Origin of the sequence: Flavobacterium piscinae, from assembly GCF_004122145.1 — a bacterium.
In the GTDB taxonomy this organism is placed as follows: domain Bacteria; phylum Bacteroidota; class Bacteroidia; order Flavobacteriales; family Flavobacteriaceae; genus Flavobacterium; species Flavobacterium piscinae.
Window position 1 is genome coordinate 57,672 of the sequence record NZ_SBKQ01000006.1, and the last position, 57,671, is coordinate 115,342.

Consider the following 57,671-nt stretch of genomic DNA (forward strand, 5'->3'; position numbering starts at 1 on the left):
TCAAGCCGGAAATTATGCTCTTTTGGGTGTAAGTGCTGATAATGCAAAAGCTCAAGTAAATTTTAAAAATAAATTTGATTTTCCTTTTCCGCTTTTGGCTGATGAAGATAAATCAGTCATTCAAGCCTTTGGAGTTTGGGGACCAAAGAAATTCATGGGGAAAGAATACGACGGAATTCACCGCACCACCTTTATCATTGATGAAAACGGAATCATAGAAGACGTGATTAAAGAAGTAAAAACAAAAGCTCATGCGGAACAAATTTTAGGATAAAAAAACAGCCACTTTATTATGGCTGTTTTTTTTTAATTGGTATGTTTCTCTATAATTTTCTTTGGGTCGTAACCAAAAAGATTATTTTTCTTAATTATTTCTGCAACACCTTTAGGTAACATTTCTTCCCAACCATCAGTACCTTTGGCAATCATTCGCAAAACGTGACGTGAATATATTTCTAAGTTATTTTGATTGGCAATTTCTATATCGACCACTTTTCCATTGAATTTAAAGAACTTGTACAATTCTTTCATTCTTGGATGTACTTTTAAGTTTTCAGAATTGGTAATTTCACCATTTTCTTCTTTCATCGGATAAAGGAAGACTTTTAAATCACGGTAGAATAATTTTCCAAACGCTTCCAAAATTCCACCACTTAAGTGGCGATAGTATTTTTCGTCAAAAATATCTACTAAATTATTTACGCCCATGGCCAATCCCATTCTGGCTTTGGTGTAATTAGAGAAATATTCAACCACGCGATAATATTCTTGGAAGTTAGAAATCATAACATATTGTCCAAGCGAACAAAGTAATTCTGCTCTATCCATAAAATCACGTTCGTCAATTTCACCTTCTGAACGCAAGTTGGAAAGTGTAATTTCAAAAATTACCAACGTATTATCAGCTTCCACTTTGTTTTCCCCTAAAAACATCTCCAAGGATTTCTCATACATGTCCATGTTCACTCGAGTAACCGGGCGAAAACTACCTCGAAGAGCTAGAATATTTTTCTTGTATAAAATAGATGCAGGAAGGATATTATTTCCATCCGGACCAAACATCACCGCATCGGTCATCCCATTTTTAACCAATTGTAAACTCATTAATCGGTTGTCTACATTGGCAAATCGGGGACCCGAAAAATTAATCGTATCTATTTCCAATTGATCTTTATCCAGGTGATCATACAAATAACGCAATAATTTTTTTGGATCGTTGTATTTATAAAAAGCACCATAAATTAAATTTACACCAAGAATTCCGAGTGTTTCTTGCTGTAAACGGGCATCATTTTCTTTAAATCGAATGTGAAGAATAATTTCATTATAGTCTTCATCGGGTTCAATTTGGTATTTAATTCCAACCCAACCGTGTCCTTTAAATTGCTTTGCAAAATCAATCGTAGCAACGGTATTGGCATAACTAAAAAACATTTTGTTTGGATGTTTTACACGATCTAAGCGTTTTTCAATTAAATCCACTTCGTGCGTAAGCATTTTTTTCAAACGGCTTTCAGTTACATACCGGCCATCTTTTTCAACACCATAAATGGCATCACTAAAGTCTTTGTCGTAGGCAGACATAGCTTTTGCAATCGTTCCGGAAGAACCGCCCGACCTAAAAAAGTGTCGTACCGTTTCCTGACCAGCACCAATTTCAGCAAAAGTTCCGTAAATATTTTCGTTAAGATTGATTCTAAGAGCTTTGTCTTTAATTGAAGGGATTTGTTCAATTGCTCTGTCTCCCTTGAGTTTTATTTCCATTGCTATTCTTTCCATTTTCATTGGTAATGCAATGCAAAGTTAACAAATATCATACCGTAATAAAAGATAAATAGTTCTATTTTTGTGAAAATTTAACGTCTTGAAAGTATATTTTTTAGGAACAGGAACTTCTCAGGGTATTCCGGTCATCGGGAGTAATCATTCTGTTTGCAAAAGTAAGGATGCAAAAGACAAACGATTACGTGTTTCGGTTTGGATTTATGATGAAAATTATTCTTTTGTGATTGATTGCGGTCCCGATTTTAGACAACAAATGCTTACAAGTGGATGTACAAAATTAGATGCGATACTTTTCACCCATGAACACGCTGATCATACAGCAGGATTAGACGATATTCGCCCTTTTTTTTTCAAACAAGGCGATATTCCGATTTATGCTCACAAGCGTGTGATTGATAACTTAAAAAAGCGATTTGATTATATATTTGAAATTGAAAATAAATATCCAGGAGCTCCTTCAGTAGCAATTAATGAAGTGATTTCCAATCAAAATTTTGTTTTGGGGAACAAAACAATTATACCTGTTGAAGTGATGCATGGAAATCTTCAAGTTTTCGGTTATCGCATTGATAATTTTGCTTATTTAACAGATGTGAAAACAATTGAAGCCGGTGAACTGGAGAAGCTAAAGAATTTAGATGTGCTAGTGGTGAACGCCTTACGAGAAGAACCACACAGTACACATTTTAATTTGGAAGAAGCATTAAATTTCATAGCTTTGGTCAAACCAAAAAAAAGTTATTTGACACACATCAGTCATTTGATGGGTTTTCATGAGGAAGCACAACAAAAATTACCAAAAAACGTTTATTTAGCCTACGATAATTTAGAAATTTCAATTTAATAAAATGAAAAAATCATTATTTCTTTACTTGTTTATTGTTACATTTTTGATGACGATTTTTACTTATATGTATTACAGTAAAAAAGTTAAATTTGAAACAGAGCGATTCGAAAATTTAAAAACAAAAATGAATGACACCATTCAAGCTTTAAATAACAAATTGTTTGATGCCAATTATTTTACGTTGCGAAATAACGATCAAGCCCAAAACTATTTAGAAGATTATTCCATAGAAAAATTAATTCCGAAAATCGAAGCCAACTTAATGGAATTAAACGATAATCCGGAAGGAAATCCAATGGTTGAATTTGGTAAAATAGATGATAAAAAATTTATTATTAACAAAATTGAAGTGCTTAATCACCGTTGGATTATTGCAGATTTCAGTAATGGTGATTTATGGGGTGAAGTATTATTACAGTATTTTATAGAGGAAGATGAATCGTTGAATTTTAAAATAATTCAGTCAACTTTATATCCAAAACAGTAAACTTTTGTATATTTAATTCCTTTTTTTTTGATATGAGAAATTGTTTGCTTTTGTTGGTTTTAGTAATCTGTTTATTTTCCTGTAAAAAGTTGGATCAGGAAGCCGATCCTGAGTTTATTCAAAAGCAAACGCTTGTGGATACCGTCACCACTGCTGATAAAGATGAAAACGGTTGTTTGGATGGAGCCGGTTATTTTTGGTCATCACTGAACAAAGAATGTATTAAAATCTATGAATCAGCCATTACATTATATCCGCAAAACAATCAAAATAATGAGGACGAAACCAAAAATGCTTACATTGTATTTTCGGAAAATGGTGGAAATGAAGTTGAAGTTTTTTTACCCAATCAAGTAAAATCTATTATACTTATTCGCTCGGCAGAAGGACAACCTTGGCAATTTGACGAATGGCAGCTTGTTCCATGGAAAGGTTTTATTCTCAAAAAAGAAGACAAAATTTTATTTTCCGGTGATGGCAGCATAGGACCAAAAGTCACCGGAAGTGATAAGATTGAAGATTAATTTTACTTATTTTCTTCTAACCAATTTCTAAAATCATAAAAGTTTTGCGGGGCAACACCATGTCCAACAGGATATTCTTTGTACGTAAAGTTTATGCCAAATCGTTCTAGTGCCGGACCGATTTTTCTGGCCCAATCCACCGGAATAACCTGATCAACTGTTCCGTGTGAAGCAAAAATAGTCAAGCTTGAAAAGTCATTTTGTTCAAAATTCTCTTTTGCCATTTCAACATTCAAATAACCACTCATGGCAACTACTTTGGATATTTTTTCAGGATAAGAAAGGGCGATGGCATAGCTTAAAATTGCACCTTGACTGAATCCAATCAACGTTACTTTTTTTGAGTCTATGGGATATTTAGCCGTTAATTCATCAATAAAATTCACAATCAAATCTCTCGATTGTTTGGCTTGGTTAATGTCAGAGAATTTATTTTCATCGGCATCAAAATTGATGGCATACCACGCATAGCTTCCATACATTAATGGATAAGGAGCTTGAGCGGAAACTATAAAATACTCCTCCGGAAGTTCAGAAGCAAACGAAAACAAATCTTCTTCATTGCTACCATAACCATGTAACAATAGCAAAAGTGGGTTTTTGTCCAATATAATTTTTGGTTTGCGAATTAAATAGTGTAATGACATACTTATAGGCTTTTAAATAAATTTTGATAAAAATCGCCTACTAATGGCACTTTTTTTTCTTCTCCGTTCAAGGCTCCTAAAAAGCCGTAAATCCAAAGAATAAAAAAGAAAACATAAAAAGCTGACGAAATCATCCAACTATCAAAGTAGCCTATTGGATAGCCTAACAGAAAGAATGTCAAAAAGATTCCCAATGCTTGTCTGATATGAAAACTGGCAAAAGCACTTTTGTTTTCATTGTTCATGAAGATGGCAATTACTGCACCGATGATGGTTAAATAAGCCACTATTGCTGCGTTTTTATTTTGCTCCATTTTCTAAAACTAATTTTCCGTTGTTATAAATTCCATATACTTTTCCTTTCATTTTTTCACCTAAAAATGCAGAGTTTTTCGATTTGGAGAGTATATTATCCTTTCCAAAAATCCATTCAGCATTTGGATTAAAAAACGTTAAATCGGCAGCTGCACCTTCTTTAATTGTTGAATTTTCAAGGCCAAAAGTTGTTTTTCCATTTGTTAGTTTGTCGATTATAACAGTTAATGGAAGTACATTCAATAACGCTCCAAAAGCACTTTCTAAACCAATGGTTCCGTTTTTAGCCAAATCAAATTCCATTTTCTTGTGCTCAATATCCATCGGATTGTGGTCGGAGGTTATCATATCAATTGTTCCGTCCAAAACACCTTGTATTAGTGCTTTTCTGTTTTTTTCATCACGTAATGGCGGACTCACTTTCATTCGTGTATCAAAACCTTCTAACTTTTCATCTGTCAATACTAAATGATGTACGGCAACACTACACGAAACGTGTAACCCTTTCGCTTTTGCGTCTTTAATTAATTCTACTGATTTGGCTGAGGAAATTGTTGGGATGTGTAATTTTCCACCGGTATATTCCAATAAAAACAAGTTGCGTGCTACGATAAGTTCTTCTGCTAAAGTTGGGATACCTTTCAGCCCTAAACGAGTTGAAACAATTCCTTCATGCACTACACCATTTCCTTTTATTTTTTCATCTTGTGAAAAAGCAATTACCATACCATCAAAATCTTGTACATATTGTAGACCGATTTTCAATAAATTGGCATTGGTACAGTTTTTTCCATAATCGCCAAAAGCAATTGCACCGGCATTTTTCATGTCAAACAATTCGGCTAAATCATTTCCTTCCGACCCTTTGGTTAACGCTCCAATTGGAAATAAGTTAACCGCATTATTGCTTGCTTTTTCTTTTACAAATCGAACTTGCGACTGATTATCGATCACCGGAAAACTATTGGGTTGCAAAGCAATCGCTGTAAAACCGCTTTTTGCCGCTACAGTTAATCCATTGGCAATGGTCTCACGGTCTTCAAAACCGGGTTCACCGAGCGATACGGAACTATCAAACCATCCCTTTGATAGATGAAGATTTTCTAAACTAATTTCTTCATAATCTTTTTCTGAAGGTAAGTTTACACCCATTTTTTCAATGGTTTTACCTTCAATTTTCAAGTCAATTTTTTGGTTGTGATGCTCACCGTTTGGGTCGATGATGGTTGCATTTCGGATGATTATTTTCATTTTACCAATTTTTGAATGAGTAGTTCCAGTACCACAAATAATAACGCAAGGATTACAAACCATTTCCAAATTGAATTATCGGTTCGGTTAGTTTGTAATGCATCAAAAACAGTTTCAATTGAATTACTGTTTTCGTAAGAATCTACTAAATTTGAATTATCCAAACGCAAATCACTTTCGGTACGTGGATAATTAAAACTTATCTTTTTTAGGATAGTATTATCTTTTACAGCCGAATAATTGCCTGCCAAAGTAGGACTTTCAGCAAAGGTCATTTTTACTTTATTATTCAATATTTGTTGCTGCGGAATGAATTTTTCACCCTTTTCATCTGCTGAAATTACTGAAATAATTTCATCTTTTGATAATAATTGGTCTACAGTAATAGTCGAATTTGTCCCAACAGATAACGCAATGATTCCGGACTTAGCACTTTGAAAAGCCATATTATAAAAGGTAGGGACAATCAAAGGGGAATTTTTAAAATTAGAATTATCTTTATTAATAGGTGCCGAAAAAACATAAAACGAACCTAAAGCATTAGAAACGGAAGTTAAAAACGGACGTTGATCTTCAAAGGTCAAAATAGAAGGGTAGGGACTTTTAAGCTCGAAGCTATTGTTGGTTGATGGATATTGAAAGTTATCTGTTTTTTTCTCAAAAACTCCGTTATACAAGGGATGTGCAAACGCAATAGAGGTGATTTTCTTTTCCTTTTTTTGGTAATCATTTATTGAAAAGGAACCAAAATTAATGAGAAATGAATTGATGTTTTCTACCTTGTTCTCTTCGGATGGAATGAAAATGACATTTCCACCTTTTTCATAAAAAGCTTTCAAGGTGGTTTGAAGAGCTTGCGGAATATCATTTATTTCATTGATAATAATGGCATCTTGTTTTTCCAATACATTATAATCCAATGCTTTTAGTTCAATTGATGAAAAAATAAATTCCTTTTCTGAATATATTTTAGATAAAAATTGATTCTTATCCGCTTCACCGATGGCTATTACTTTTGCTTTCTCAGGTTTAGAAATGCTAAAATAATATTCATTATCATAGTACAATCCCGGTTCATCAATGGAAACATAACCATTGAAATCAGCCTTAGGAATGGTGAAAAACAACTCTTTTTCTACTTGGTCAAGTTTTACTTGTGTTTTGGCAATCAGTTGTTTTTGATTGTAAACCGCTACCGGAATTTCTTGTTCAAATGTTCCAAATGATTTTAGTTTCACACCAATTTCATAAAAATTATCTAACGTTTGAAGGAGAAAAACACTATCAATCGCTACATTATTTTTTTGCTCCGATTTGGGTATAATGAATATTGGATTAATCGTTTCATCAATCGGTTTCAATTGGTTTGCAGGTAAATTTACAGCATCAGTGATTACCACAACATCTTTATTAAAAGGTGTTTTTCTGGATTTAATTTTTGTGATTTGTTGGTCTAACTGAAACGAATTGGCACTATATTTCAAATTCATCAATTCTTTTTGAATCGATTTAATGTCGGTATTCCAATAGACATCATCATTGGTAAGAAGGGAAAAGGTAGTATTTTCGGGAGTATTCTCCAATACTTCCTGAACGGCTCTTTTCAATAATTCACCCTGTTTCCCTTTGGCTTGCATACTGAATGAATTGTCTAAAACTACATATAATTCATTCGTACTACCTTTACTGTCTTTGGCTTTAAAAAAAGGTTGAGCAAAGGCAATTATCATAGCAGCGAGCAGGAGTAAACGTGTAGCTAACAATAACCATTTTTTGAGTTGGGAGCTTTTTCGGGTTTGAATGGAGAGTTCTTTTAAAAACTTTACGTTGGTAAAATATTCCTTTTTAAAACGACGAAGCTGGAATAAATGCACCAAAATTGGAATGACCAATAAAAAAAGAAAATACAGAATTTCAGGATGTTTAAACTGCATTAATTGAAAGTTTGTCAAAGATAGCTTTTATATTTTAATAGCACAAATCAAAAAGTGTTAAGCAAAAGCGAAAGCTTTGAGTAGAAAGACTGTTATTTTTTCTTCCTTTTTTCAGCTCTTTTACGTTCCACGCCACGGTTTCTGGATTCGGTTTTTCTCGGCGTTCTTTTTCCCGGACCACCCAAATTAACTTTTTTGTTTTTATCTTTTTTCTCATGAAATGCTTCGCCACCTTCTTTTTTGGGACGTTTCAAAAGCATTTTCATTTTCTTCTTTTCCTTTTCAAATTCCAATAACTTCTCTTCGATTACAATGGTAGGAAGTGGCAAAAGTTCAATTTCCTTTTCCATCAAAATTTCAGCTTCTATTTGGATTTCTTCTTCTCTTGGACTAATGAAACTAACGGCAACGCCGGTTTTATCGGCACGACCGGTTCGTCCAATTCGGTGAATATATTGTTCCGGAACCTCAGAAAATTCCATATTTATAACATGGGTGATGTCGGAAATATCTAAACCACGAGCCATTACATCAGTCGTTACAATTCCACGAATTTCTCCGGCTTGAAACGAAGCCATTGTGTTCAAACGATAATTTTGCGATTTGTTGGAATGAATCAGACCAAACTGCTCCGGAAATTCTTCTTCCAAAGCATTAAAAACCAAATCAGCGGTTTTTTTATTGTTGATAAAAATCAGCAATCGCGACATACTTTCATCGGAGTGCAATAATTCTTTGAGTAAATTTAGTTTCGTTAGAAAATTTGGTACTTTATATCCTATTTGCGTAATTTTTTCTAACGGTGTTCCGGATGCAGCTAAGGAAACTTCCACCGGAAAATCAAAATACTCCTCCAACATTTCATCTACTTCATCTGTCATCGTCGCCGAAAAAAGAATGTTTTGTCTTTTAGCTTTCAACATTGATAGGATAGACGTGACTTGAAAACGAAAACCTAAATTCAACATTTCATCAAATTCATCAATCACTAATTTCTGAATTTCATCAAATCGAACCACATTATCCAAAGCCAAGTCCATGACGCGTCCCGGAGTTCCTACCAAAATATCTACCCCCTGATAAACCGCTGTTTTTTGGGTGTTGATATTCACGCCACCATAAACACCAAGTGTTCTAACAGACATGTATTGCGTTAATTTTACAACTTCTTCAGCCACTTGAACAACCAATTCACGTGTGGGGACTAAAATTAAAACACGCGGTGTATGTGTATTTTGAAACTTCCAATGTTTTAAAATTGGTAATAAATAGGCAAATGTTTTTCCGGTTCCGGTTTGAGCAATTCCCATCATATCACGACCGGATAAAATCACCGGCATCGATTTAATTTGAATAGGAGTAGGGTGTGAGAAACCTAATTCATCAATGGCTTTTTGTAACGATTTAGGTAAATCAAAATCCAGAAAAGTAGACATAGAGAAGATTATTTTTGCAAAGGTACGGAATTTTAAATCAATGCGTAAAGCCGCTTAAAACCCTTCAAAAACACCTAAACCAAAAAGTGCAAAATCATATTTTACCGGATCATTTTTATCCAAATTTTGCAAGTTGGAATCTAACTCAAAAAGTGCTTTGGCGTCGTTTTGCTTTCGCGTAAGCAAGCCTAATTTTCGAGCCACATTGCCGGAATGAACATCAAGCGGACAAGAAAGTTGTGAAGGCGAAATGGATTTCCAAATTCCTAAATCAACCCCGGCGTTATCATTTCGAACCATCCAACGCAAAAACATATTGATGCGTTTGGCGGCCGAATTATTCATGGGGTCTGAAACGTGTTTTTGTGTACGATAGTCATGTTCAATTTCAAAAAAAACGGATTTGAAATTGGAAATATTTTGTTGTAAGGTGCTGTTTTGTATATACTTACTAAAAACACATTCCAAACCATTGTGATTTTGATAAATATTTTTTAAAGCTTTGATAAAGAAAATACAATCCGTTCCGTTGAAAGTGCGGTGAACAAAGTCGTTTAAATTTTCCAAGTCATTACTATTATGATTCATCACAAAATCATAAGGCGAATTTCCTAACTTAGTCATTAATTTTTGACTATTATTGATAATCATTTTACGATTTCCCCATGAAATGGTGGCAGTTAAAAATCCGGCAATTTCGATATCTTCTTTTAAAGTGTAAAGATGCGGAATTTGAATAGGATCACTTTCTATAAATCTTGGATGATTGTAAAGCAGCACTTTTTCATCCAGAAATTCTTTTAATTCCAAATGATTCATTAAACAGTTGCATTTGGAAGTGAAGCGTTATCAATCCAACCTGAGTTTTGATCAAACAAACCATCTTTCATCACTAGTTTACGGTCGGCCATATTGGCTAAAGTTTCATTGTGGGTTACAATTACAAACGTTTGACCGAATTCATCTCTTAATTTAAAAAACAATTCATGTAAATTTTCTGCAGAAGTTGTATCTAAATTTCCCGAAGGTTCATCGGCAAAAATCACCGCCGGTTTATTGATCAATGCTCTTGCAACCGCTACACGTTGTTGTTCTCCACCGGATAGTTCGCCCGGCTTATGGTCCATTCGATGTGATAAACCAAGGTAGTTGAGTAGTTTTATGGCTTCCTCTTCGGCTTCAAGCTTTGTTTTTCCTGCTATAAAAGCTGGTATACAAACATTTTCTAAGGCTGTAAACTCAGGTAATAACTGGTGAAATTGGAATATAAACCCAAGTTTTAAATTTCTAAACTTAGACAATTGTTTGTCATTCATATTTAAAACATTTTCGCCGTCTATCGTTAATTCGGTACCGTTATCATTTGATGGTTTTTCTAATGTTCCCAAAATTTGAAGCAAAGTCGTTTTTCCGGCACCAGATGCACCAACAATTGCGATGATTTCTCCTTGTTTAATTGAAATATTAACACCTTTTAAAACATGAAGTTGATCAAAATATTTATGAATTCCTTTTGCTTGTATCATGAAAAACAATTTTTTACAAAGTAACAAAGATTTTGATGAATGTGAAACCATATCAGTTCTATTTATCGTAGTATAAATAATAAAATTTCGTTAAAGAGGTATTTTTGTTTAATATTATAGTATATTTGTTAAACAAAAAATGATATGAAAAAACTTGTAATATTATTAGTAGCCTTTTCAACCTTTTCTTGTCAATCACAAGAAAAGAAGAGTGCTTTTTTAGAAAATAAACAACCAATTAAAATGAATGTAGCAAACGGATTAGAATTAGCCACTTTTGCCGGTGGATGCTTTTGGTGTACAGAAGCAGTTTTTTTAGAAATTGAAGGTGTAAAAAAAGTCGTGTCGGGTTACATTGGAGGCACAACTAAAAATCCAACTTACAGAGAAATTGGAACAGGAATGACCGGTCACGCGGAAGCCATTCAAATTACTTTTGATCCAAAGATAGTTTCCTTTGGTGAATTGTTGGAAATTTTCTTTGCTACTCACGATCCAACCACTTTAAACCGACAAGGAAATGATGTGGGTACACAATATCGTAGCGAAGTATTTTATTACAATGATAATCAAAAGGAATTAACGGAAGAATACATTAAGTTGATGACAGAAGAAAAGACATTTAAAAATCCAATTGTGACTAGAATTTCTGCAGCTTCGGTTTTTTATGAAGCGGAAGATTATCACCAAAATTATTATAATTTAAATCGAACTCAATCGTATTGTAGTTATGTGATAACACCCAAAATTGAAAAATTGAAAAAGAATTTTAAAGATAAACTAAAGAATTAATTGCCTAAAAGTTTTAACACGGAACAGCTTTAAAAAAAGCATTGATGTAAATTAAAAAAAAGACGCTATGAACAATCAAATTGAAAAAGAATTATTTGAACTTTTGGGAGATGAACATCAGATGACATCTACTGAAACCCCTTTGCGACCGGACGCATTTGATAAGTCTGATGAAGAAAAAATGGCCACGATAGAAAAACATTTTCATATCATTATGGAAGAAATGGGATTGGATATGACCGATGACAGTTTGCGTGGTACACCACATCGCGTTGCTAAAATGTTCATCCAAGAGATTTTTAGTGGTTTAAATCCGGCTAATAAACCCAAAATTTCTGTTTTTGAAAACAGTTATCACTATGACAAAATGTTGGTAGAAGCGAATATTAGTTTCAATTCTACTTGCGAACATCATTTTTTACCAATTATTGGAAAAGCACATATTGGTTATGTTTCTAACGGAAAGGTGATTGGTTTATCCAAGTTAAATCGAATTGTTGACTACTATGCTCGAAGACCGCAAGTACAGGAACGCATGATTATGCAAATTTTTAATGAATTGAAAACGGTTTTAAATACAGAAGACGTTATTGTGGTTGTTGAAGCGGAACATTTATGTGTGTCAAGTCGTGGAATTAAAGACAGTTCAAGCTACACATCAACAATCCAATACGGCGGAATCTTTAATGAAAAGGAAAACAGAAATGATTTTTTTAATTTATTGAATAAAGAAAAATAATTTGGCATTACTTTTGTCGTTAGGATGTAGAATGTAAAAAATTTTTCAATGACAAAAGAAGTTGCTGTTCAATCCGTTAAAGATACAAAATCAAGAGATTTAGTTTTGAGTCTTATTTTTGATGGTATTGGTATGTTGTCTTATTTGGTTCCATTTTTAGGAACAATTTCAGATGTTATTTGGGCACCTATTGCCGGACTAATTTTGATGCGAATGTATAAAGGAACAATTGGTACAGTAGGAGGATTTATCGTTTTCATAGAGGAACTACTTCCCGGAATTGATTTTATTCCCACCTTTACAATAACTTGGATTTATACTTACTTGATAAAAAAGAAGTAGAAATATTAAAAATTAAAAAAACTGCAATTTAATCGTTGCAGTTTTTTATTTTCCTTTGGAACTCTTTTCAAACCAATTGAGGATAAATCCTAACTTCATGCTGCGAAGCATTTTCTTTTCAAATGCCCAAAAAAAGGCAAATTGTCCGAAAAGAAATCCAAATAAAACCAATAAAACCTGATAGATAGGGAATATAACAATCAAACGAATTGGAAAATACAACCATCCTAAATTTTCACTCGTAAGTCCAATATAATTTGTAAAAGGTTTCGATAAATAAGCTGATACAGAACCCGTAATGGCAAAGACAATAAAAATTATAACGAGTTGAAAGTTAGAAGTAACTCCCCAACGGGCTTTTAGTTTTTTCATAGATTGACTGAAGAATTCAAAATAATGGGGATTTAGACCTTTTCTTTTTGGGACTGTTTGACAATTTTTACAATCAACAAAAGTAAAGCTAACAATTCAAAAAACATTCCGGATATTAGAAATAAATTAGCATTAGAATAGTGCATGATTTTGAACAATGATCCTAAAATCACTAAAACTATTCCAACTAAAAAAGAAATAATGATATAGAAAAATTTTTTAAACATAAACGTTGATTATATTCTGGCCGCAAAACCGCCCAATTGTTGTTTATAGGTTTGTTGAAAATAGACTAAATAATTAAAAAGCATGTAATTTACTTCGTAACCGTAATCAATTCCGCGTTGGTAGTCAATTTGCATTTGATATAAATTAGGGTCAAATCGCATGGGTTGCAAAACACGATTGTTAAATTCTGTAACCCAAAATTGGTTGCGAGATTCCAGATAACTTTGCGAATAATAGTTTCTTGGCATGGCTCTGCTGGTTAACCAAATATTAAAACCAGGTTCAATGATGATAATTTCATACTCGAGTTCATCATTTGCAATCCGTACTGTATCTGAAGTTGTTGAAGCAGTTTCGTTTTTAGCAGAAAGCACAGATGATTTATTACCTGAACAGGCATAAATAATAGTACAAAGTAATACTATGAATACTATATTTTTCATACCATAAAAGTACAAAAAAAGGTTGATTATTAAATTGAATAATCTACATTTAACAAAAAAACCACTCCGAATGAAGTGGTTTTAAAAATGTAGTTTACTAATTTTATTTACCAAATAATTTTCCAAACAATCCACCGAGACCTCCTTTTTTAGTGGCGGCTGCCATCGCGTCTTGCATGTCTACTTTTCCATCATTATTTTGGTCTAAACCAAATTGACCACCGTACTTACTCACCATATCCATCAAGTTGGAATTCCCTGAGCCACCCGAAATTGCATTCACTAAATCGGAAACTTCAAAACCTTTTACATTGGGATCTTTAGCTTTTCCAACCAATGAACCAAGAATTTGCGGAATCATATTTGCTGCAACTCCATTCGCTGCCTGACTATCTAGCCCGACTTTTTGACCTAAATTACCGGAAACTTGTTCAATAAGTTGTTTTACAACCGGGTTTGAAGCAGATCCGGCATTATTGCCCTGAAAAAGACCCGCTAATTGTTCCAAATTACCATCGGAGGCCATTTTTTGTAATCCTGAAAGTAGTGAACTTTCGGTTTCTTTCATGACGTTATCGTTCAATTCATTGGGAACGGCATTATTTTTAACCACGGCATCATTTCCGAATTGTTGCACTAATTGCGTTAATTGTTCTAACATAGTATTGGCTTTTAAAGTTATTGTTACGAAGTTAAATAATATTCTACTAATTTAACGAAAACAACAATTATTTTTCTGTTTTTAATAAACTGATAATTTGTTCAGCCAATTCTGTTCCAATTCGATCTTGTGCTTCTAAAGTTGCGGCTCCAATATGTGGTGTCAACGAAATGTTTGGATGCATTAATAATTTGATTTCAGGTGTTGGTTCATTCTCAAAAACATCTAAACCGGCAAACAATACTTTTCCTTCGTCTAACGCTTCCACTAAAGCAACTTCATCAATCACACCGCCACGTGCGGCATTTATAATTCCAACATTGTCTTTCATTATATTTAATTCATCGCGACCAATTACGTAGCCATCTTGTGCCGGTACATGTAAAGTTACAAAGTCAGAATGTTTTAATAAATCTTCCATCGGTTCAGTAACAATGTCGACATTTATGAATTGACCGTTATAAAAATCTACACGAATTACAGCTTCGCCAACATATTTATCAGAAGCAATTACTTTCATTCCTAAACCAAGAGCCATTTTGGCAACCGCTTGACCAATTCGACCAAAACCGATAATTCCAAGCGTTTTTCCACGTAATTCGATACCATTAGCATAGGCCTTTTTTAAACCTTCAAAATTAGTATCGCCTTCCAAAGGCATATTTCTGTTAGCATCATATAAAAAACGAACTCCTGAAAACAAATGTGCAAAAACCAATTCGGCTACCGATTCTGAGGAAGATGCCGGCGTATTTATAACGTGAATTCCTTTTTCACGAGCATAAGCCACGTCGATGTTATCCATTCCCACACCACCTCGACCGATGATTTTTAAATTGGGACAATTATCGATGATATCTTTTCTAACTTTGGTAGCACTTCGAACTAAAATCACACTAACCTGATTGGTGTTAATAAAATTGGCTACTTGTTCTTGGGCTACTTTGGTGGTAATGACTTCAAATCCGCCTTTTTCTAAGGCTTTGATTCCGCTTGGAGAAATTCCATCGTTGGCTAGTACTTTCATTTTTTTTTAGGTTCTAAGGTTCTGAGGTTCTAGGGCACTAGGGCACAAAGTTGCTGAGAACTTATGTTTATAATTTTATTTTTTTCTAGTCTCTATTTTCTAACTTCTTGCTTCCAATTCTTTCATCACATTAACCAATACCTGTACACTTTCCAATGGCATGGCATTGTACATCGAAGCTCTGTAACCGCCAACCGAACGATGACCGGGTAATCCGGAAATTCCGGCATCTTTCCAAAGTTTATCAAAAGTAGGAGCAAGGGCTTCATCATTCAATAAAAAAGTAGCATTCATATTACTTCTGAATTCTGCAACTGCTGTCCCTTTAAACAATGGATTTCGATCGATTTCAGTATATAATAAATTCGCTTTCGCTTCATTTACTTTTTCAATGGCGGCAATTCCTCCTAAATTTTTCAACCATTGTAAGGTTAAAAGTGAGGCATAAACCGGAAAAACGGCCGGTGTGTTATACATACTTTCTTTTTCAATATGTTGTACGTAATCTAACATATTTGGAATAGTTCGACCTGATTTTCCTAAAATTTCCTCTTTTACAACTACTAAAGTTGTTCCGGCTGGTCCCATATTTTTTTGAGCTCCGGCATAAATTAAGTCAAATTTTGAAAAATCTAAACTACGTGAGAAAATATCGGAACTCATATCACAAACCATAGGAATTTCAAGATTCGGAAATTCTTTCATTTGAGTTCCAAAAATGGTGTTATTAGATGTACAGTGAAAATAATCAGCATCCGATGGAACGGTATATCCTGTTGGAATATGGTTATAATTTTCAGCTTTTGAAGAAGCAACAACCACCGTTTCACCAAAATGTTTGGCTTCCTTGATGGCAGAATTTGCCCATGTTCCGGTGTCGAGATAAGCTGCTTTTCCGTTCACTTTCATTAAGTTATAAGGAACCATCAAAAATTCTAAACTTGCTCCGCCATGCAAAAATAAAGCATGAAAACCTTTTCCTTGTAAACCTAAAAGTTCCAAAGCTAAAGCTCTTGCTTCATCCATTACAGCAACAAAATCTTTGCTACGATGCGAAATTTCTAATATCGATAATCCGGAATCATTAAAATTTAAAATGGCTTGAGCCGATTTTTCAAATACTTCTTGAGGTAAAATGCAAGGACCTGCACTATAGTTATGTTTTTTCATTATGGAAAGTAGATTTCAAAAAATTGATTTGCAAATTTCTGAAATTCACATCAAAAACACCGCTAGTAAAGTGTAGTTTTTATTATTGGTTATTAACAAAAACGTTGTAGTTAAAAAGAAATCTAAATCGAAATTAAAAATTCCAATGTATCTACATTATCAGCATAATCCCAAAGTTGTGGTTTTTGTGTTTGTCCGAATGCAATACTATTTTCGATTAAATCATTGGAGACAATGCATTGAATTTGATCTTTATTATTTTCTAAACGAACTTTCAATTCCGATAACGATTCATAAAATTCATAAAAAACAGAAGAAATGGGAGAGGAGTAGCTCGAATCTTCTTTTAAAGTCAGAAATCCATTATCCAATAATTTAAAATTACTCATCAAAAAAACAGCTTTGTTGTAATCGTAATTATTGGCATATTTCTCATAATGAATCACTTCTTGGTATTCAAAAATAGCTTGAAAAAAAGCATCAAAACGATATCCTTTTGGGACAAACAGTTTGGAAACATTTCGACATCCTAAACCAAAATAGCGGAAGATATCTTCGCCTAAATTGACCAAATCTTCATGCGTTTCAACTCCATTCAATATAGCCACAGAATTTCTGTTTTTCCGAATAATGGAAGGTTTATCTTTAAAATAATATTCAAAATACCGGGCCGTATTGTTACTTCCGGTAGCGATAACGGCATCAAAACCTTCTAATTTATCTTCTGTAAACGAAATAAAGTCGTTTAAGTCTTCTTCAACACTTGTTAAATAATTGGCTAGAAATTTAATCAAATGTTGGTCGTTCGAAGAAGTCTTTACCAACACTTTATGTCCGGAAATCAACACACATAAAAAATCGTGAAAGCCCACTAGTGGGATGTTTCCGGCTAAAATCAATCCCACTCTTTTGGGTTGCACGTTGGAAAAATCATAGTTGGACAACCATTTGGTTAAATTTTCTTCCGTTAAAGCTTCTGCCCACGATTGAACGGCAAAATAGACTTGTTCTTTCGTAAACCAACCATTATGTGATTGCGATAAAGCTAATAATTCCTCAAAAGAAGTATAAAAACGATCATTCAAAAGTACAGTCTCTTGCGGTTGATTTTTGTTTAAGGAAAATTGAGCTAAAAATTTTCCCAATTCCACAAAAGCGGTAAATTTTGATTTTTGTAACATTTGATACTTGTTTATAAGTAGTTAAGATTGTAATTTTGCACAAAAATAAGCAATTGATTTTTGGCAACAGCCAATAGTTGAAAGTTTAAAATGATTTTAAATATCTCCTTTAAACTTTTAAACACTTAAACTTTTAAACATTAAAAAATGGCAATCATTATAACTGACGAATGTATTAACTGCGGGGCTTGCGAACCCGAGTGTCCGAATACGGCAATTTATGAAGGAGCCGACGATTGGCGATACAAAGACGGAACAAAACTTCGAGGTAAGGTGATTTTACCCGATGGAACTGAAGTTGATTCAGAAGCCGCACAAACACCAATTTCTGATGATATTTATTATATTGTACCCGGAAAATGTACTGAGTGTAAAGGATTTCATGAAGAACCACAATGTGCTGCCGTTTGTCCGGTAGATTGTTGCGTACCGGATGATAATCATGTGGAAAGCGAAGAGACACTTTTGAATAGGCAGGCTTTTTTACATAACGAATAAAAATTAATCCCTTTTGGGATTTTTTTATGAAGAATTTATTCTTACAGATTTTTATTTTTTCAATGATAACGCCGTTATTGGCACAGACAATTAACGGAAAAATTGTTGATGAAAATAATTCACCTCTCTATGGTGTATCAGTTTATTTTGATGGTACAACTATCGGAACCACAACAGATAATGATGGTTTATTTGAATTAAAACTACAATCTGTACCGAATGCAACTTTAGTGATTAGTTATATTGGTTATGAATCGATTTATTTGAATACTGTTCAATCGCCAATTGAAATAAAGCTAAAACCTAGTTCCATTGTTTTAAAAGAGGTAATTTTAGAACCCATCCCATTTTCCAGAAAAGAAATGTTGGCTGTTTTTAGAGAACAGTTTCTGGGAAGAACCAAAGGTGGAAAAAATTGTGTGATTTTAAATGAAAATGCCATTCAGTTTTCGTATGAATCAAAAAATTTCAAATTAGCTGCTTTTTCAGATGAAAAAATAACCATTAGAAATAATTATTTAGGTTATAACATCGAAGTTGATTTAGTGGATTTTTATGTTTTGTATAACAAACGAACCCTTTCTAATGACTATTTGCGTGGAAGTTATTTTGCGGTCACTTCTTTTTTTAGAGAAATCGAAGAAATTAACAAATCATATGATAAAAATAGAGTTGCTTCTTATTTAGGCTCTTTCAAACACTTTTTTAAAAATTTGATCGAAAATAAATGGGGAAAGAAAGAATTCATTCTTTTTGATGGAAATTTTGCTACCGATGCCAATTTGCATTTTGAAATTTCAGATGTCAATAACATGAAGTTGATTAAAGTGAAACCAAAGGCAATCACAACAAATATAGAAACAAAATCTAAGTTTTTCAGAAGTTTTAATGTGTTGTATAACAATAAAGAACAATCCAAAATCATCTTTAAAACTTCCGAATTCTATGTTGATGCATTTGGAAATCACACCCATATTGATCAAATAGATTTTTCAGGTGAAATTTCAAAAAAGCGATTTGGAGACATGTTACCTTTGGATTTTGAACCTTGATTCTTATGGTTTAAGTTTAATAAAAAAATGTTCTAAACCTGTTAGCTCTAATTTTTTAATCTTTCAATATTATAAACTATATTTGCACCCGTTTAAAAACGATTACCCTTTAACCCATTACCTAAAAGATGAAAGCAGGAATTGTAGGATTACCTAATGTTGGAAAATCAACCCTTTTTAATTGTTTGTCAAATGCAAAAGCCCAGAGTGCCAACTTTCCGTTTTGCACGATTGAACCCAATATTGGTGTGGTAAACGTTCCTGATCCGCGAATTGCTCGATTGGAGGAATTGGTCAAACCGGAACGTGTTCAAATGGCAACAGTTGATATTGTGGACATTGCCGGATTGGTAAAAGGAGCCAGCAAAGGCGAAGGTTTAGGAAATCAGTTTTTAGGCAATATCAGAGAATGTAATGCCATTATTCACGTCTTGCGATGTTTCGACAATGATAATATTGTGCATGTGGATGGAAATGTAAACCCAATTCGCGACAAAGAAACGATCGATATCGAATTGCAATTAAAAGATTTAGAAACCGTTGAAAAAAGGTTAGAAAAAGTAAATCGTGCTGCCAAAACCGGCAACAAAGAGGCCCAAGTGGAACAAGCCTTATTGAATCGAATTAAAGACGCTTTGTTGCAAGCCAAATCGGCTCGTACAGTTATTCCTCAAAACCAAGATGAAGAAGAATTGTTTGAAAGTTTTCAACTTATTACAGCTAAACCTGTTTTGTATGTATGTAATGTAGACGAAGCTTCAGCCGTAAACGGAAATAAATATGTAGACCAAGTTCGCGAATTAGTAAAAGATGAACAAGCCGAAGTCATCGTACTTTCAGTAGGAGCAGAGGCGGATATTACCGAATTAGAAAGCTATGAAGAACGCCAAATGTTTTTGCAGGATATGGGCTTAACCGAGCCGGGTTCTGCCGTTTTAATTCGTGCCGCTTATAAATTATTAAACTTGCAAACGTATTTCACTGCCGGTGTAAAAGAAGTGCGTGCTTGGACCATCAACATTGGTGATACCGCACCAAAAGCAGCGGGAGTTATTCATACCGATTTTGAAAAAGGCTTCATTCGTGCAGAAGTAATTGCGTTTGAAGATTATTCCAATTACGGTTCAGAAGCCAAGGTAAAAGAAGCCGGAAAACTTCGTGTAGAAGGAAAAGAATATATAGTAAAAGATGGCGATGTAATGCATTTCCGTTTTAATGTATAATAATAAAAAATAAACAATCAAACGAATAGCCTGTAAAGAATTTTACAGGTTTTTTTGTTTTTATTAATTTTTTTTTTTCATTAATTTATATCCCCTAAATTTATGTTGCAACTATGGAATTTCAACAACTACTTTATGATGGTATAAAACAGAGCCAAGAACTGATTACTTCAAATGCTTTTGATCCTATTAAAACAAATTTGGTTTTAGCTTTTGGGCAAAGAACTTTATTAGAAAAAATAACGCCCTATTCAAGTATTAGAAAATTATACCCAACTGCTGAAATTATCATTTGTTCTTCATCGGGTCAAATTTCGAATCAATGTACTGTAGCCGACGAAGTAGTTATTACTGCAATTAACTTTGAGAAAACTCTCATCAAAACCGTTAGTGTTGATATATTTTCAAATGACAGCATTGTTCAATTAGGAGAAAATATTAAAAATACGTTACTGCAAGACAATTTAAAATCTATTTTGATATTGTCTGAAGGAACTTATATTAACGGAACAGAACTTATCAACGAATTAATACAACAAACTGAATCTAAAATTCCTATATATGGGGGTTTAGCCGGAGATGAATTTAGTTTTGAAAAAACTATTGTTGGATTAAATGCTGATGCAACATCGGGTAAAATAGTCGTAGTAGGATTTTATGGTGAGCACATTCATTTTGGGTATAGTACCAGAGGAGGTTGGAGTGATTTTGGACCACAACGTGAAGTGACTGTTTCTGACAAAAATGTTTTATACAAGATCGGAGATCGGTATGCACTAGATTTATATAAAGAATATTTAGGGAAATATGCAGATGAACTTCCCGGTTCCTCTTTATATTTTCCACTATCGATGAAGGAAACAGAAAATTCACCTTCTGTTGTCAGAACAATTTTATCTATTGATGAGGAAAAAAAATCCATGACATTTGCAGGAAATATACCTGAGGGTTCATATGTTAGATTATTAAAAGGAAATATTGATAAACTCATTGATGCTTCCTCTTCTGCTGCACATGATATTCAAAAAAAGACAAACCAAGAAAATCAACTGGTATTACTTATTAGTTGTGTAGGAAGAAGAATTGTATTAGGAGATAGGGTGGAAGAAGAGCTCGAAGTGGTTAGAGAAGTTTTTGGAAACAATTCCTTGCTTTGTGGTTTTTATTCTTATGGGGAGATTTCCCCTTTAATGAATGATTTAGCTTGTGAATTACATAATCAAACGATGACCATTACGACAATTTTTGAAGAATAATGAGGCTAACAAATTTACACAGGCATCTTAATAGACAAATAGAAAAATATTTGTCTGAAAATGAAATACATAATAATCCGAAACTTTCAGCTTTTATTGAGGTAATAAATCAAACGTATTTAAATTATGATAAAGAAGTAGAACTTTCAGAACAATCAGCTCGATTAAATGATAAAGAATATTCTGAAATAAATAAAAAACTAAAAGAAGAACTAAAGAAAAAGGAACTTTTTCAAGCAAAAATCATTGAAGCTATCAAACAACTCAATGAGGATGATAATGAACTTGACGAACAAGTTGGATTATTAGATTTAATTAAAATTCTGAATCGAGAAATTGAAATAAAAAAAGAGTACCAATTAAAATTAAACCTGGCAAAAGAGATAGCAGAAAAAGCAAATGATGCTAAGTCTGAGTTTTTATCAATCATGAGTCATGAAATACGAACTCCTCTTAACGCAATTATTGGTTTGGTCTATATCATGGAAAAAGAAAACTCTTTAGAAAGTTTTCATGAAAATATTGAAGTTTTAAAACACTCTGCACAAAATTTATTTCTGTTGATAAATGATATTCTGGATTTTAATAAAATCGAAGCCGGAAAAGTTGATATCGAAAAAATACCATTTGATTTTAAAGAACTTATCAATCAAATTGCAAAGTCACTCCAAGTTAAAGCAGCAGAAAATTTAAATACAATTCAAATAAATTTTGATCCTGATTTTCAACCTAATTTAATTAGTGATCCTTTACGAATTAATCAAATTATCACCAATTTAGTTTCTAATGCAATTAAGTTTACGAAAGAAGGAACTATTACTATAACGGTTAATCAAATCTCACTAATTAATGACATTTCCACTTTTAAAGTGGAAGTAAAAGATACCGGTATCGGTATTGATAAAGAAAATTTTCAGCATATATTTCAGAAATTTTCTCAAGCCGAGACAAAAACTTACAGACAATTTGGAGGAACAGGATTAGGTTTAGTGATAACTAAAAAGTTACTTAACTTATTAGATTCTGATATTCAATTTGAAAGTGAAATCGGTGTTGGAACAAAATTCTATTTTACAATTAGTCTTCCCGTAAACAAACACTTTGATACAGTTGTTACGGATGATTTGCAAGAAGACTATAAAGAACAAAATTTGCAAGGAATGCGGGTCTTATTAGTGGAAGATAATTTGATTAACATTAAAATCGCTCAAAAAATAATGGGACAATGGAATGTAGAAGTTGACTTAGCAGAAAATGGACTTGTTGGCGTGGAAAAATACAAAACAAATTACTACGATTTGGTGTTAATGGATTTATCAATGCCGGTAATGGATGGTTATGAAGCCACTTCAATCATTAGAAGAGATGATAAATTAATTCCAATTATAGCATTAACAGCTTCTGCCTCTTTTGGATATTTGGATAGAGCTTTACAAATTGGTATAAACGAATATATTATCAAACCTTTTAATCCAAAAGAATTAAACATGAAGTTAAAAAAATATTACCATCCTATTTTATAGTTTTTTTCTTCGGTTGTCAATATGTTTCTTAATAACTTTAAATCATATTACTTTTAAAATTTTGCTTTAACCGTTATATTAGCAGAAAATCCATAATTCCGCTATGTCAGAGCAAAATCAATATACTGAAGACAATATCCGTTCCCTCGATTGGAAAGAACACATCCGAATGCGACCCGGTATGTATATCGGAAAATTGGGAGATGGTTCGTCTCCCGATGATGGTATCTATATTTTGTTGAAAGAAACGTTAGATAACTGTATCGACGAATACGTGATGGGAGCAGGAAAAACGATCGAAGTAACCATTAAAGACAAGTTAGTAACCGTGCGAGATTACGGTCGTGGTATACCGTTAGGAAAAGTAGTGGATGTTGTTTCAAAAATGAATACCGGAGGTAAATACGATTCCAAAGCCTTCAAAAAATCAGTTGGTTTGAATGGGGTTGGAACAAAAGCCGTAAATGCATTGTCTAATTATTTTCGAGTAGAATCGGTTCGTGACAATCAACAAAAAGCGGCTGAATTTTCTGCCGGAAATTTAACGTTGGAAGAAGATATTCAGGAAACAACTAAACGTCGTGGTACCAAAGTTGCTTTTATTGCGGATGAAACGATTTTTAAAAATTACAAATACCGTAATGAGTATATTATCAAAATGCTCAAAAATTATTGTTACCTCAATACGGGATTAACAATTTATTACAATGGCGAAAAATTTTATTCTGAAAACGGTTTAAAAGATTTATTAGAAGAAAATATTACCGAAGAAGATATGATTTATCCAATCATTCATCTTTCGGGTGACGATATTGAAATTGCCCTGACTCACAGTAAATCACAATACTCTGAGGAATACCATTCGTTCGTAAACGGACAAAATACCACACAAGGAGGAACGCATTTGAATGCATTTCGTGAGTCGATTGTAAAAACCGTACGTGAGTTTTATAAAAAAGATTTTGATCCTTCAGATATCAGAAAATCAATTGTTTCAGCTATTGCAGTGAAAGTAGAAGAACCGGTTTTTGAAAGCCAAACCAAAACCAAATTAGGCTCAACTGATATCGGTCCGAGTGGGCCAACCGTACGAACGTTTATCAACGATTTTGTTTCCAAAAAACTCGATAACTTTTTACACAAAAATCCGGAAGTAGCTGATGCATTGTTACGTAAAATTCTTCAAGCAGAAAGAGAACGTAAAGAGCTTTCCGGTATACGAAAATTAGCCAAAGACCGAGCCAAGAAAGCGAGTTTACATAACAAAAAGTTACGCGATTGCCGAGTACATTTAACCGATGCCAAAAATCCTAGAAGTTTAGAAAGTACGCTTTTTATCACCGAGGGAGATTCGGCTTCGGGTTCGATTACAAAATCACGTGATGTAAATACACAAGCCGTGTTTAGTTTACGTGGAAAGCCATTGAATTCGTATGGAATGACTAAAAAAATCGTTTACGAAAACGAAGAATTCAATTTATTGCAAGCCGCTTTAGATATTGAAGAATCAATGGAAGATTTACGTTACAACAACATCGTAATCGCTACGGATGCCGATGTGGACGGTATGCACATTCGCTTGTTGTTGATTACGTTTTTCTTGCAGTTTTTCCCTGAATTGATTAAAGACGGACATTTGTATATTTTGCAAACACCGTTGTTCCGTGTACGAAATAAAAAGGAAACCATTTATTGTTATTCCGAACAAGAACGAGTAGATGCTATTGAAAAATTAAAACCAAAACCGGAAATCACTCGATTCAAAGGATTGGGAGAAATTTCACCCGACGAATTCAAGAATTTTATTGGCGAAAGCATTCGATTGGACCCGGTAATGTTGGATAAAGCCACGTCCATCGAAACCTTGTTGGAATTTTATATGGGTAAAAATACGCCGGATAGACAAGAGTTTATTATTAATAATTTGAAGGTGGAGTTGGATACGATTGAAAAAAATTAGGTCTAAAAATAAAATGAATAAAGTTCATCATCAATGATAAACGAAGACGAAGAAAACATCATCCCTGACGATGAAAACGACGAACTAAACGAGTTAAGCCATGGACAAGGTTTCGACGATGTTCGTATGTCCGGTGGAAAGCATTTTTACGAAAACGATGAAAACCCCGAAGACACCATCACCAAAGTAACCGGAATGTACAAGGATTGGTTTCTCGATTATGCATCCTATGTCATTTTGGAGCGTGCTGTTCCGGCTATTGAAGACGGATTCAAACCCGTACAACGCAGAATTATGCATTCAATGAAAGAACTCGATGACGGTCGTTACAATAAAGTAGCGAACATCGTCGGGCACACGATGCAATATCATCCGCACGGCGATGCCAGTATTGGTGATGCAATGGTGCAAATCGGTCAGAAAGATTTGCTCATCGATATGCAAGGAAACTGGGGAAATATATTAACCGGTGACAGTGCCGCTGCTTCCCGTTACATCGAAGCCCGAATTTCTAAATTGGGTCACGATATTTTATATTCTCCAAAAATCACGGAATGGGGAATGTCGTATGACGGTCGTCGTGCGGAACCCATTAATCTTCCTGTGAAATTCCCACTATTGTTAGCTCAAGGTGCGGAAGGAATTGCCGTTGGGCTTTCCACAAAAGTATTACCACACAATTTCAATGAGTTAATTGATTGTTCGATTAAGGTTTTGAAAAACAAACCGTTTACTTTATTTCCTGATTTTCCAACGGCCGGAATCGCTGATGTTTCCAACTACAACGATGGAATGCGAGGCGGACGTGTGCGTGTGCGTGCAAAAATTTCGCAATTGGACAAACAAACGTTGGTGATTACGCAAATTCCGTTTTCAACCTATACAGGAACGCTGATTGACAGTATCTTGAAAGCCAACGAAAAAGGAAAAATTAAGGTCAAAAAAATAGAAGACAATACCGCTGCCGAAGTTGAAATTTTAATTCATCTTCCGCCGGGCGTTTCTCCGGATAAAACGATTGATGCGTTGTATGCTTTCACGGCTTGTGAAACTTCGGTAGCTCCGCTGGGATGTGTGATTGAAAACCATAAACCATTGTTTATCGGGGTTTCGGATATGTTGAAAATTTCAACCCATCGAACAGTTGATTTGCTAAAACGAGAGTTGGAAATTCAATTGGATGAATTGGAAAACAAATGGCATTTTTCAACCTTGGAAAAAATCTTCATTCGGGAAGAAATGTACATTGATTTTAAATTGTACAGCGATAGAGAATCATTATATACTTATATGTATGATCGTTTTGAACCATTTAAAAAGCAATTGGTTAGAGAGATTAATGATGACGACTTACAAAAGTTGACTCAAATTCCAATGATTCGTATCACGCGATTTGATTCTGATAAAGCGGATGATGCCATTGCAAAGTTGGAAGCCGAAATGGAACAAGTGAAACATCATTTGGATCATATTATTGATTTTGCGATTGATTTCTTCTTAAAATTAAAAGACAAATACGGAAAAGGCAGAGAGCGTCAAACGGAATTACGAAGTTTTGATACCATCGAAGCGACCAAAGTGGTTTTGCGAAATACTAAATTATACGTCAACCGAGAAGAAGGTTTTATGGGAACCGGCCTCAAAAAAGACGAATATGTGGCCGATTGTTCCGATATTGATGATGTAATTGTTTTTCTCCGTGACGGAAAAATGATGGTGACAAAAGTGGATGACAAAAAATTCATCGGTAAAGACATTATTCACATTGCCATTTTTGATAAGAACGACAAGCGAACCATCTATAATATGATTTATCGCGATGGAAAAAATGGTTCTACGTTTATCAAACGATTCAATGTTTCCGGTGTAACGAGAGATAAATTTTATGACTTAACGCAGGAAAAAGCAGGTTCAATGGTTTCCTATTTTTCGGCAAATCCGAATGGAGAAGCAGAAGTGGTAACCGTTCTACTACGTCAAGTGGGAAGTATCAAAAAGTTGAAATGGGATGTTGATTTTGCGGATATTGCGATAAAAGGAAGAGCATCCCGCGGAAATACAGTTACCAAATACCCAATAAAAAAAATCGAGTTAAAAGAGAAAGGAATATCTACTTTACGACCACGAAAAATTTGGTTTGATGATACCGTTCAACGTCTGAATGTAGATGGAAGAGGGGAGTTGTTGGGTGAATTTCGTCCGAATGACCGGATTTTAATCATCAATCAAACCGGAAAATTAAAAACGATCATTCCTGAATTAACCACACATTTTGATGAAGACATGGTGGTCTTGGAAAAATGGCATCCAAAGAAACCTATTTCAGCCATTTATTATGATGGAGAAAAAGATCGCTATTTTGTAAAACGATTTCTGGTAGAAAATGAAAATAAAGAGGAAACCTTTATAACCGAACATGAAAAATCGCAATTAGAAATTGTTTCCACCGATTGGCGTCCCGTAGCAGAAGTTATTTTTGCTAAAGTAAAAGGAAATCAAAAAGAAAACCAAACCGTTGATATCGAGCAGTTTATTGCTGTAAAAGGAATAAAAGCTCTTGGAAATCAATTAACAACGGATAAAATCAAACAAATCAATCTGTTAGAACCTTTACCCTTTGAAGAACCGGAAGAAGAAGCACCGGAGGAAATGGAAGTTTCGGGCGAAGACAATGTTTCTGATGATATTCAAACGGAATTGGATGATGATGGACAGATAACGTTGAGTTTGGAGTAAATTTTAACCGCAAAGTTCGCAAAGGGGATGTGAAATCCTCTTTGCGAACTTTTTTAAAACTTAGCGAGCTTTGCGGTTTCTTAGTTAATTCCTTTCAAAAACTCAATCAGTTTTAATTCTTTTCTAATTTGTTTGATTAAAAAATAGCCAAACACAAAGAAAAAACCATAACCACTCACTAAACAATATAGATAAAATCCGTTACTGAAATTCGCTTTAAAAGTCGGTAAAAGCATTGTAAAACCAACAAAATAGCTAATGTAAATAATTGGTGTTAGAATCAGATGAATCTTTTTACGGCCTTCATAAAATGTTTTTATTTTTTGAGAATAGTCAGTCAATGATAAATCCGGTTTTATGCTTTTTAATTTTACAGAACTGTTAATTTCCAAAACAATTCTAACAATCAACATGACAATCATTATACACAAACCAATGGTGAGTGAATTGAATTGATGTGAATTTGTCCAAAAAAAGTAAAACAATAAAATGAAAACGGTTACCGAAATAATTCCGATGGTCCAATAATGATTGCGTTTTAAGGTTTTGGTTTGCTCTTGTGCTTTAGCAATTAAATCTGATGCATTTTGCTTTGGTTTGGTATCCGATTGTAAATTCCAAATTTCTTGTATAGTATTAAATTCTGTCATTTTTGTACACATTGGGTTAAACTTTTTTTAATGCGATGAATTCGTACTCGAAGCGTTTCTTCGGTCAAACCCACCACTTGAGCAATTTCGTTGTATTCCATTCCTTCCAAAACCATCAGAATAATCATTTTTCCCATTTCATCCAGTTTTTGAATACAAGCATACATTTTGCTTACTTTTTCTTCGATTTCATGAGAATAATTTTCGTTTGCTACGTTTGGAAATTGCTCTGAACGAATTTCTTTTTTAGTTGATTTCTTTCGTAAATAAATCAAACAGGTATTTACAGTTATTCTGAAAATCCACGTACCAATAGTAGATTCATTTCTAAACGAATCCAAATGCTCCCAAACTTTAATAAAAACTTCTTGGGATGCATCGGCAGCCAAATCAGCATCACCATTGAAATATCCTTTGCATAATCGCAAAACTTTGGGATAATGTGTTTGAAATAATTCGTTAAATAGGGCTTGCTTTTCCAAATTAATTCAAATTATCTATTATGTTATTACGAAACCATTCCGGTTGGTCATACATCACAAAGTGAGCAGCGTTTTCGGCATAATAAATCTTTACAGAAGGTAATTTTTCGAATTGTGCTTGGTACGTTTTTTCAACCGTTGTTTTATCCGGAAAAGTAGCAGCCAAGATGACAACCGGAATTTTTATTTTGGCAATTTCTTCTCTTAAATCTAAATTGAGCATATCAATATAACCATTCACATACGTTTTTCGATCAGCTTTGTTCATCATTTCTAAAATAGTTGGATGCTTTTCTTTGTTTTTGCACATGAACTGAACTTGTTGAGCATTCATTCCTTTAAAAGCAGCATCATCCATTTGTAACATCATTTTACTTTGCGGATTATCGTACGGAATTTTTTCACAATTATAATTTGGAATCATCAAAGCGGCAGAGCAGGGAAGGGCATCAACGGCAATCACTTTTTTAAATAAATCAGATTCAGTAGCGGCCAACCAATAACTCAACGTACCACCCAAACTATGTCCAATTAAAGTAGGTTTATTGATTTTGTTTGACTTAGTGTAAGCAATAATTTCTTCTTTGATTGTGGAAAACCAAGGTGTTTTGATCGGAGCCACATCGCCAAATCCGGCAAAAGTAAAAATGTGGCATTCGTGGGTTTTGGAAAGTTCGGAAACCGTTTCATTCCATAATTCGCCGGTGCAACCAAATCCCGGAAATAAATAAACAGGCTCTCCTTTTCCTTTAACAAATACGTCAAATGATTTTTGAGCATAAAGGGAAGTTACAATTGAACTTACCAGTGATAAAATAAAAAATGTAACAGTTTTCATGGTTCGTGATTATTAAAATTTTCCTTTTGATTCATCACGATGAAAATTGTTACATCTTTTTTTAATTTTTTTATGATTACCCGTTTTTCTTTCGCATTTTCATATTAATAAATTCCACTGCCAGTGAAAACGCAATAGCAAAATAAAGGTAACCTTTGGGTACTGCACCTACATGCTGACCTGCCAATGTTGCGTTAGACAAGTGCATGCTTTCGGTTATCAACATAAATCCAATTAAAATTAAGAAAGCCAATCCTAGGATTTGAATGGAAGGATTTGCGTTGACGAAATACCCAACCGGAACTGCAAAAAGCATCATTACTCCAACGGAAATCACTACTGCTGTAACCATGATATACAAGGCTCCTTCAATTCCATTGGTCATTCCAACGGCTGTTAAAATACTATCCACCGAGAAAATTAAATCAATCAATAGGATTTGAAAAATTACATTTCCAAACGATTTGGCGGCAGATGTTTTTAAGTCTTTTTCTTCTTCTCCTTTATGATCTACTTTTTCGTGAATTTCTTTGGTACTTTTATAAATTAGAAACAATCCTCCTAAAAACAAAACCATTGCTTGTCCGGTAAAGCTACCGCTGAACCAACCCCAATCAATAGTGAACCAAGGAGCTTTCATGGCAATTAAGATGGTAATACCGAAAAGCAAGGCAATCCGCATGAACATAGCTAAAAACAAACCAATTCGAGTGGCTTTTTTTCTCTTTTCCTGAGGAAGTTTACCGGTAACAATGGAGATAAAAATGATATTGTCAATTCCTAGTACAATTTCAAGAAAAGTTAAAGTCAAAAGGGCAATCCACGCATCGGGATTAGCAAATACTTCCATAAAAGTTAGTTTGATTAATGATAATTATACGTAATTAATTCACTTTTGTTACAATGCCTTTTTGTTTGGTGGATTCACCAACAAAAGAATATTCAAAAGTATAGTTTTTATCCTTAGTGGTTAAGATTTTCATATGAATCGCCTTTTTTTCTTTCCTATTTTTAGGATGAAGTTTTTGTAAAACCAATTCACAATCGTTGATCCAACGAACAGATGAAGTATCTGTTTTTCCGCGGAAAGTTTCTATTTGTAACGTATCATTTCGTTCAAAAACGGATATTTCTTTTTTTCCATCAATTTCAAGTTCAAATTGAAATTTCCCGGTTTTAAAATCGGAGCAATTGCGTTCTTGTTGATAGCAGGAAATGAATAGTAAACTTAGAATGGGGAGAATTTTTTTCATTGCCATTTTTTTAATTCATCATCAGTGAAATTCTTAATGCTTTTTTCTTGAGAAAATTTATCTGCATTATAAATGTTCGATTTATTTTTAGGAATGGATAAACTTTGCCATTCCGTTTTCTTTATCATCTTGGCATAAAAAACAATTTGACCTATGTGATAAGGATAATGAGCTAATTGTCTATTAATAGCTTCTAAAACGGTGTGGCCCTCGTTTCGAATGTAGATAATTTCGTCCAATTGGTGAGGTTGTAAATTATTTAAAGCTTCAAATAAACAGTGCCATCCTTTTTCCCAATGAGCTAAAAGTTCCGTTTTTGTTTTGAGTATTTCTTCGAATTCAGCATCACGATTTCGCCATTCTTTTTCGCCGTCGGTGGTTAAAAAGTCTGTCCATCGCGAAAGCATATTTCCTACCAAGTGGTTAACTATAACCGCAATAGAATTTGTGTCTTCATTTACCGAAATAAAAAGTTGCTCCGGTTCCAATTGCTCAAAAGCCTTTTCTCCCAACGTTTTATAGTAGAGAAATTGTTTTTTGACACTTTCAAGGTAATTAGTTTTCATTTCCATCAAATAAACTTTTCATGATAATTTTTATTCCTTTAAACATAAATGATACTGCAGTAATACAGATAAAAATACCAACTCCTAAAACCAGATAATGCCAATTGGTATGTTTATTCATAAAAGCATTATGAATGAGAATTGGTCCTAAAAACATCAGTGGTATTGCTCCAATGCTATATTTTAATCCTTTGAAGAGGAGTTCTTTATTGTTCATTTTTCTACTATTTTTTACTGTTTACTGAGACTGCTCACTGCGACTGATAACTCTCTACCGCTTTCCGCACACTACCAAATTTCTCCAATAAAACGCCTGCTTCTTCATAGCTCACCGGAATTTCACTCATAATCATACGAATGCCTCGATCTACTAATTTGTTGTTGCTCAATTGCATGTCCACCATTTTGTTGCCTTTTACTTTTCCGAGTTGAATCATCGTAGCCGTTGAAATCATATTCAAAACTAACTTTTGAGCAGTGCCGGCTTTCATGCGTGAACTTCCGGTGACAAATTCCGGTCCAACCACCACTTCAATTGGAAATTGAGAGACTTTTGAAAGCGGACTTCCCTCGTTGCAAGTAATACATCCTGTCGGAATGTTATGCTGATTGCACTTTTCCAAACCACCAATGACATAAGGCGTCGTTCCGGAAGCAGCAATGCCAATGACAAAATCATTTTGATTAATGTTGAATTCCAATAAATCTTTCCAAGCTTGTTCCATATCATCCTCGGCAAATTCAACTGCTTTTCGGATGGCTTTGTCGCCACCGGCAATAATTCCCACGACCAAATCAAAAGAAACTCCAAACGTTGGTGGGCATTCCGAAGCATCTACAACACCTAATCTACCAGAAGTTCCGGCTCCAATGTAAAAAAGTCTTCCGCCATTTTTTAATTGACTGACTACTTTTTCAACTGTTTTTTCAATTTTTGGCAATGCTTTTTCAACTGCTAAAGGAACCGTTTTGTCTTCATTATTGATGTTTTGTAATAATTCGGAAACCGACATCTTTTCAAGATGTTTGTAGTTAGAGGATTGTTCCGTGGTTTTGGTAAAAGACATGGTTTTAATTTTCACTCAAAGATAAGTGAAATTAAGATTCTCGCAAAGTCGCAAAGACGCAAAAAAAAGTTAATAAATACATTTGAATTTTGTCATTGCAATTGACTTTTGCTATTGAATTTGATTTTTGTCATTGCAATTGAATTTTGCAATTCTAATGCGAATGTCCCATTTCAATTACATATGCCAATAAAAATCCAAGAATGATAGCCGTAATTTTTGCCAAATTGAATTTATGACCCTCATTACTTTCAAAAATAATGGTCGAAGAAATATGGAATAAAATACCTACCACAATAGCTGAAATTTCTTTAGCATAGTGTTGAGCAAAATGCAATTGTTCCGCTAACAAAGTTCCAAGAGGAGTCATTAACGCAAATGAAAACATAAAAGCAAAAACCATCCATTTATTCATTTTGGCATTCACAAAAAACAGCGTTAAAATAATCGCAATAGGGAAGTGGTGCACCGCAATTCCATAAGCTAAATTGGTGTTTTCATGAATAGGAAAACCTTCTAACAAGGCATGAATACACAAACTAATGAATAAAAGCCACGGAATTTGATGCACTTCATTATTTTCGTCAGTATGCACATGAACGTGACCGTGTTCGGCACCTTTAGAGAAAAATTCTAAAATGATTTGGAATAAAATTCCAATCATAATAAAAACACCAACCGGAAGTATTGAGTGCACATGTTCTCCCTCATGCACATGATGTGAATCTTCAAATAACTCAGGTAACAAATGCAAAACCGTCAGCGAAAGCAAAAAAGCTCCACTAAACGCCAATAATAATTTGATGTTTTTTTTCTTCTGCGGTTTTAAAAATAAGGCGATTAAAAAACCTAAAATGACAGCTGCAAAAGTGATGATATACTGCATTATTTGAAAATCAAAATTAAACGTTCAGATTGTGATTTGTAGAATTTTCGGAGTTTGTAATCCCCAAAAACATCCAATAAAAAAATTCCGGCTTCTTCCATCATTTTTTCAAAATCCGATAAACGAAGAGCTTGTACTTTTTCAGTAAAATGAAAATTCTCACCTTTATCCGAAAATGAAATTTCTTTGTAAATGTGATTGTCTTTTTCGTATCGTTTGATATGAAAATCGATGCCATCCACTGTTTTCGTTTCTTCGGGAATCAGATTTTCCAATATAAAATCTACATTCATAAAATCAATCACCGCAAAACCATATTCAGATAAGCTGTCGCGAATGGCTTTTAAAGTGGTTAAATTATCGGCGTCATCTTCAAAATAACCAAAACTGGTGAACAAATTAAAAATAGCATCAAACTTTTCATCAAATTTAATTCGCATATCATGAACCACAAAATGCAATTTTTCATTCGAAAATTTTGAAGCTTCATTAATACTGTTTTCAGACAAATCAGCTCCCGTAACTTCATAACCCAATTGATTCAAATAAATGGAATGACGACCTTTACCACAGGCTAAGTCTAAAATTTTGGCATCTTCCGGTAAATTTAAATAGTGGGTTAAATTATCCATAAAAAGCTGAGCTTCTGCATAATCTCTGTCTTTGTAAAGAATATGATAATAAGGCGTGTCAAACCAAGCGGCATACCATTTATCCAATTTGGAAGATGGATTTTCTATTTTAGGATGTTTTGAATCTGACATTAATTGGTTAGATGCTTTAAGAACGTGCAAATTTAGTGTATTTTTGCCAAGTTTTACAGTTTTATACAATCATGGAGAAGAATTTTAAGATGGTAGCCAAGACCTTTTTTGGTTTTGAAGATATTTTAGCCAAAGAAGTGCAACAATTAGGGGGACAAGATGTGCAAAAGGGAACGCGTGTGGTAACTTTTTTCGGTGACAAAGGTTTTATGTATAAAGCTAATTTGTCGTTGCGGACGGCTCTTAAAATTCTAAAACCTATTAAAGGGTTTAAAGTCTTTAATGAAAGGAGTTTATATGATGGTATTTCAAGTATTGATTGGAGTTTTTTCATGAATGAAAAACAGACTTTTGTTGTGGATGTTACTTTATATTCTGAAGTATTCAACAACTCTCAATTTGTAGCTTTAAAATCCAAAGATGCGATTGTAGATCAATTTCGTGAGAAAACCGGTGTTCGCCCGAGTATTGATAAAGATTTTCCGGATTTACGTATTCATATTCATTTAGACCGCGATCAATGTACAGTTTCATTGGATACTTCCGGTGATTCGTTGCACCACAGAGGGTACCGTTCGGCTACGAATATCGCTCCGATTAACGAAGTTTTAGCAGCCGGAATGTTGATTCTTTCGGGTTGGAATGGCACTTCTCACTTTTTAGATCCAATGTGTGGAAGCGGAACTATTTTGGCTGAAGCAGCGATGATTGCTTGTAATATTCCCGCCAATATAAACCGAAAAGAGTTCGCTTTTGAAAAATGGAACGATTGGGACAATGATTTATTCGACCAAATAATCGATAGTTTGATGAAAAAAACCAGAGAATTTCATTATACGATTAAAGGTTACGACAAAGCTCCAAGTGCCGTTAGAAAAGCCCAAGATAACATTCAGAATGCCAATTTAGACGATTATGTAACCATAGAACAAAAAGACTTTTTTGATTCGGAAAAGCAAACCGAAGGTCCGTTACACATGGTTTTTAATCCGCCCTACGGTGAGCGTTTGGATATTGATATGGAACGTTTTTATAGAGAAATTGGCGATACGTTCAAGCAAAGTTATCCCAACACGCAAGCTTGGTTTATCACGGCTAATTTAGAAGCGTTGAAATTTGTGGGATTAAAACCATCTCGAAAAATCAAATTATTCAACGGAAAATTGGAAGCGAGATTGTTGAAGTATGATATTTATGAAGGCAGTAAACGAACGAAGTTTCAGAATAGGGAAGAGGAGTAATTGATGGCGACAACAACTTACGAATTAAGAAAGAAACCGAAATTATTATTTACTTTAAGTGATAGTGATTTTCATTTGATTGATGAAGATAATTCTGCAAATAATGGTGAATTTAAATACAATTCAATTATTTCGGTTGATTTAGTTAAGGGCAGAACCAATTGGATTGTTTCAATTTTTAGTTTAGTAATTGATTTTATTTTAGATTTAGGAAGTTTTAGTAATTATAAAGAAAAAGACAAATTAATCTTTCAATTGACAAGTTCTAAAATTGAAATTTTGCTTTTTAAAGTAAATAAAAAAGAACTTGAAACTTTAGTTAATAGTTTAAAAAAAAAATCGGCATAAAAAAACTCCCTTTTTCAAGAGAGTTTTTGTTTTTATTCCTGCATCGTGTGATACACATTCATCACATCATCATCTTCTTCAATTTTTTCTAACAGTTTTTCTACATCCGCCATTTGCTCTGGTGTGACTTCTTTGGTGATTTGCGGAATTCGTTCAAAACCGGACGATAAAATCTCGATGTTTCTGTTTTCCAATTCTTTTTGAATGGCACCAAAACTTTCAAAGGGGGCATACATTAGAATTCCGTCTTCGTCGGCAAAAATTTCTTCTACACCAAAATCAATCATTTCTAATTCCAATTCTTCCACATCTTGACCTTCTGCAGGAATTCTGAAATTACAGGTGTGGTCAAACATAAATTCAACCGAACCTTGTGTGCCTAACGTTCCGTTACATTTGTTAAAATAACTTCGAATATTTGCAACCGTTCTATTGTTGTTGTCAGTGGCTGTTTCAATCAGAATAGCGATGCCATGCGGAGCATAACCTTCAAACAAAACCTCTTTAAAATTGGCTGTATCTTTATCAGATGCTTTTTTTATGGCTCGTTCAACATTGTCTTTCGGCATATTGGCAGCCTTGGCATTCTGAATAACGGCACGCAAACGAGAGTTGGTTTCCGGATTCGGACCCCCTTCTTTTACAGCCATTACAATGTCTTTTCCTATTCTGGTAAACGTTTTGGCCATGGCTGACCAACGTTTCATTTTACGTGCTTTTCTAAATTCAAACGCTCTTCCCATTTCTATTTATTTCAAAATTCTGTATTCGTTATTCAAAGTTCAAAATTGTGGTGCAAAAATAGTATTTATACTAAAATTTCAAAAACTTTTACTTCTTATAAAAAGGCATTTTAACCACTTTCGCTTTTACTTTATTGTTTCTGATTTGGATGTAAATTTCAGAATCAACTCCAGCAAATTCAGTCTTTACATAACCCATTCCAATTCCTTTTCCAACCGTTGGTGCCATTGTTCCTGAAGTTACGATTCCGATATTGTTTCCATCTGCATCCATAATTTCATAGTCGTGACGAGGAATTCCTCTTTCCAACAATTCAAAACCTACTAATTTCCGTGAAACGCCTTCTTCTTTTTGTTTTTTTAAGTTTTCTGAATTTACAAAATCTTTGGTGAATTTGGTAATCCAACCTAAACCGGCTTCTAAGGGTGAAGTGGTATCGTTGATGTCGTTTCCATACAAACAAAAGCCCATTTCCAATCGTAGCGTGTCTCTAGCCGCTAAACCGATTGGTTTGATACCAAAGGAAGCACCGGCTTCAAATACTTTATGCCAAATTTGTTCAACTTCGGAATTTTTACAATAAATTTCAAATCCACCTGAACCGGTATAACCCGTTGCAGAAATAATGACATGTTCGATTCCGGCAAAATCAGCTACTTCAAAATGGTAATATTTTATTTCGGACAAATTGATAGAAGTCAATGATTGCATGGCTTCCACTGCTTTCGGACCTTGAATGGCCAATAGGGAATAGTCCTCAGAAAGATTTTTCATTTCCACTCCTAAGTCATTGTGAGATGAAATCCAATTCCAATCCTTTTCAATATTGGAAGCGTTAACCACTAATAAATATTGCTCTTCTTTTATTTTATATACAATTAAATCATCCACTATACCATCTTGATTATTAGGTAGACACGAATATTGAGCTCTACCAATAGTTAAAGTGGAAGCATCGTTAGAAGTAACTTTTTGAATCAAAGCCAACGCATTCGGACCGGATAACAAAAATTCTCCCATATGCGATACATCAAAAACACCTACGGCATTTCGCACGGTTTCGTGTTCAACGGTGACTCCTTCATATTGAACCGGCATATTGTATCCGGCAAACGGAACCATTTTAGCTCCTAAACTTTCGTGAATGTGCGTTAATGCTGTGTTTTTCATTTGTATGTTGTGTAAAATTTGAAGTGGCTAATTTATTAAAAATAATACGATTTTTAATTCAAATAGAATGAATAAATTATTTAATCTTTAAAAATTTATTCAATAAGTCACCATTCTTCTATAAATTGAATTTCAATTAAAAAAATATTTCTAATCACAATCCAAAAAGCTATATTTACTTTTTAATATAATTTAGATTTCGATTAATTTGATTGCATGAAGCCAGCAGAAAATACATTACCACAACAACCTGATAAAGAAATAATTGAACCCCAACTCAATTTGCTTTTAACCACCGATGAAGATGATGATAGACCCGTTTATATTGCCGGAAATTTTAACAATTGGGTTACGCAGGATAAACATTTTCAGATGGAAAAGGTCGGAAAAGGACTTTATCATTTTAAATTTCCTGTCGATTTCAATTATCCTGACGAATTGCTTTATAAATTTACCCGAGGCGATTGGAGTGAAGTAGAAATTGACAAATATGGAAACCGAACCGAAAATCGTTCCTGCAAACAACACAGTGGTGTTCGAAAGGAACATGTGGCAAAATGGCGACACAATTGGCTACCGTTTAAACCCAATTTTTTGCCCAAAGTGCATTTAGTTTCCGAAGAATTTGAAATACCACAACTCAATAAAAAACGTAAGGTTTGGGCGTTGTTACCATATGATTATGAGACTTCTACTGAACATTATCCGGTGATGTATTTGCAAGATGCACAAAATTTATTCAATGAAAAAGCGAAATTCGGCAATTGGGAAATTGATAAAAAATTAGCCGTAATGGCCGAATACAAAATCGGAAAAATTATTGTTATTGCTGTAGAACACGCTGATAATGAACGTATTTTAGAATATAATGTGGGTAATACGGTTCTTGGAACCGGTCAAGGTAAAAAGTACATTCGATTTTTAACCGATACATTAAAACCTTTTATTGACGAAAATTTCAGAACAAAACCGGAACGTGAATATACCGGAATTGGCGGAAGTTCTATGGGCGGATTGGTTAGTATTTTTAGTGGGATAATGTATCCCGAAGTATTTGGAAAGCTAATGATTTTTTCGCCATCACTTTGGGTCGTTCCAAAAATAAAATTGTCTTTTTTGGATATGGAAGAACCACAAGACACTCGAATTTACTTGTATGCCGGAGGAGATGAAAGTGCGACGATGATTGATCATGTTAAGAATTTTAAAAAACGATTACTCAAAAAGGATGCCTTAAACGATAAAATGAAAATCCGTTTGAGTATCAATGAGCAAGGAAAACACAACGAAATCTACTGGAGTGATGAATTCCCAAAAGCTATCGAATGGCTCTATTTTAGTACCAAAGAAGAATAAAAACTATGAAAATTAATTATCTACAAAAAGTCACTTCAACAGAAAATGTAATACTTGTTCCTGTTTTAGAAACAGATGAAACGGTTCAATTTTTGTCTATTGCTGTTTCAAATGAAGTTTTTTCAGGAAAAAAGGATTCCACCTACGTTATCGAAAAAGTAGGTGTGATTTACCTTTTCGTTGGTTTGGGAAAATCACCTGATTTTTCAAGCCTGAAAAAGATTTTTAGAAGAGTAGCACATCAAAAAGAAAACTTTTTTAAAGGTGAAACGTCACTTATTATTCCCGATTTTTTCACTGATAATTCTATAACGGCGGCAATCAATGGTTTGGTTTTAGGTACTTATCGATTAGGTCATTATAAAAAAGAGAAGGAGAAACATCCACTTTTAAATGAAGAATGTATTTTAAACATCATTGCAACGGATAACAAAGAAAATGCTGTAGAACGGGGTTTAAAAATTGCTAATGCTCAATTAGAAACCTATCATTTAGTGGATTTACCGCCTAATAAAATTACTCCCAAACAGTTGGCCGATTGGGCCATTGAAGCGGGAAAGAAATTCGGGTTTTCAGTAGAAGTTTTCGGTCAGCAAAAGTCAAAAGAAATCGGTTTGGATGCCTTTATTTCTGTTGGAAAAGGTAGTGCCAATGAATCGCAGTTTATCGTGATGGATTATTATCCTAAAAATGCAAAAAAACACATTGGTTTGGTTGGAAAAGGAATCACATTTGATACCGGTGGATTGAATATTAAAACAGCCGGAATGGTGCACATGAAATGCGATATGGCAGGTGGTGCAGCAGTTTTAGGAGCCATGCAACTGATTGCTGATTTACAATTACCTTATCGTGTAACGGCAATAGTACCTGCTTGTGAAAATTCGGTGGATGCCAATTCTTTTTTACCGAGTGATGTAATTGGAAGTTACAGTGGTCATTCCATCGAAATCATTGATACCGATGCCGAAGGACGATTGATTTTGGCCGATGGTTTATCTTATTTAATTAAGAATTATAATCCGGAAACGGTTATTGATTTAGCCACCTTAACCGGAAGTAGCGTGGCCACTTTTGGCAATGAATGTGGAGCTTTGTTTACAAACAATGAACAACTGTCCAAGTATTTGCAAGAAGCAGGCGATGGAATTGGGGAACGTTTATGGCCCTTACCATTATGGGATGCCTACAAATCGGATATAGAAAGTGAAATAGCCGATGTGAAAAATTTCTCAGGAAAACCGGTTGCCGGAGCGATTTCTGCTGCCAAATTTTTAGAGTATTTTACTGAAAATCATACCGCTTGGGCTCATCTTGACATTGCCGGTGTCACTTTCGTAGATGATGAATTCGCCAAGACCAAACATGCCACTGCATTTGGAGTGCATTTACTTATTAATTTTATAGAAAACCTATAGTTTATGGAAGATACTACCAAAACTTTTATTTGCATTTCCAATTATTTTAAAGGAAATGATTTTTTAATCAACATGAAGAAATTAGGAAACAAAGTTTTTCTGATTACTTCCGAAAAACTGCGAAACAAGCCTTGGGCTTTTGATTCGATTGATGAAATTTTTTACATGCCCGGTCAAGATATCGATTGGGATTTGGATATGCTTTTGCAAGGTGTTGCGGGATTAATGCGAAAAGAAAAAATTGATGCGATTGTAGCCTTAGATGATTTTGATGTTGAAAAAGCCACCTTTTTGCGTGAAAATTTGCGAGTGGACGGAATGGGGCAAACTACCGGAAGGTATTTCCGAGATAAGCTGGCCATGCGTGTGAAAGCTCAAGCGGAAGGTGTTCCGGTTCCTGCTTTTAGTGCATTGTTTAATGACGAATACATCAATCATTTTGCGGATACGGTTTCGCCACCGTGGGTATTAAAACCCCGTTCAGAAGCTTCGGCATCCGGAATCATGAAAGTACATTCGAAAGACGAATTATGGCAAAAAATACATGAATTAGGCGATAATCGCATAAAATATTTGGTAGAACAATTCAAATCGGGAGCAGTTTATCATTGTGACGGATTGAATTTTAACAACAAAGTATTATTCAGCATCACATCGCAATATTTGGCTACACCCATGGAGATTTCGCAAGGTGGCGGAATTTTTAGAAGTGCCAATATTCCGTATAATTCTGCGGATGACAAAGCGATTAAGAAAGTGAATGAACAAGTAATGAAAGCCTTTGGCATGAAACATGGAGCCACGCACACCGAATTTATCAAATGCAATGAAGACGGAAAAATTTACTTTTTAGAAACGTCTTCAAGAGTAGGAGGAGCCCATTTGGCTGAAATGGTGGAAGCCGCTTCCGATATCAATTTATGGGGTGAATGGGCCAAAATTGAAGATGCGTTGGTGCGAGGAAAAGAATACAAAGTTCCTTCACAAAAGAAACAATTTGCCGGAATTGTGTTGACCTTATCCAAATTTGAACATCCGGATTTGAGTGGTTTTAATGATAACGAAGTTTGTTTCCGAGTTCCATTAGAATACCATGCCGGTTTGATTGTGAAATCCGAAAAACATGAACGTGTTCGTGAATTGTTAGACGACTATGCGGAGCGATTGGTAAAAGATTTTGCGACTGTGGCTCAACAAGAGAAGGTAAAGAAGTTGCATTAAATTCATAATATTATAATTTTATATTTACCATATAAGTCATATAAGTTTTAAAACAGTAAAAACTTATATGACTTATATGTTTAAAAAATAATTTAATTTGAGAAAATATAGTTCCAACAACTTCCATAAACACACTTTTTGCCTATGGAAAGAGGTTTCACAAACAGATTTTGAATTACAGCAACCACAATTTAAAAGTAAATCGGGTAGTGAATATTTTTTTACTGAGGCAGGTGTTTACCGCATCTCCAACCATTGGGGAAGAGCTGCTAATTGTCGTTGGCGATTGTTACCATTAACTCATTATAAAAACCAACACATCAAAATAGGTTTTGCCCGTTGGACCGATTTTTACCCTAATGACGAAACCGCCAACTTATTCTTTATTCAAGTGGATTTTGAACAGAAAACCATTGATTTTTTTCACAAAGACATGCCGTTTTATGATGGAAAAGCCTTTTTACGAAATGCCTCCGAAACTGCTAAAACGATTAAAATTATCAAACAAATTTTAAATGAAGAAGATTGGGCAAAGTATTTGGAGTATGAGGATTTGGAGAGTTTGAGAAGAGGAGTTATTGAAAAATTTATAAATTCGAACCTAAGTTTAAATGAAATTAAAAGAGAATATAATTAGTATTTAAACATTAAGAATTTAAGTTGTTTTAAGAATTTCAATAAGGCTTAAAAATACTTAATGAATCAATCTTAAATTCTTAATGTTTAAAAGATTGAATGTTTTATCTCTCAAACATCCCAACCGTACCACCAACCCAATCTTTATCTTTGTTGAATTTCACACCAATCATTTCACCACGGCTTAGTCGGACTAAATTGGTTACTAAAGTAGGTGAGGGGGCGTCTTTTTTCCAAACGGCTATTAAGCGGACTTCGGCTTTTACTTTGCCATCCGGAGACTGAATGATGGGAAGATAGTTTACTTTTTTCTGCAAAATGTATAAGTCTTTTTCTGTAACGGCTTCAATGTCTTCTTTTTTCACGTGGAAAATGACACCACTTCCTGAGAAAGAAAACAACGGTTTGAGCACATAGTTTTCCAAATCGGTTGGAATTTCTTTTAAATCGCTCAATAAAGTGGTTTCAATAAAATACTCACCTTTCAAATAAGGTAAAATGAATTTACTGATGCGGAAAAACCAGTTGGGATGTCCGGCCCATTCCACGTCTAAATCGGCAGAAAAATCAAAGTTGAGTTGCAAGTCGGTTCGCAAATCCAATTCGTCAAAAATGACACGGTTATAGATTCGTTTTACTTCAATTTCAATTCCTTTATCATTCGTGTAAAACAGCTTTTTTCCTTTCTGAATTAATTCTGTTACACAAACTACCGGAATTCCAATATCTCGTTTACAGTAATAAAAATCGATTTTAGTGTTTTGCTTTTCAGGTTCAATTTCTAACAGAATTACATTTTCTTTCGGATGATTATTACAAATTACTTCTTCGATTAATTTTAAATACGATTCGTTATCCAAACCATTTAAAAAAGGAGTCAATTGATTCAGAAAAGGGTAGAAGTCAACAAATTTTTGTGACAGATGATTTTGAAAATTAAATAACGAAGGAAATCCTTGTACTTCAATTAATTTCGGAATAATTTTTCCGTCTTCTTCACAAATTCCAAAATCGATGGCTAAAAATGTGGTGTGATTGTCTTCGTTTGGTACTTTCCTATTTAACTCTAAGGCTTTGTTAGTTAATTCTTTAAATCCATCTTGTTGAATAAAATCAATCACATGATTGTAACCTTCCAATAACTGTTCTTTTAATTCATTTGTGATGAAAAAAGGCGTTTCTCCAATCCGAAAAGTTGGTTTGTAATCAAAATCTGCCGCGATTGAATCTATTAACTGATTGTATTTTTCGGTAGAGAACTCTTTGTTAAACTGATTTCGAAAAGCTGTATTCATTGTAAATCATTTTTTAAAAAAAAGACACAAAAGAAAATCCTAGTGTGCCTTTGTGTTGGAATTTAAAATTTATAAAACTTAGTTAGAGAGTATTTTTTTATGTTTTAGTAAGTCGTTAATGGCTATTCGGAGAAAATTAGGAATGATCGTTTCGTTGGTCAAGTAAATTTTATCTTCTTCCACTAAATATTCTAACATTTTCAGGAATTTAACTCGTCCTTTCATGGCGATGATTTTTTCTCTGAAAGCTCTGTTTCGCATGTGAGCTAAAAAACTGATTGGGTCAGCTTCAGGATGAAATTGGAGCCCCACTATTTCATTTGAAAATCGAATACCCATAATCGCTCTTTCGTATTGAACGTGGTCTCTTATTTTCTCCAATGCAATAATTTCAGCACCTAACTTTTTGAATCGCTTGACATGAGGTTGCACCACTTGATAATCACGACTATCAATTGAGTAGAAAGGGTTGTTTAAACCTTCAAACAATGGATCAATTAAACCATCATTGACTTTGTGAGTGGTCATCACACCAAACGAAGTATCTTTTCGTTTGTTAATTTCGGCTAATCCAAAGTGTTTACAAGCCATTTGAAAGGAATGACAGATGAACAATACATGTTTTTTCATTTCATTTTCTTGATTCCAATTCCAAATAGAGTCGATTAAATTATAATAGTTTACATCCCATTTACCGTCGCCTTCTAAGGGGTTTCCTGGTCCGCCGGTAGAAATATAAATATCAAATTTGTGAACATCAGGTATTTCATTTTTAGTACGAATATCAAAAATTTGAAAGGATACCATTTGATTGAATCGGTTAATAATATCGATGATACAACGCATTCCTTGATTAGGTTCGCCATTATACATATCTAAAACCGCTATTTTAATTTGTGTATTCATTTGGTAACTATTTTATAAGGCAAAGATAACGTATTTGATTTAGTTGGCTGATAGGGTTTTATAGTTGTTTATTCAATAGAAATTAACAATTTTGAATAGCACACGGATTTTTCGGACTAAATGGAATTTGTTGTCCTAACATTTTTCTTGCTTTGCAAGAGACTGCTTCGCTATCGCTCGTGTCCTATTTCGACTTCGTCATCTTTCGGAATGACAAAAATGTTTCTAACTTCTACCTTCTAAATTCCTTTCGTAAACTCACTCGTAATAAAATCGACTACTTTTGTTAAATCTTTAGTTTCTTCAAAAATAGCTAATTGTTTTGCGGCACCGGTTCCTTCACGAAGGATGGTGTGCACATAATTAATTTCATCACGACTTCCCAATTCATCCACCACATCGTCAATAAATTCCAATAATTCGAGAATTAGTTCTTTCGTTGGAACTTCTTTTTGCAATCCAAAATCAATCATATTTCCTTGTACACCGTAACGTGCGGCACGAAATTTATTTTCTTTTATCAACGCCAATCGATACACATTAAAACTGGTGTTTGCGGTATTCAATTTGTAAAGTTTTGCTACGATGGCTTGAATAATGGCGACGATACAAATCGTTTCATCCACCGTTAAACTCATATCGCAAATGCGGAATTCAATCGTATTGTAAAATGGATGCAAACGCAAATCCCACCAAATTTTCTTCGGATTATCAATGCAATTCGTTTTGACTAAAGTTTCTAAGAAATTATCATACGATTGCACCGAATCAAAATATTCCGGCAAACCGGTTCGGGGAAATTTGTCAAATACTTTAGTTCTAAACGATTTGTAGCCCGTATTTCTTCCTTCCCAAAAAGGAGAATTGGTTGAAAGTGAAAAAATATGCGGTAAAAAATAACACGCTTGATTGATTAATTGCAAACCTACTTCACGGCTTTCTATTCCCACATGGCAATGCATTCCAAAAATCAAATTGGAACGAGCTGCATCTTGCAATTCATTTACAATCATGTGATAACGAGGATCATCTGTAATCGGTTGGTCTTGCCATTTAGAGAACGGATGCGTTCCGGCAGCACCGACAACTAAACCTTGTTTGGCGGCTAATTCCACAATTTTTTTTCGCAGAAAAGTGATTTCTTCACGGGCTTCTTTTACACTTTTACAAATATTGGTGCCTACTTCCACAACAGATTGGTGCATTTCGGCTTTTACTTGTTCCTTAAGAATGATTTTGGCCCCATCTACAATTTTAGACATGTGCGAACGCAAGTCTCTTGTTTCCGGATCAATAATCAAGTATTCTTCTTCTACACCGAGTGTAAAAACGGGTAATTCTTTTTTTGTAATCATTCTGTTATTCAATTATTTAATTGAAAATATTAAAATCGTTTAGCCTCGTTAACGGAACCTTTCATGAATGTACCCCAGGTAAGATTCATTTGTCCATCTTTGTGTTTCTTTGCATATTCAATCGCCATTTTGGCTGCTTCTTCCACCACCCATTCAAAGTTTTCTTTGCCGACAGAGGTCAATTCAGCATCCGGTGCAGGATTTCCAAAATCGATTGCATAGGGAATTCCATCCCGAACTGCAAATTCAACAGTATTAAAATCATAGCCTAATCCTTTACATAGCCGTAATGTATACTCTTTGACTGTGGCTAACAATTTTTTATCTGCCGGCGGACCATCTACTACATAACGCAAATGGTGCGGATTTCGGGGTTCATAAGGCATAATTCTTACCGCTTTTCCGCCTAGACAATACACTCGAAAATACTGGTCAAAAACAATTTCTTCTTGCAAAAGCATTACCAATTGTCCGGTTTCACGGTGAATATCCCAAAACTCGTCACGGTTTTCTAATCGATACACGTTTTTCCATCCGCCGCCTGCATAAGGTTTCATATAAGCGGGGAATTTAACATAGTCAAAAATGGTTTCCCAATCCATCGGATAGGCTAAATTTCTAAACGATTTACTGGTGGTATCGGTTGGATGTTCGGCAGAAGGTAAAATTACTGTATTTGGTAAAGGAACGCCTAAAACATCAGCTAAACAGTTATTGAAAAACTTATCATCGGCACTCCACCAAAATGGATTGTTAATAACAGCTGTACCGGTTAAAGCCGCATTTTTTAAATAAGCTCTATAAAATGGTACATCCTGAGAAATTCTGTCAATTATTACAGCATATTCTGTGGCCTTATTTTGTACAACTTTATCAATTGAAACGGCTTCGGCAATAATTCCTTTTTCGTTTTTTGAATTCACACGATCAATAAATGCTTGGGGGAAGGTGTCTTCCATTCCAAATAAAATTCCAATTTTTTTCATAGTAAATTATGTTATATTGTTTAAAAAAATTTAATTCTCGATAAATAGTGCGGAAACATTTCTTTCCAAACCGGCCAATCGTGTTCCCTGTCCTGACGAACATCCAACCAATGTGGTATATCACGATGGGCGAGGACTCGACTCAGTTTTAAATTGGCATCAAAACAGATATCCCAATTGGATGTGCCGAGTACGATATCCATATTCCACAATTCTCGATCATTCAAACCGTGTAAATAATCTTCCGGGCTATTATAAAAAACATTATCATCATGATAACCATCCATAAAGCTTTTGATGTTAAAAGCTCCACCCATAGAAAACATGTGGCTCACGTAACCGGGATGCCGGAACGCAAAATTGGCCGCATGATAACCACCAAAGCTACAGCCGGCTACGGCCACTTTTCCGGAATAAGTATTATTTTTAACTCGTTCTACAATTTCATGACAAATCATCTTATCATACCAAACATGGTTTTGAATTCGATGCGTTGGGTGGATTTTCTTGTTGTAAAAACTATCTTTGTCGATACTGTCCGGACAAAAAATTTGAATTAGACCTTGTTCAATATACCAACTCGCTGAGGCGATGAGTCCTTGATCTCTATTTTCATGGAAACTTCCCATTGACGTAGGGAATAAAATTATAGGATATCCGGCATGACCAAAAACCAACATTTGAATTTCTCTGCCCAAGTTAGGGGAGTGCCATTTGAAATATTCTTCTCTCATAACATTCGTTTTAACAATAATAATGAAAAAATATCAGAATTAATGACAAAAGGGAGAGTTTTGATTATTTTTATGATTTAGTCTTTAACAATCTGAAAAGGGTGAAAAAAGCTTAAAAAACTGATTGATTTTTGATGTTTGATTTAAGTATTTGCAATAAAAAATACATTCCATTATTTTGAAATTTATAGGAATATATTTTAAATGTATTTAATTGTTTAGAAAATCTGATTCAATTGGCAAAAAAATAATGAAAAATATTATTTATGTTAAGCACAAAAAATAGATTAAGATGCTTGTTGGGTATCAAACAATAAGATATTGCTTTTTAATCGTTCAATTAACATATTCATCATTCGTTTATTCAGGTTGGATGAATTTTTGATATAATCTTCATATTCAGAAAGTGTGAATAATCCTATCACAATTCCTTTCAATGAGTTTCTGAATTTGATATCTTTTTGAATAGAATTCTCAATGAACTGTAACTTCTTTTCGGTTGAATAAGTATAAAAATCATTTTTATGTTTAGAAATATAATTTTTAAATACATCTACAAACAAATCATTTTGAAGTTTGAGAATAGGGCGGATGGTTAGGTTTTGAAATTTTTCTTCGGCAGAGGATTGTTCAGTAACTACTCCCAGAGCTTCACCACGGTTTTCGATAATATAACGATCTCTTGTTGTCATGATTTTTATTTTAAAGTTATAAAAAAACCTCTGTCGTGAAACAGAGGTTGATTTTTAGTTATTAAGAATCGATTGTTAATTATTTCACTTTGAAAGTTACTCTTCTTACCAATTTTCTAGCACCGGCAGAGTCTTTATCAACTGAGGTATCTTCTCCTTGTGAAATAACATTTAATCGTTCCGGAGCAATTCCAGCTTTGATTAAAATTTCTTTAACATTAGAAGCTCTGTCATTGGCTAACTTATTATTATAAGGTGTATTTCCAATTTCATCAGCAAAACCAATAATATCAACTGAAGCTTCCGGATTGTTTAACAAATACGTACGGATGAAATCAATTCCTTCTGTTGAAACATTAGTTGGTTGTTTTTTGTTAAAGTCAAAATAAGTCGCTACATATCCATCATTAATGAATTTTTTCATCATTTCTGTAGAGTTAGCGTCATTATTGTAAGTTTGATTTGTAACATAAGTGTTATTCAAATATTTCTCTAACTCATCAGGGACACCATTTTGATTAATGTCAACCATTCTTCCTTTTGTATCTACGGCAACACCTGCAATTGAATTTGGTTCTACATCTAAATAATCAGGCACACCATCTTGATCACTATCACTCATATCGTTTTCAATTTGACCAACTCGTTTTTCAAGAGCATCTATTTCTTCTTGTTGTTTGTTTGTAATGGTAGCCCAATCTCCGTGTACTTTGTGTGAACCAAAAGAATAAGATATACCTAAAGAAGTAGTATACATACTACCTGCTAGGTTATTGCTGTCATCAGAATAAGCACCATCCCAATTGAAATGTTGTCTAACGTTAGAAATTAAAGTGAAATCTGCTGTTACAGCTAAATTTTTAGTGATTCTAAATTCAGGTGTAAACCCAACCATTATACCGCCATTCCATTCACTAACACCTTCATTGACACCCATTTGAGGCGTCATTTGAGCTACTTGAATACCACCATGTAGTAACATGCCGAATCTACCTAAACTTTCTTGTATATCAAATAAACGAGCTGCATTAACAACCCCTTGAACTCCGATTCTTATTTGACGCATTTCAAAATCTAAACTTTCATCACTTAAATTTTTAAGATTGTCGTAAGCACCATCAAATTTTAATCCAAATTTTGGACTAAACATGTATCGTACACCAATATTAAAATGATTAAGTGTAAAGCTTCCTAAAACTTTGTCAGCATTACTGGCAAAATAACCAGTAGAGTAAGGTTTTATTCCTTTACCTTGACCAAGGTTTAGCTCAATAGACCATTTGTTATACTCATCAACTTTTGAAACTTCTGTTGAATCTTGTGCAAAAGATGTTACACATGCAAAGATTGACAGGGAAAAAATAAGTAGGTTTTTTTTCATTTTGGTGTTTATTTTATTGAAAAATCAAATTTTATACGCCGGCAAAGATAGTTAAAAGTTTATAAACTCAACCTTTTTGTTAAAAAAAAACCAAAAATAATCTCTTAGTTTAAAAGTAGTTAGCGATGAAATACAGTTCTAATAGCTATATAACAAGGTAAAAATGATTGAGTTAAATTACGAAAAGCTTTTAGGTTAATTTGTGTTTAAATTTAGATGAACATTTGATTTAAGCTTAATTTTGTTTTAAATTTAATTCAATATTTATGAGATTTCATACACGAAAATGGGTTAAACCCGAAGATTTGAACCCAAACGGAACCTTATTTGGTGGTAGGTTATTGGCTTGGATTGACGAAGAAGTTGCTTTGTACTCCATTATTCAACTTGAAAATGCAAAAATTGTTACCAAACACATGTCTGAAATAAATTTTAAAAGTTCAGCAAAACCCGGAGATATTGTTGAAATTGGCATCGATGTAGTCAAGTTTGGTAAAACCTCTTTAACGCTAACTTGCGAAGTCCGGAATATTATGACAAGAGAAACTATTATTTCTGTGGATACCATCACAATGGTCAACTTAAGTGAAGAAGGAAAGCCACTTCCACACGGCAAAACACAAATTGAATACGTGAAAGATAGACTTGAAAAATAAAACCTTAAGTCAAGTATTTTTTCTCAACATAGAAGGTTCCGAAAGGAATTATAGAAGCTAAACCAATTATTGCTAATAATTTAAAACTCCAATTCAAAGTAAACTTCAATAGGAGAGCCAAAACAACATAGAGGATAAACAATATTCCATGTGCCATTCCTATAGTTTTTACATAAATTTCCTGATCAAACATATATTTCATGGGCATCGCAAAAAACAATAGAACTAAAAGTGAAATACCTTCTAAAAGAGCAATCTTTTTAAAAAAACCTATCATTTTATAACATTTGATAAATTGCAAATCCGTATACTACAAATCGTAAAAGGCGAAGTAATGCAAACATCAGGAAGTTTTTAAAATTAAATTTTATCATTCCAGCGGCCATTGCAGCCATTGCAAATGGAAGTGGTAATAACGCTCCTACAGCTATCAATAAGCCTCCCCATTTTCGCATGTTAATAATGTGTTTACTCATTTTAGTAAACATGAAGTTATTTACAGAGGGTATAATTAGCATTGCTTTTCCCAACAAATACGAAACGACTCCACCTAAATAGGATAAAATCGCTAATAATGATAAATAAAGTAGAGGATAATCTGTGTTTTTTGTCCAAGCAATAAATATATCAGGTGGAATTAATCCCAAAATTGACTCAGAAGCAAAAAATACAGAGAAAATCGTTAAATCACTGTATTGTTCAGTTAACATTATTAATGCCTCGTTAATGTTAATTACATAATAATGAACATAAAATAATGCCCCAACAATCAAAGCTGTTGGTAAAAAGGCACTTTTTAATCCATCAAAAATGAATTTGTAAAAACCTGTATAGGTATAATACATGTGGAGTTGTCTCCATTTATTTTTTTTAATTTTTTCGCGTTGCATAATTAATGTGTATCAGCTTCTGTGATATTTACCTCTGATTTGTTGGTATTAAAATATAAAAAGAGAAATCCTAAAGTTCCACCAAGTAATGATGCAAATAAAATTCCCATTTTTGCTTGTTGAATTAATTCTTGGTTTTTAAAAGCTAAATTAGCAATGAAAAGAGACATTGTAAACCCGATTGATGCCAAAAGACCAACTCCAATTAAATGTTTGTATGTCATTCCTAATGGTAATTTCGCTAATTTTAGTTTGATGAATAGCGATGTAAAACCAACAATTCCTATAAATTTACCAACTAATAAACCAAATATAACTCCTAAAGCAACTAAACTTGTGCCTGAATTGGTAGAATCAGATGAAATTGTAACACCTGCATTTGCTAGAGCAAAAATCGGCATTACAACAAAAGTCACAAAGGGATGCATACCATGTTCGAGCCGTTGAAGGGGAGTCATAGCTTGTTTGGAAAGTGTACGCATATCCTCTAAAATATGCAATTGTTCCGGAGTAACGGTTGGTACACCATTCGGGTCTGCTTGTTTAAATTTATTGAGATAATCTTTCATTTTTTCAATAAAGACAAATTCGTCAACTTTAACATTGGCCGGAATTGTAAAAGCAGCTAAAACTCCGGCAATCGTTGCATGAACTCCTGATAACAAAAACGCCATCCAAAGTCCACCAACACCAAGTATACCATAATAAAATGTATTTCTAACCCCAAGTAAATTCGACACAATTAAGAGTAATAAAAATAAACTTCCAACAATTAAACTAGTCAATGAAATATCTGAAGTGTAAAAAAGTGCAATAACCAATACTGCACCCAAGTCATCTGCAATTGCTAGTACCGTTAAAAATACTTTTAATGATGTAGGAACTCTTTTCCCGAGTAAAAATAAAACGCCTAAAGCAAATGCAATATCTGTTGCCATAGGAATTCCCCAACCACTATGAGCTTCTCCGGAAGGATTAAACATCAAATATATCAAGGCAGGAAAAAGCATACCGCCAAATCCCGCAACAATAGGGAGGATAGCTTTTTTAGGGTTGGATAATTCTCCTCCGATAATTTCTCTTTTTAATTCTAATCCTACAACAAAGAAAAACACTGCCATCAAACCGTCATTAATCCAATGATGAAGAGTTTTGTCTAACATAAACTTGTTGTCGATTCCGAAACTAATTTTATGTTCCCAAATGTGGTGATAGGTATCTTTCCATGGCGAATTTGCTAAAATTAAAGCTACCACTGCAGATATAAAGAGGACAATTCCACCGGTAGTTGATTTCCCGATAAATCGATTCACCGGATCTATGACCCATTTATCTATCGGAGTAATTTTTATTTTATACTTCATTTTAATTTTAAGGCTTTCTCAAAGGGGTTGTAAAATTAAGAATATTCATTGAATATGAAACTTCGGATGATATTTTTTACTCAATTTTGTGTATAATTTAACCTTTAGTAAATTAACAAAATCAATTTTTAAAAATTAATTAACTTAAAAAATAAAATATGGGACTTTATCTGCTTATTTTTGTAAAAATTGATTTTTTAAAATTTTTATATGTCAAAAAAGGATATATTGCTTGAAATTGAAGAGAAGAAAAAGCTCTACAACTATCAACTGGGTGATATTGACCTGATTTTTGATAAAATTGAAAATGCTCCACACAATTACCATTTGCTCTATCAACTGCCAACCGGTGGAGGTAAAACGGTTATATTTTCTGAGATTACCCGTCGTTATTTAGAAAAGTATGATAAAAAAGTAGTGGTTTTAACGCATCGGATTGAATTATGTAAACAAACCTCAAAAATGTTGAAAGGTTTTGATGTGAAAAATAAAATCATCAACAGCATTGTGAAAGAATTACCCGACCAAGACGAGTATTCGTGTTTTGTTGCCATGGTTGAAACATTGAAAAATCGTTTGAATGATGAAAAATTGCATATAGACAATGTTGGTTTATTGATTATAGATGAAGCACATTTTAATTCATTCAGAAAACTATTTCACGCATTTAAAAATACATTTTTTCTTGGTGTGACTGCCACTCCTTTAAGTTCCAACATTAAATTACCGATGAATGAAAATTATCACGAATTGATTGTTGGAAACAGCATTGGTTCATTGATAGACAAAGGATATTTAGCCAAAGCTACCACCTACAGTTATGATGTTGGTTTGACTTCCTTAAAAATCGGAATCAATGGCGATTATACCGTAAAATCATCTGACGAACTGTATACCAATATGGCCATGCAGGAAAAATTAATTCATGCTTACACGGCACATTCGCTAGGAAAAAAAACCTTAATTTTTAATAACGGTATCATTACTTCTTTAGCCGTTTTAGATGTTTTTAGGGAAGCCGGTTTTAAAAACATCAAGCATTTGGACAATACTAACAATAATGAGGAACGAAAAGACATTTTAAAATGGTTTAAAGAAACCCCGGATGCAATTTTAACTTCAGTTGGAATTCTAACCACAGGATTTGACGAACCGACTGTTGAATCAATTATTTTAAATCGGGCAACCAAATCACTGACGCTTTATTTTCAAATGATTGGTCGTGGATCGAGGAAGCTTCCTAATAAAGATGAATTTACAATTATTGATTTAGGAAACAATGCCGCCAGATTTGGTCTGTGGACCGATAAAATAGATTGGCAACATATTTTTAAATACCCCGAACAATACATCCACAATTTAAAAGGTGATTTGGAAATTGAAATGAATTTCTTTTACAAAATGCCTCCGGAGCTTCGAGCCAAGTTTAGCAAAACAGCTAACATAGAATTTGATATTGAGTCAGAATACCGCATGGCATTAGCTAATAATTGGCGTCCCAAAGTTGTGATTGAAAAATCCATTGATCATCATGCGTTAATGTGTGTTGAAAATTCAGAAACGCTGTTAGAGGCAAAACAATTGGCTAAAGAACTAGCGGATGATATTGAAAGTAGAGTTCGACATTTTACCAATTGTTTAAGCAGTTCAACAAAAAATTATCGCGATTGGTTAATTGATGATTATAAAACTCGACTTTTATTAGCTATTGGTAAAAAATTCAGAGAAAAATTGTTTTTAAGTGAGTAATTCCTACATTTACACTTGTTAAAATACCTTCCTTTTTAATTCATAGCTTAATTTCTTTTACCGTTAATCGATAATATAAGTTACTCATCCAGAACACTATGCAGTTCGTCGATGAAATGAGTGTTTTCAACTGATTTCAGAGGATTTATTTTGTGCTGTTTAGATTTAATTCTACTTTTGAATTGTCTTTTAACCGTGTAAAGTTTTATTAATTCTATGTTAATATCGTTTTATAAAGTTAAAATACTTTTTTGAAGTCGTCCCCAAAAGCCGGCGTTCCAAAAAATACCACAAACCACCCTAAGATTGTTAAAATGCACCAAATTGTCTGGTTCTGCATAGGCAGATTCATCGACGAACGGAATTTTATTATCTAATAAGTTATGAGCAAAAAGCACGATGTAATGTTAATTTTAGAAGGAACGTATCCTTTCAATGGCGGTGGAGTTTCTACTTGGGCACATATGCTTTGTAATGAAGTGAAAAACTCAAATTTTACACTTTATTCAATCAATGCTGAATTTGAGTCTAAATCCAAATATAAATTAAGTGAGAACGTAAAAAATGTTATCCAAGTTCCTCTTTGGTCACCAATGGAGCCTCAGGAAATGATTGATTACGGTAAAAAGTATTATAAAATTATCTCCCAAAAAGAGAAAAACGATTTAGATAAAATCAATCAGGTTTTTATTCCAATCTTTCAAGATTTACTCAGACACATCTTTTCTAACAACAGAGATGTCAGGGCTTTTGATGAAACAATTCAAAAAATGTGGCGTTTTTTTCAAAAGCACGATTATAAAAAAACAATGAAAAGTGAACCGGTTTGGAAAACTTTTTGTTACATGGTTTCTGATTTGAATTCTGAACAAGAAAACGAAAAGGTATCTTTGTATGATTTAACATCCGGTATGCGATGGATTTACCGTTTTTTGATTCCACTTTCTGTAGAAGTGCCAAGAGTTGATGTTTCACACTTAACTTTATCCGGTTTTCCTGTTATCCCGGCTTTAGTTTTAAAGTATAAATATGGCACTCCGATGATTGTTACCGAACATGGCGTTTTTATCCGTGAACGTTTATTAGCAATCAACTCTTCAGAATATTCATATTTTCTTAAAAAAATGTTGATTAAGTTTTCTGAATGTGTGACAGAATTAGTTTATTACAAAGCAGATAAAATTCTTTCTGTAAATAAATTCAATATTAAATGGGAGAAAATGTACGGAGCAGATCCTGAAAAAATTGAAATTATTTATAACGGTATCGATCACAATGTATTTAAACCGACTGCAAAACCGGAACATTTGAAACATATTCCAACCGTTGTGGCAGCGGCTCGTATTTTTGATTTGAAAGATATTGTCACCATGATAAAATCTTGTGCAGTAGCAAAACGTCAAATACCTAATATTCAGTATTTAGTTTATGGCGATAATAATGCTGTTCCTGAATATACTGCTGAATGTGAACGATTAATTGATGAATTAGGTGTAAGAGATAATTTCAAATTAGCCGGTTATCACGACAAACCAAGTGAATTGTTTTGTGAAGGTGATATTTCGATTTTAACTTCAATCTCAGAAGGTTTCCCCTATACAGTATTGGAATCTATGAGTTGCGGAATTCCTGTTGTTGCCACTGATGTGGGTGGAGTAACGGAAGCCTTAGACGAATCTTGCGGTTACATTTGTAAACCAAAAGATGCCGAAGATATTGGGAATAGAGTAGTGGAGCTTCTTAATAATAAAGAATTAAGAGAGCAAATGGGTATAAATGCCAGAAAAAAAGTGATTGATAATTTTACAATTGGTAAATTTATCAACGCATACGAGGAAGTATACGAAAAAGTTGTTACTCGTGAAGTTAAAGAAGTACAAATGCCAATTTTAATCCAATCTTTAGATGAAATAGAAACAGTAAAAGCCTCATAAACCCCTCCCAAATTTACAATTAAACCCAAACCTAACCAAAAAATAGAATGTATGTGTTCTACTAATGCAAAATGGAAAAGCATAGTGAAAATATAAAAGTATTAATTGAGAATGTAAAAGATAAAATAGGTAAACCGGTAAGCAGCAGAGTTGTTGCCGCTACCATTGAGTCTTTTGGTATTAGAGATATAGATACAGAAGCTGATTATGGTGTTTCAGACATTCAAGATTTAGCAAATTACGTCTACCGTCAACTCACAACTTCTTTAGAGCATAAAGAAAGTTTGAACGCCAAACAGAAAGAGTACATTGCTACCAATCCAGAAACTATTCAGCTTTCTGATTACATGGCGGTTAAAGCCAAAATTTTTGCTCATTATTATCCATTGGGTATTTTTCACCTTCTTCCTGTTTTTCTTCAAATTGCTGCCATTGTTGTTTTTGGTTATTCATTGTGGACACATGTTCATTTTAACCATCTTCAATCAACAGCCGTTGTTTTGGGAGTAATCATTGGTATCGTTTCTACCGGTGGATTTGTGCAGGTTATTGGACGTCAAGCTACTTTTTATTGGAATTACCTTGATTATTCCATGACCAAAAAAACGGTTGACTACCTTTTAAAATTAGGTATTAAAACACTTTTTATTGTTTTTGCAGTTATACTGTTTATCAATTCATTTTTCCATCTTTATCCTTTTAAAGTTTTATTTATTGTTTTTGCGTATGCCTTTTTGATTGGTGTACTCTTGCTCGTATTGGCTCCTTTACATACTATCCGCCAACGATGGATGATTACTGTTGCAGTCGTTTTAGGTACAGTAATTACGGTTGTATTGAACAAATATTCTGAACTATTAATTTATTATACGCATTGGTTTGGAATTAGTGCGGCTATCATTGTAGCCAAAACATATTTGTATTTTTTCTTCAGAGGTTTTTTAAAAAAACATCCACCAAGAGCCGATTTAAATATTAAAACATCAGTATTTATTTACCAGAATCATCGTTATTTTTTATATGGAATAGGTGTGTATCTTTTCATTTTTATTGATAGAATCTTAGCTTGGTCTACGAGTTCATCCGGACAACTTCCGTTTATCGTTTATTTTGAAAAAGATTATGAGTTGGGAA

General features: G+C 33.8%; 61 protein-coding genes (2 of these 61 cut by a window edge). 24 read left to right on the forward strand and 37 right to left on the reverse strand.

Annotated elements, in window-relative coordinates; all coding sequences use genetic code 11:
* Positions 1–274 carry the 3' portion of a thioredoxin-dependent thiol peroxidase gene (gene bcp / locus EQG68_RS06875; protein WP_129464056.1) on the forward strand. Its footprint begins 179 nt before the window's first position, so only the last 274 of its 453 coding nucleotides appear in the window; the start codon falls outside the window, past its left edge; the stop codon is at positions 272–274.
* Positions 275–306: 32 nt separating this feature from the next.
* On the opposite strand, the gene EQG68_RS06880 is transcribed toward bcp, so the two are convergent.
* The gene (locus tag EQG68_RS06880) at positions 307–1,770 is read right to left on the reverse strand and encodes a TonB-dependent receptor (protein WP_164975414.1); all 1,464 of its coding nucleotides are present in this window, start codon (positions 1,768–1,770) and stop codon (positions 307–309) included.
* A gap of 94 nt (positions 1,771–1,864) precedes the next feature.
* Here EQG68_RS06880 and EQG68_RS06885 point away from each other — a divergent pair, with 94 nt between their 5' ends.
* From EQG68_RS06885 to EQG68_RS06895, 3 genes are all read left to right on the forward strand, one after another.
* Positions 1,865–2,629 (forward strand): MBL fold metallo-hydrolase, encoded by a 765-nt coding sequence (locus EQG68_RS06885; RefSeq protein WP_129464058.1) that lies wholly within the window; start codon positions 1,865–1,867, stop codon positions 2,627–2,629.
* Positions 2,630–2,633: 4 nt separating this feature from the next.
* Complete coding sequence (locus EQG68_RS06890; RefSeq protein WP_129464059.1) at positions 2,634–3,119, forward strand: hypothetical protein; 486 nt, start codon at positions 2,634–2,636, stop codon at positions 3,117–3,119.
* A gap of 89 nt (positions 3,120–3,208) precedes the next feature.
* Positions 3,209–3,643, forward strand: a complete 435-nt coding sequence (locus EQG68_RS06895; protein ID WP_164975409.1) for a hypothetical protein — start codon at positions 3,209–3,211, stop codon at positions 3,641–3,643.
* A gap of 2 nt (positions 3,644–3,645) precedes the next feature.
* On the opposite strand, the gene EQG68_RS06900 is transcribed toward EQG68_RS06895, so the two are convergent.
* From EQG68_RS06900 to EQG68_RS06930, 7 genes are all read right to left on the reverse strand, one after another.
* Complete coding sequence (locus EQG68_RS06900; protein ID WP_129464061.1) at positions 3,646–4,290, reverse strand: alpha/beta hydrolase; 645 nt, start codon at positions 4,288–4,290, stop codon at positions 3,646–3,648.
* Positions 4,291–4,292: 2 nt separating this feature from the next.
* Positions 4,293–4,604 carry a DUF4870 domain-containing protein gene (locus EQG68_RS06905; protein ID WP_129464062.1) on the reverse strand — a complete coding sequence of 104 codons (312 nt, stop codon included), beginning with the start codon at positions 4,602–4,604 and terminating at the stop codon, positions 4,293–4,295.
* Positions 4,591–5,856 carry a dihydroorotase gene (locus EQG68_RS06910; RefSeq protein WP_129464063.1) on the reverse strand — a complete coding sequence of 422 codons (1,266 nt, stop codon included), beginning with the start codon at positions 5,854–5,856 and terminating at the stop codon, positions 4,591–4,593. The genes EQG68_RS06905 and EQG68_RS06910 overlap by 14 nt, the downstream gene beginning before the upstream one ends.
* Complete coding sequence (locus tag EQG68_RS06915) at positions 5,853–7,790, reverse strand: vWA domain-containing protein (protein ID WP_129464064.1); 1,938 nt, start codon at positions 7,788–7,790, stop codon at positions 5,853–5,855. The genes EQG68_RS06910 and EQG68_RS06915 overlap by 4 nt, the downstream gene beginning before the upstream one ends.
* Positions 7,791–7,882: 92 nt before the next feature.
* The gene (locus tag EQG68_RS06920; protein WP_129464065.1) at positions 7,883–9,226 is read right to left on the reverse strand and encodes a DEAD/DEAH box helicase; all 1,344 of its coding nucleotides are present in this window, start codon (positions 9,224–9,226) and stop codon (positions 7,883–7,885) included.
* 54 nt (positions 9,227–9,280) lie between these two features.
* Positions 9,281–10,045, reverse strand: a complete 765-nt coding sequence (locus tag EQG68_RS06925) for a TIGR02757 family protein (protein WP_129464066.1) — start codon at positions 10,043–10,045, stop codon at positions 9,281–9,283.
* Positions 10,045–10,752, reverse strand: a complete 708-nt coding sequence (locus tag EQG68_RS06930) for an ABC transporter ATP-binding protein (RefSeq protein ID WP_129464067.1) — start codon at positions 10,750–10,752, stop codon at positions 10,045–10,047. Before EQG68_RS06930 ends, EQG68_RS06925 begins: the two co-directional genes overlap by 1 nt.
* A gap of 144 nt (positions 10,753–10,896) precedes the next feature.
* On the opposite strand from EQG68_RS06930, the gene msrA reads away from it, so the two are divergent.
* From msrA to EQG68_RS06945, 3 genes are all read left to right on the forward strand, one after another.
* Positions 10,897–11,544: a peptide-methionine (S)-S-oxide reductase MsrA gene (gene msrA, locus EQG68_RS06935; protein ID WP_394343608.1), complete on the forward strand. Its 648-nt coding sequence runs from the start codon at positions 10,897–10,899 to the stop codon at positions 11,542–11,544.
* A 67-nt stretch (positions 11,545–11,611) separates the two neighbouring features.
* A complete protein-coding gene (gene folE, locus EQG68_RS06940; protein ID WP_129464068.1) occupies positions 11,612–12,283 on the forward strand; it encodes a GTP cyclohydrolase I FolE in 672 nt (223 codons plus the stop codon).
* 48 nt (positions 12,284–12,331) lie between these two features.
* Complete coding sequence (locus EQG68_RS06945; RefSeq protein WP_129464069.1) at positions 12,332–12,625, forward strand: hypothetical protein; 294 nt, start codon at positions 12,332–12,334, stop codon at positions 12,623–12,625.
* A gap of 45 nt (positions 12,626–12,670) precedes the next feature.
* Here EQG68_RS06945 and EQG68_RS06950 read toward each other — a convergent pair whose 3' ends face one another.
* The 7 genes from EQG68_RS06950 to EQG68_RS06975 form a co-directional block, all read right to left on the reverse strand.
* Positions 12,671–12,997: a DUF6787 family protein gene (locus tag EQG68_RS06950; protein WP_129464070.1), complete on the reverse strand. Its 327-nt coding sequence runs from the start codon at positions 12,995–12,997 to the stop codon at positions 12,671–12,673.
* 32 nt (positions 12,998–13,029) lie between these two features.
* Positions 13,030–13,224: a GldL-related protein gene (locus EQG68_RS15355; RefSeq protein WP_392388756.1), complete on the reverse strand. Its 195-nt coding sequence runs from the start codon at positions 13,222–13,224 to the stop codon at positions 13,030–13,032.
* Positions 13,225–13,233: 9 nt separating this feature from the next.
* A complete protein-coding gene (locus EQG68_RS06955) occupies positions 13,234–13,668 on the reverse strand; it encodes a DUF6146 family protein (protein WP_129464071.1) in 435 nt (144 codons plus the stop codon).
* A 103-nt stretch (positions 13,669–13,771) separates the two neighbouring features.
* Positions 13,772–14,329 (reverse strand): hypothetical protein, encoded by a 558-nt coding sequence (locus EQG68_RS06960; protein ID WP_129464072.1) that lies wholly within the window; start codon positions 14,327–14,329, stop codon positions 13,772–13,774.
* Between the two features lie 67 nt (positions 14,330–14,396).
* Positions 14,397–15,356 (reverse strand): D-2-hydroxyacid dehydrogenase, encoded by a 960-nt coding sequence (locus tag EQG68_RS06965; RefSeq protein ID WP_129464073.1) that lies wholly within the window; start codon positions 15,354–15,356, stop codon positions 14,397–14,399.
* A 99-nt stretch (positions 15,357–15,455) separates the two neighbouring features.
* Positions 15,456–16,526, reverse strand: a complete 1,071-nt coding sequence (serC, locus tag EQG68_RS06970) for a 3-phosphoserine/phosphohydroxythreonine transaminase (protein WP_129464074.1) — start codon at positions 16,524–16,526, stop codon at positions 15,456–15,458.
* 122 nt (positions 16,527–16,648) lie between these two features.
* On the reverse strand, positions 16,649–17,707 hold the full coding sequence (locus EQG68_RS06975; RefSeq protein ID WP_129464075.1) for an acyl-CoA reductase: 1,059 nt from the start codon (positions 17,705–17,707) through the stop codon (positions 16,649–16,651).
* Positions 17,708–17,854: 147 nt separating this feature from the next.
* On the opposite strand from EQG68_RS06975, the gene EQG68_RS06980 reads away from it, so the two are divergent.
* From EQG68_RS06980 to EQG68_RS07010, 7 genes are all read left to right on the forward strand, one after another.
* A complete protein-coding gene (locus EQG68_RS06980; protein ID WP_129464076.1) occupies positions 17,855–18,205 on the forward strand; it encodes a 4Fe-4S dicluster domain-containing protein in 351 nt (116 codons plus the stop codon).
* A 62-nt stretch (positions 18,206–18,267) separates the two neighbouring features.
* A complete protein-coding gene (locus EQG68_RS06985; RefSeq protein ID WP_164975410.1) occupies positions 18,268–19,257 on the forward strand; it encodes a carboxypeptidase-like regulatory domain-containing protein in 990 nt (329 codons plus the stop codon).
* 128 nt (positions 19,258–19,385) lie between these two features.
* Positions 19,386–20,480 (forward strand): redox-regulated ATPase YchF, encoded by a 1,095-nt coding sequence (gene ychF, locus EQG68_RS06990; RefSeq protein ID WP_129464078.1) that lies wholly within the window; start codon positions 19,386–19,388, stop codon positions 20,478–20,480.
* 113 nt (positions 20,481–20,593) lie between these two features.
* Positions 20,594–21,736 carry an FIST signal transduction protein gene (locus EQG68_RS06995; RefSeq protein ID WP_129464079.1) on the forward strand — a complete coding sequence of 381 codons (1,143 nt, stop codon included), beginning with the start codon at positions 20,594–20,596 and terminating at the stop codon, positions 21,734–21,736.
* A gap of 50 nt (positions 21,737–21,786) precedes the next feature.
* Complete coding sequence (locus EQG68_RS07000; RefSeq protein WP_222845204.1) at positions 21,787–23,259, forward strand: ATP-binding protein; 1,473 nt, start codon at positions 21,787–21,789, stop codon at positions 23,257–23,259.
* 103 nt (positions 23,260–23,362) lie between these two features.
* Positions 23,363–25,219, forward strand: a complete 1,857-nt coding sequence (locus EQG68_RS07005; protein ID WP_129464081.1) for a DNA topoisomerase IV subunit B — start codon at positions 23,363–23,365, stop codon at positions 25,217–25,219.
* Between the two features lie 33 nt (positions 25,220–25,252).
* The gene (locus EQG68_RS07010; RefSeq protein WP_164975411.1) at positions 25,253–27,955 is read left to right on the forward strand and encodes a DNA gyrase/topoisomerase IV subunit A; all 2,703 of its coding nucleotides are present in this window, start codon (positions 25,253–25,255) and stop codon (positions 27,953–27,955) included.
* 80 nt (positions 27,956–28,035) lie between these two features.
* On the opposite strand, the gene EQG68_RS07015 is transcribed toward EQG68_RS07010, so the two are convergent.
* The 10 genes from EQG68_RS07015 to EQG68_RS07060 all read right to left on the reverse strand — a co-directional run bounded on the left by EQG68_RS07015 (position 28,036) and on the right by EQG68_RS07060 (position 34,461).
* A complete protein-coding gene (locus EQG68_RS07015; protein ID WP_129464082.1) occupies positions 28,036–28,605 on the reverse strand; it encodes a hypothetical protein in 570 nt (189 codons plus the stop codon).
* Positions 28,602–29,087: an RNA polymerase sigma factor gene (locus EQG68_RS07020; protein WP_129464083.1), complete on the reverse strand. Its 486-nt coding sequence runs from the start codon at positions 29,085–29,087 to the stop codon at positions 28,602–28,604. The genes EQG68_RS07015 and EQG68_RS07020 overlap by 4 nt, the downstream gene beginning before the upstream one ends.
* 1 nt (position 29,088) lies before the next feature.
* Positions 29,089–29,925, reverse strand: a complete 837-nt coding sequence (locus EQG68_RS07025) for an alpha/beta fold hydrolase (protein ID WP_129464084.1) — start codon at positions 29,923–29,925, stop codon at positions 29,089–29,091.
* 76 nt (positions 29,926–30,001) lie between these two features.
* On the reverse strand, positions 30,002–30,775 hold the full coding sequence (locus EQG68_RS07030; protein ID WP_129464085.1) for a TerC family protein: 774 nt from the start codon (positions 30,773–30,775) through the stop codon (positions 30,002–30,004).
* Between the two features lie 34 nt (positions 30,776–30,809).
* On the reverse strand, positions 30,810–31,178 hold the full coding sequence (locus EQG68_RS07035) for a DNA topoisomerase IV (RefSeq protein WP_129464086.1): 369 nt from the start codon (positions 31,176–31,178) through the stop codon (positions 30,810–30,812).
* A complete protein-coding gene (locus EQG68_RS07040) occupies positions 31,175–31,750 on the reverse strand; it encodes a DUF1572 family protein (RefSeq protein WP_129464087.1) in 576 nt (191 codons plus the stop codon). The genes EQG68_RS07035 and EQG68_RS07040 overlap by 4 nt, the downstream gene beginning before the upstream one ends.
* Positions 31,734–31,961 (reverse strand): DUF6095 family protein, encoded by a 228-nt coding sequence (locus EQG68_RS07045; protein ID WP_129464088.1) that lies wholly within the window; start codon positions 31,959–31,961, stop codon positions 31,734–31,736. Before EQG68_RS07045 ends, EQG68_RS07040 begins: the two co-directional genes overlap by 17 nt.
* 34 nt (positions 31,962–31,995) lie before the next feature.
* The gene (gene murQ, locus EQG68_RS07050) at positions 31,996–32,811 is read right to left on the reverse strand and encodes an N-acetylmuramic acid 6-phosphate etherase (protein ID WP_129464089.1); all 816 of its coding nucleotides are present in this window, start codon (positions 32,809–32,811) and stop codon (positions 31,996–31,998) included.
* A 154-nt stretch (positions 32,812–32,965) separates the two neighbouring features.
* The gene (locus EQG68_RS07055) at positions 32,966–33,697 is read right to left on the reverse strand and encodes a ZIP family metal transporter (RefSeq protein ID WP_129464090.1); all 732 of its coding nucleotides are present in this window, start codon (positions 33,695–33,697) and stop codon (positions 32,966–32,968) included.
* Positions 33,697–34,461: a class I SAM-dependent methyltransferase gene (locus EQG68_RS07060; protein WP_129464091.1), complete on the reverse strand. Its 765-nt coding sequence runs from the start codon at positions 34,459–34,461 to the stop codon at positions 33,697–33,699. Before EQG68_RS07060 ends, EQG68_RS07055 begins: the two co-directional genes overlap by 1 nt.
* A 71-nt stretch (positions 34,462–34,532) precedes the next feature.
* On the opposite strand from EQG68_RS07060, the gene EQG68_RS07065 reads away from it, so the two are divergent.
* On the forward strand, positions 34,533–35,702 hold the full coding sequence (locus tag EQG68_RS07065) for a THUMP domain-containing class I SAM-dependent RNA methyltransferase (RefSeq protein WP_129464092.1): 1,170 nt from the start codon (positions 34,533–34,535) through the stop codon (positions 35,700–35,702).
* 3 nt (positions 35,703–35,705) lie between these two features.
* Entirely contained in the window at positions 35,706–36,050 is a 345-nt protein-coding gene (locus tag EQG68_RS07070) for a hypothetical protein (protein ID WP_129464093.1), read from the forward strand.
* 32 nt (positions 36,051–36,082) lie between these two features.
* On the opposite strand, the gene EQG68_RS07075 is transcribed toward EQG68_RS07070, so the two are convergent.
* Together EQG68_RS07075 and gcvT are read right to left on the reverse strand one after the other, a co-directional pair.
* On the reverse strand, positions 36,083–36,793 hold the full coding sequence (locus EQG68_RS07075; RefSeq protein WP_129464094.1) for a YebC/PmpR family DNA-binding transcriptional regulator: 711 nt from the start codon (positions 36,791–36,793) through the stop codon (positions 36,083–36,085).
* Between the two features lie 88 nt (positions 36,794–36,881).
* The gene (gene gcvT / locus EQG68_RS07080) at positions 36,882–37,964 is read right to left on the reverse strand and encodes a glycine cleavage system aminomethyltransferase GcvT (protein WP_129464095.1); all 1,083 of its coding nucleotides are present in this window, start codon (positions 37,962–37,964) and stop codon (positions 36,882–36,884) included.
* A gap of 216 nt (positions 37,965–38,180) precedes the next feature.
* Between gcvT and EQG68_RS07085 the strand changes: the two genes are divergently transcribed.
* The 4 genes from EQG68_RS07085 (at position 38,181) to EQG68_RS07100 (ending at position 42,596) form a co-directional block, all read left to right on the forward strand.
* Positions 38,181–39,320, forward strand: a complete 1,140-nt coding sequence (locus EQG68_RS07085) for an alpha/beta hydrolase (RefSeq protein WP_129464096.1) — start codon at positions 38,181–38,183, stop codon at positions 39,318–39,320.
* A 5-nt stretch (positions 39,321–39,325) separates the two neighbouring features.
* A complete protein-coding gene (locus tag EQG68_RS07090; protein WP_129464097.1) occupies positions 39,326–40,738 on the forward strand; it encodes a leucyl aminopeptidase family protein in 1,413 nt (470 codons plus the stop codon).
* 3 nt (positions 40,739–40,741) lie between these two features.
* Positions 40,742–41,959 (forward strand): ATP-grasp domain-containing protein, encoded by a 1,218-nt coding sequence (locus EQG68_RS07095; RefSeq protein WP_129464098.1) that lies wholly within the window; start codon positions 40,742–40,744, stop codon positions 41,957–41,959.
* A 97-nt stretch (positions 41,960–42,056) separates the two neighbouring features.
* Positions 42,057–42,596 (forward strand): hypothetical protein, encoded by a 540-nt coding sequence (locus EQG68_RS07100; protein WP_129464099.1) that lies wholly within the window; start codon positions 42,057–42,059, stop codon positions 42,594–42,596.
* Between the two features lie 103 nt (positions 42,597–42,699).
* Here EQG68_RS07100 and EQG68_RS07105 read toward each other — a convergent pair whose 3' ends face one another.
* The 7 genes from EQG68_RS07105 to EQG68_RS07135 all read right to left on the reverse strand — a co-directional run bounded on the left by EQG68_RS07105 (position 42,700) and on the right by EQG68_RS07135 (position 49,944).
* Positions 42,700–43,890 carry a hypothetical protein gene (locus EQG68_RS07105; RefSeq protein ID WP_129464100.1) on the reverse strand — a complete coding sequence of 397 codons (1,191 nt, stop codon included), beginning with the start codon at positions 43,888–43,890 and terminating at the stop codon, positions 42,700–42,702.
* A 78-nt stretch (positions 43,891–43,968) separates the two neighbouring features.
* The gene (locus EQG68_RS07110; protein ID WP_129464101.1) at positions 43,969–44,796 is read right to left on the reverse strand and encodes a type 1 glutamine amidotransferase; all 828 of its coding nucleotides are present in this window, start codon (positions 44,794–44,796) and stop codon (positions 43,969–43,971) included.
* Positions 44,797–45,035: 239 nt separating this feature from the next.
* Positions 45,036–46,151 carry a carboxylate-amine ligase gene (locus EQG68_RS07115; RefSeq protein WP_129464102.1) on the reverse strand — a complete coding sequence of 372 codons (1,116 nt, stop codon included), beginning with the start codon at positions 46,149–46,151 and terminating at the stop codon, positions 45,036–45,038.
* A 29-nt stretch (positions 46,152–46,180) separates the two neighbouring features.
* The gene (locus EQG68_RS07120; protein WP_129464103.1) at positions 46,181–47,137 is read right to left on the reverse strand and encodes an ATP-grasp domain-containing protein; all 957 of its coding nucleotides are present in this window, start codon (positions 47,135–47,137) and stop codon (positions 46,181–46,183) included.
* Positions 47,138–47,157: 20 nt separating this feature from the next.
* Positions 47,158–47,871, reverse strand: coding sequence for an esterase family protein (locus tag EQG68_RS07125; RefSeq protein WP_129464104.1), 714 nt, complete (start codon positions 47,869–47,871; stop codon positions 47,158–47,160).
* Between the two features lie 287 nt (positions 47,872–48,158).
* Positions 48,159–48,563 carry a glyoxalase gene (locus tag EQG68_RS07130; RefSeq protein WP_129464106.1) on the reverse strand — a complete coding sequence of 135 codons (405 nt, stop codon included), beginning with the start codon at positions 48,561–48,563 and terminating at the stop codon, positions 48,159–48,161.
* Between the two features lie 79 nt (positions 48,564–48,642).
* Positions 48,643–49,944: an OmpA family protein gene (locus tag EQG68_RS07135; protein WP_129464107.1), complete on the reverse strand. Its 1,302-nt coding sequence runs from the start codon at positions 49,942–49,944 to the stop codon at positions 48,643–48,645.
* Between the two features lie 266 nt (positions 49,945–50,210).
* On the opposite strand from EQG68_RS07135, the gene EQG68_RS07140 reads away from it, so the two are divergent.
* On the forward strand, positions 50,211–50,600 hold the full coding sequence (locus EQG68_RS07140) for an acyl-CoA thioesterase (protein WP_129464109.1): 390 nt from the start codon (positions 50,211–50,213) through the stop codon (positions 50,598–50,600).
* A gap of 4 nt (positions 50,601–50,604) precedes the next feature.
* Here the strand turns inward: EQG68_RS07140 and EQG68_RS07145 are convergent, their stop codons facing one another.
* The 3 genes from EQG68_RS07145 to nhaA are packed head-to-tail and all read right to left on the reverse strand — an operon-like array spanning position 50,605 to position 52,854.
* Positions 50,605–50,877 (reverse strand): DUF3817 domain-containing protein, encoded by a 273-nt coding sequence (locus EQG68_RS07145; protein ID WP_129464110.1) that lies wholly within the window; start codon positions 50,875–50,877, stop codon positions 50,605–50,607.
* A gap of 1 nt (position 50,878) precedes the next feature.
* Positions 50,879–51,490, reverse strand: coding sequence for a short-chain dehydrogenase (locus EQG68_RS07150; RefSeq protein ID WP_129464112.1), 612 nt, complete (start codon positions 51,488–51,490; stop codon positions 50,879–50,881).
* A gap of 2 nt (positions 51,491–51,492) precedes the next feature.
* A complete protein-coding gene (nhaA, locus tag EQG68_RS07155) occupies positions 51,493–52,854 on the reverse strand; it encodes a Na+/H+ antiporter NhaA (protein WP_129464113.1) in 1,362 nt (453 codons plus the stop codon).
* A 210-nt stretch (positions 52,855–53,064) separates the two neighbouring features.
* Between nhaA and EQG68_RS07160 the strand changes: the two genes are divergently transcribed.
* The 3 genes from EQG68_RS07160 to EQG68_RS07170 all read left to right on the forward strand — a co-directional run.
* On the forward strand, positions 53,065–54,603 hold the full coding sequence (locus EQG68_RS07160; protein ID WP_129464115.1) for a DEAD/DEAH box helicase: 1,539 nt from the start codon (positions 53,065–53,067) through the stop codon (positions 54,601–54,603).
* A 383-nt stretch (positions 54,604–54,986) separates the two neighbouring features.
* The gene (gene pelF / locus EQG68_RS07165; RefSeq protein WP_129464117.1) at positions 54,987–56,537 is read left to right on the forward strand and encodes a GT4 family glycosyltransferase PelF; all 1,551 of its coding nucleotides are present in this window, start codon (positions 54,987–54,989) and stop codon (positions 56,535–56,537) included.
* Positions 56,538–56,608: 71 nt separating this feature from the next.
* Positions 56,609–57,671, forward strand: the 5' portion of a protein-coding gene (locus EQG68_RS07170) for a hypothetical protein (RefSeq protein ID WP_129464118.1). The gene runs 551 nt beyond the window's last position; 1,063 of the gene's 1,614 nt are visible here — the first part of the coding sequence; the start codon lies at positions 56,609–56,611; its stop codon lies beyond the right edge, outside the window.

What these genes read in the sequence shown, in the direction of transcription:
- EQG68_RS06890 (WP_129464059.1), top strand. Translation starts at nt 2,634, where the DNA reads ATGAAAAAATCATTATTTCTTTACTTGTTTATTGTTACATTTTTGATG.
- EQG68_RS06900 (WP_129464061.1), bottom strand. Translation starts at nt 4,290, where the DNA reads ATGTCATTACACTATTTAATTCGCAAACCAAAAATTATATTGGACAAA.
- EQG68_RS06905 (WP_129464062.1), bottom strand. Translation starts at nt 4,604, where the DNA reads ATGGAGCAAAATAAAAACGCAGCAATAGTGGCTTATTTAACCATCATC.
- EQG68_RS06910 (WP_129464063.1), bottom strand. Translation starts at nt 5,856, where the DNA reads ATGAAAATAATCATCCGAAATGCAACCATCATCGACCCAAACGGTGAG.
- EQG68_RS06915 (WP_129464064.1), bottom strand. Translation starts at nt 7,790, where the DNA reads ATGCAGTTTAAACATCCTGAAATTCTGTATTTTCTTTTTTTATTGGTC.
- EQG68_RS06920 (WP_129464065.1), bottom strand. Translation starts at nt 9,226, where the DNA reads ATGTCTACTTTTCTGGATTTTGATTTACCTAAATCGTTACAAAAAGCC.
- EQG68_RS06925 (WP_129464066.1), bottom strand. Translation starts at nt 10,045, where the DNA reads ATGAATCATTTGGAATTAAAAGAATTTCTGGATGAAAAAGTGCTGCTT.
- EQG68_RS06930 (WP_129464067.1), bottom strand. Translation starts at nt 10,752, where the DNA reads ATGATACAAGCAAAAGGAATTCATAAATATTTTGATCAACTTCATGTT.
- msrA (WP_394343608.1), top strand. Translation starts at nt 10,897, where the DNA reads ATGAAAAAACTTGTAATATTATTAGTAGCCTTTTCAACCTTTTCTTGT.
- folE (WP_129464068.1), top strand. Translation starts at nt 11,612, where the DNA reads ATGAACAATCAAATTGAAAAAGAATTATTTGAACTTTTGGGAGATGAA.
- EQG68_RS06945 (WP_129464069.1), top strand. Translation starts at nt 12,332, where the DNA reads ATGACAAAAGAAGTTGCTGTTCAATCCGTTAAAGATACAAAATCAAGA.
- EQG68_RS06950 (WP_129464070.1), bottom strand. Translation starts at nt 12,997, where the DNA reads ATGAAAAAACTAAAAGCCCGTTGGGGAGTTACTTCTAACTTTCAACTC.
- EQG68_RS15355 (WP_392388756.1), bottom strand. Translation starts at nt 13,224, where the DNA reads ATGTTTAAAAAATTTTTCTATATCATTATTTCTTTTTTAGTTGGAATA.
- EQG68_RS06955 (WP_129464071.1), bottom strand. Translation starts at nt 13,668, where the DNA reads ATGAAAAATATAGTATTCATAGTATTACTTTGTACTATTATTTATGCC.
- EQG68_RS06960 (WP_129464072.1), bottom strand. Translation starts at nt 14,329, where the DNA reads ATGTTAGAACAATTAACGCAATTAGTGCAACAATTCGGAAATGATGCC.
- EQG68_RS06965 (WP_129464073.1), bottom strand. Translation starts at nt 15,356, where the DNA reads ATGAAAGTACTAGCCAACGATGGAATTTCTCCAAGCGGAATCAAAGCC.
- serC (WP_129464074.1), bottom strand. Translation starts at nt 16,526, where the DNA reads ATGAAAAAACATAACTATAGTGCAGGTCCTTGCATTTTACCTCAAGAA.
- EQG68_RS06975 (WP_129464075.1), bottom strand. Translation starts at nt 17,707, where the DNA reads ATGTTACAAAAATCAAAATTTACCGCTTTTGTGGAATTGGGAAAATTT.
- EQG68_RS06980 (WP_129464076.1), top strand. Translation starts at nt 17,855, where the DNA reads ATGGCAATCATTATAACTGACGAATGTATTAACTGCGGGGCTTGCGAA.
- EQG68_RS06985 (WP_164975410.1), top strand. Translation starts at nt 18,268, where the DNA reads ATGATAACGCCGTTATTGGCACAGACAATTAACGGAAAAATTGTTGAT.
- ychF (WP_129464078.1), top strand. Translation starts at nt 19,386, where the DNA reads ATGAAAGCAGGAATTGTAGGATTACCTAATGTTGGAAAATCAACCCTT.
- EQG68_RS06995 (WP_129464079.1), top strand. Translation starts at nt 20,594, where the DNA reads ATGGAATTTCAACAACTACTTTATGATGGTATAAAACAGAGCCAAGAA.
- EQG68_RS07005 (WP_129464081.1), top strand. Translation starts at nt 23,363, where the DNA reads ATGTCAGAGCAAAATCAATATACTGAAGACAATATCCGTTCCCTCGAT.
- EQG68_RS07010 (WP_164975411.1), top strand. Translation starts at nt 25,253, where the DNA reads ATGATAAACGAAGACGAAGAAAACATCATCCCTGACGATGAAAACGAC.
- EQG68_RS07015 (WP_129464082.1), bottom strand. Translation starts at nt 28,605, where the DNA reads ATGACAGAATTTAATACTATACAAGAAATTTGGAATTTACAATCGGAT.
- EQG68_RS07025 (WP_129464084.1), bottom strand. Translation starts at nt 29,925, where the DNA reads ATGAAAACTGTTACATTTTTTATTTTATCACTGGTAAGTTCAATTGTA.
- EQG68_RS07030 (WP_129464085.1), bottom strand. Translation starts at nt 30,775, where the DNA reads ATGGAAGTATTTGCTAATCCCGATGCGTGGATTGCCCTTTTGACTTTA.
- EQG68_RS07035 (WP_129464086.1), bottom strand. Translation starts at nt 31,178, where the DNA reads ATGAAAAAAATTCTCCCCATTCTAAGTTTACTATTCATTTCCTGCTAT.
- EQG68_RS07040 (WP_129464087.1), bottom strand. Translation starts at nt 31,750, where the DNA reads ATGGAAATGAAAACTAATTACCTTGAAAGTGTCAAAAAACAATTTCTC.
- EQG68_RS07045 (WP_129464088.1), bottom strand. Translation starts at nt 31,961, where the DNA reads ATGAACAATAAAGAACTCCTCTTCAAAGGATTAAAATATAGCATTGGA.
- murQ (WP_129464089.1), bottom strand. Translation starts at nt 32,811, where the DNA reads ATGTCTTTTACCAAAACCACGGAACAATCCTCTAACTACAAACATCTT.
- EQG68_RS07055 (WP_129464090.1), bottom strand. Translation starts at nt 33,697, where the DNA reads ATGCAGTATATCATCACTTTTGCAGCTGTCATTTTAGGTTTTTTAATC.
- EQG68_RS07060 (WP_129464091.1), bottom strand. Translation starts at nt 34,461, where the DNA reads ATGTCAGATTCAAAACATCCTAAAATAGAAAATCCATCTTCCAAATTG.
- EQG68_RS07065 (WP_129464092.1), top strand. Translation starts at nt 34,533, where the DNA reads ATGGAGAAGAATTTTAAGATGGTAGCCAAGACCTTTTTTGGTTTTGAA.
- EQG68_RS07070 (WP_129464093.1), top strand. Translation starts at nt 35,706, where the DNA reads ATGGCGACAACAACTTACGAATTAAGAAAGAAACCGAAATTATTATTT.
- EQG68_RS07075 (WP_129464094.1), bottom strand. Translation starts at nt 36,793, where the DNA reads ATGGGAAGAGCGTTTGAATTTAGAAAAGCACGTAAAATGAAACGTTGG.
- gcvT (WP_129464095.1), bottom strand. Translation starts at nt 37,964, where the DNA reads ATGAAAAACACAGCATTAACGCACATTCACGAAAGTTTAGGAGCTAAA.
- EQG68_RS07085 (WP_129464096.1), top strand. Translation starts at nt 38,181, where the DNA reads ATGAAGCCAGCAGAAAATACATTACCACAACAACCTGATAAAGAAATA.
- EQG68_RS07090 (WP_129464097.1), top strand. Translation starts at nt 39,326, where the DNA reads ATGAAAATTAATTATCTACAAAAAGTCACTTCAACAGAAAATGTAATA.
- EQG68_RS07095 (WP_129464098.1), top strand. Translation starts at nt 40,742, where the DNA reads ATGGAAGATACTACCAAAACTTTTATTTGCATTTCCAATTATTTTAAA.
- EQG68_RS07105 (WP_129464100.1), bottom strand. Translation starts at nt 43,890, where the DNA reads ATGAATACAGCTTTTCGAAATCAGTTTAACAAAGAGTTCTCTACCGAA.
- EQG68_RS07110 (WP_129464101.1), bottom strand. Translation starts at nt 44,796, where the DNA reads ATGAATACACAAATTAAAATAGCGGTTTTAGATATGTATAATGGCGAA.
- EQG68_RS07115 (WP_129464102.1), bottom strand. Translation starts at nt 46,151, where the DNA reads ATGATTACAAAAAAAGAATTACCCGTTTTTACACTCGGTGTAGAAGAA.
- EQG68_RS07120 (WP_129464103.1), bottom strand. Translation starts at nt 47,137, where the DNA reads ATGAAAAAAATTGGAATTTTATTTGGAATGGAAGACACCTTCCCCCAA.
- EQG68_RS07125 (WP_129464104.1), bottom strand. Translation starts at nt 47,871, where the DNA reads ATGAGAGAAGAATATTTCAAATGGCACTCCCCTAACTTGGGCAGAGAA.
- EQG68_RS07130 (WP_129464106.1), bottom strand. Translation starts at nt 48,563, where the DNA reads ATGACAACAAGAGATCGTTATATTATCGAAAACCGTGGTGAAGCTCTG.
- EQG68_RS07135 (WP_129464107.1), bottom strand. Translation starts at nt 49,944, where the DNA reads ATGAAAAAAAACCTACTTATTTTTTCCCTGTCAATCTTTGCATGTGTA.
- EQG68_RS07140 (WP_129464109.1), top strand. Translation starts at nt 50,211, where the DNA reads ATGAGATTTCATACACGAAAATGGGTTAAACCCGAAGATTTGAACCCA.
- EQG68_RS07145 (WP_129464110.1), bottom strand. Translation starts at nt 50,877, where the DNA reads ATGATAGGTTTTTTTAAAAAGATTGCTCTTTTAGAAGGTATTTCACTT.
- EQG68_RS07150 (WP_129464112.1), bottom strand. Translation starts at nt 51,490, where the DNA reads ATGCAACGCGAAAAAATTAAAAAAAATAAATGGAGACAACTCCACATG.
- nhaA (WP_129464113.1), bottom strand. Translation starts at nt 52,854, where the DNA reads ATGAAGTATAAAATAAAAATTACTCCGATAGATAAATGGGTCATAGAT.
- EQG68_RS07160 (WP_129464115.1), top strand. Translation starts at nt 53,065, where the DNA reads ATGTCAAAAAAGGATATATTGCTTGAAATTGAAGAGAAGAAAAAGCTC.
- pelF (WP_129464117.1), top strand. Translation starts at nt 54,987, where the DNA reads ATGAGCAAAAAGCACGATGTAATGTTAATTTTAGAAGGAACGTATCCT.